Source organism: Phenylobacterium sp. (genome assembly GCF_035944335.1).
Classification (GTDB): Bacteria; Pseudomonadota; Alphaproteobacteria; order Caulobacterales; family Caulobacteraceae; genus Phenylobacterium.
In genome coordinates this window covers 1-53,076 of the sequence record NZ_DASZBG010000080.1, presented here as the reverse complement: position 1 = coordinate 53,076, position 53,076 = coordinate 1, and the positions used below count along the sequence as shown (strand labels likewise).

Genomic DNA, 53,076 nt, shown 5'->3' with positions numbered 1-53,076 from the left:
ATCAGCGGGGCGGCGCGTGGGAACCTTCGAATATCTGCTGCTGTTCGCCGCCGTCATCCTGGGGCTGGCGATCTCGGACCTGGCCATCAGCCTGCATCGCCTGCTGGGCGCGGGCCGGCGCGTGAAATGGGACTGGCTCGCACCGCTGGCGGCCCTCGTCGCCTTCCTGAAGATCGTCACCCAGTGGTGGACCTGGCACGCCGCCGAGGCGCTCGCCCGCGGCCTCACCTTCGAGATGTTCGTTGTCGAGCTGGTGGGGATCGTGCTGCTGTTCCTGCTGGCCGCAGCCGCCCTGCCGGACGAGGCGCCACGCGGGGAGCCGGTCGACCTGGCCGCCCACTACGCCGCGGTCTCGCGCCGTTACTGGATCCTGTTCCTCGCCCACTGGCTGGTGCTGAACGGCGTCAACAGCTGGGTCCAGATGCAGATCGAGGGGGCGCGGTTTAGCTGGTTCGCGCCGGCCTATCTGCTGGCCCCGCTGGCGCTCGCCCTGATCTTCATCCCCAACCGGTGGGTCCACACCGTCGTGCTGGCCGGACTCGTGGTCGTGTATGTCGGCCAGTTCTTCGGCCGGGCGCTGACCTAGGCGAACAGGTCCGCCTGGGCGGCGGCGGCCGCGCCTTCGATGGCGAGGAGCTGGAGCTTGGTGTTCACCCCGCCGCGCGCCGAAAATCCGCCAAGCTTGCCGCCGGCCGCCACCACCCGGTGGCAGGGCACCACGATCGGCCAGGGGTTCCTGCCGAGCGCCTGGCCCACGTCGCGCGCCAGGAGCTTGTCGCCGAGCCGCTCGGCGATCTGGCCGTAGGTCAGGGTCTCGCCGGGCGGGATCGCGCGGGCGATCTCATAGACGCGGGCGTGGAACTCCGGCGTCCGCGACAGGTCGAGCGGCGCCTGCGTCAGGTCCGCGGGCTTGCCGGCCAGGAGCTCCCGGATCGCCGCGACGGTCGTGGCTGCGTCGAACGTCGGCTCGGCTTCGGCGGCGTCGGGGAAGCGCCGCAGGAACCCGCGCCGGGCGCGCTCCGGATCGTGCTCCGGCAGGTGGACCGCGACCAGGCCCGCCTCGCCCCAGGCGATGCCAGCGGTTCCGATGGCGGTCTCGAACAGGGCGTATTGGGTCATGGCCGCAACATAGCGCCGATGGCCGACAACCGCTGGCGGCTTTCGGACATGGATCGCCCGCCGCTAGGCCGTCGCGTCCGCCGCCTCGGCCCCGGCCTGGGCGGCCGCCTCGATCGGCATCTTGAAGGTGAAGCGGGTCTGCGCGACGTCGGAGGTCACCTCGAGGGCGCCGCCGTGCGCGCGGGCGATCTCGGAGGCGATGTAGAGTCCCAGGCCCAGGCCCTCGCCATGCGGCCTGGCGCTCGACCGGACGAAGGGCTGGAACAACCGCCGGCGCGCCGCCTCGCCGATCGGCGGACCGCCGTTGGCGACGCTGATCTCGAAGTGCTGCGGCCCGGCGGTGGCGCGCACCCGCACGGGCTCGGCGTCCGAGCCATGGGTGATGGCGTTGGCCAGCAGGTTGGACAGCAACTGCGCCATGCGCCGCTCGTCCACATGCACCGCGCGCGAGATGGCGATCTCGGCGGCGATGTCCCGGTCCGGATGGGCCAGGCGCAGCTCCTCGACCACATGGGCCAGGGTTTCGCCGAGCGACGCCGCGGGGCTGCGATCCATGTCCAGGCCCCCGCCGAGCCGGCCGCGCGCCAGGTCCAGCACATTGTCGATCAGGCCGGCCATCCGGACGACGCTGTGGCGCATGGCCGCCAGCAGCTCGCGGGCCCGGTCGTCGATCGGGGTCTTGGCGATCAGCCGCGCGGCCCCGTCGATGGAGGCCAGCGGATTGCGCAGGTCGTGGCCGAGCACGGCGATGAACTGCTCGCGCAGCTCGCCCACCTGGCGGGCGTCGAGCAAGGCGGCCTGGCTCTCCGCCAGGCGCTCACGCGCCGCCAGGTGCTGGCCGATCAGCTCGGCGAACAGCTCGAACATCGCCGGCGCACTCGAGTCCTTCAGCACCATCGGCCGCGGATCGAGGGCGCACAGGGTGCCGAAGAACCGGCCGTCGTAGACGATCGGCACCGAGATATAGCTTTGGAATCCATACTTGGCCGGCGTCGGGTGGTTGCGGAACCGCGGATCCTCGGCGACGTGGTCGATGATCACCGCCTCGCAGGTGTCGCGGACCTCATCGCAGAGGGTGGTGGCGATCTCCAGTTCCCCGCCGGCCTCCAGCCCGAACGCGATCTCGTCGCGCACCGCGCACGCCACCCACCGGTCCTCAGTGACCCGCGCGACCGCGGCGAAGCCCATGCCGGTCGCCCGGCAGACCACCTCCAGCAGCTTCGGCACCGCATCGATAACGCCCACGGCGGCGACGTCGGCCTCGATGGTCTGCGGCACGGATGAGCTCCAGAAGGACGAGGCGGGTTCAACCTCCAGGGGATTCTAGGCTTGGCCGCACGCGCGAGTCTCGCCGGAACGCGCTGAAGCTCGTTCACTTTGTTGCGCCGCACCCAAGACAGGCGCCGCGGGGGCTGCTCGACGCCGGGCGCGGCCGGCGACCTGACGCGCCTCCGGCTTCATCCAGCCGCCGTGTGGTCCTCGACTGACGAGGAGCGATCGCCCGGCAGGCTGGCGGCCTCCGCGAGCGCCGCGAACAGCTCCTCCACCTGGATCGGCTTGGCGACGACCAGGTCCATCCCCACCGCCCGGTAGCTCTCCAGCTGGTGGGTCATGGCGTTGGCGGTGAGCGCGATGATCGGCGTCCGGGCCCGGCCGGTCAGTTGCTCGCGGCGGCGGATCTCGAGCGTCGCGGCCGGCCCGTCCATCCGCGGCATCTGCACGTCCATCAGGATCACGTCCCAATCGCCGTCCGCCCAGGCGGCGACCGCCTCCTCGCCGTCGTCGACGATGGTGACCTCGGCGCCGGCCTGGTTGAGCAGGGTCTTCAGGACCAGCTTGTTCACCGGATTGTCCTCCGCGGCGAGGATGCGCAGCGGGCCCGACTGGAAATCGACGGGGGCGGCCTGGGCGTCCTCGTCCGCCGCGTCGCCCACCCGCGGCAGCGGCAGGTCGACGGTGAAGCGGCTGCCCTGGCCCGGCTGGCTCTCCACCCCGATGGCGCCGCCCATGGCCTCGCAAAGCTCGCGGCAGATCGCCAGGCCAAGCCCCGTGCCGCCGAAATTGCGGGTGGTGGTGGAATCGGCCTGCACGAACTTGTCGAACAGGGTCGCGAGGCGGTCGGCGGGGATGCCGATGCCGGTGTCGACGACGCTCAGCCGCAGGCCGGCTTCCCGCCGCTCGATGATGAGCTGGACTTCGCCGTCGGCGGTGAACTTCAGCGCGTTGGAGACCAGGTTGGAGATGATCTGGCGCAGCCGCACCGGATCGCCGCGGTAGGCGCCGCCCACCTCCGGCCCGAGCGCCAGGCTGAGGTCCACGGCTTTCTTGTCGGCGACGGCGATGAAGCTGGCGTGGGTCTTGCGCACCAGCCGCTCGAGATCGAACTCCACCTCCTCCAGTTCGAGCTTCCCGGCCTCGATCTTGGAAAGGTCGAGCACGTCGTTGAGGATCGACAGCAGCGCCTCGCCGGACTGGCCGATGACCTCCAGCCGGCCGCGCTGCTCGTCGGAAAGCTCGCCGGCCGCCATGGCCTGCACCATGCCGAGCACGCCGTTCATCGGCGTGCGGATCTCGTGGCTCATCATCGCCAGGAATTCGCTCTTGGCGCGGTTCGCCGCCTCCGCCGCCTCCTTGGCCAGGCGTTCCTGTTCGATCTGCGACCGGTCCTCGAGCTGCTGCTCGGCCGCCTGCCGCTGGCCGGCCTCGACGGTGTCGCGCATGCGCAGCACATCGCGCATCAGCCGGGCGAACTCGCCGCCGCCGGTCACCTGGACGTCCTGGCCGTGTGCGCCGCGCTCCACGGCCAGCACCACCGTGCGGGCCCGGGCCAGGGCGGCGAGGATGCTCTGCGACAGCAGGAAGGCCAGCACCCCGCCGGCGATCACGCACGGCGCGGCGACCAGGACGATCAGGTCGTGGCCCTTGGCGGCCGTCTCGCGCATGGCCAGCCGGCCCATCAGCACGGCGTTGGTCTGGCCGTCCGCGGCCCGTCTCAGGAGGGTATTGAGCCGGGTCATGGCCGCTGGGCCGGGCTCGCCGCCCAGCGCCGCGCGCAGCCCGGCTTCGGTCTTCAGGACGTCGCTGCGGATCGCCGGGTCGCTTACGCGCCCGCTCTCGTCCTGCAGGTCACGGGCGATCTTCTGGCCAGTGGCCTGGAAGGCCGCGGCGGCCCGGGCGTCGCCGGGCGCCGGCACGCGGAGGGTTTCAAGGCCGATCAAGGTGGTGCGAAGGTCGTCGAGGGCGGCGACCTCGGTGTCGTCGAACCGGTCGCGGGCGGCGCCGGAGGCGCGGTATTCGCCCGCCGCATAGAGGCCTGCAGCGGCGCTCAGCGCCAGGATCGCCCCGCAGCCCAGGCCCAGCTGCACGGTGAGCGGCACCCGGTTGACCAGGCGGTCGGCGCGCGGCCGGGCCATCATCCGGCCCAGGACCGAGGACCGGCGGAAAACCCCATTGAAGACCACCGCGGCCAGATGCAGGCCGATCAGGCCGATCAACGCCTCGGCGGCGCCGCGGTGGGCGAGCTTCAGCGCCATGGCCTGGTCGTCGGTGAAACTCATCAGCTGCGGCAGCTTCAGGAGGCCCACCACCAGCACCGCGTCGCCCCGCGACCAGGCCTGCAGGACGCCGATCACCGGCTGCACCAGAAGCAGGACGATCAGGCCCAGATGGGCCAACCCCGCCGCCACCCTTTGCCAGACGGGAAGCTGGCTCTCGGCCTTGGGCGGCCGGACGGCCAGGCCCAGGCCGAGCCGCATCGCCACGACCAGCCAGATCGCCGTGCCGCACGACCGGTGCAGGCTCAGGACGAGGCTGGCGTACTCCACCGAATCCAGGCGGCGCAGCACCAGGATCAGGGTCAGCTGCAGGCAGACCAGAACCGCCAGGCTCCAATGCAGCCACCGAAGCGGCCACGGATAGCGGGCGCGGGGCGTGTGCGCCGGCGTACGGCTGGCCTCGGAGGGGGACGCCTGGCTCACTGGACCACGATGGTCATGCGCATGTTGGGATGGATCGCGCAGCTCACCTTGTAGACGCCGGGCTTCACCAGCGGCGCCTTGAAGGGCTGCCCGGGGGCCTGCAGGCCGCTGTTGGCGACGAAGTCCGGGCCGGCGATGGTGATGTTGTGCGAGGTGTCGTCGCTGTTGGTGAATTCGACGACGTCGCCGTGGGCCACGGTCAGCAGCTTGACGCTGAACTTCAGGTTCCGCTGGTCCACGGTCTGGACGCTCGCCCAGGCCGCGCCGGCCAGTGAGCCTGCGGCCATGGCGGCGAGCGCGAGGGCGGCCTTGCGCAGCGGGCCGAGCCTCATCGTTTCACCAGGCCGCCGAGCGGGGCCACGGCCATGTTGACGCCCAGGAACAGGGTGTCGTTGGCCGAGGCGCCGGCGCTGCGCCCGTTGAAGCGGGTGTAGCCCACCCAGCGGGCGGTGAGCCGCAGGTTCGCCCAGGTCACCGGAGACGACGTCTTGCCCCAGGGCGCGTAGGCGAGCTCGACCACATAGCCCGTGGAATCGGGGCTGCCGTCCGGCGTGCGGAAGAATTTCGGGTCGCGCGTGCCGTTGGTGCGGAAGACCTCCGCGGCCGGGGTCCAGGTGTCGTCGACGCTGTAGATGGCGTCGGCGCGGTAGCTGTCGAGGCGGTCCGAGGCCCGCGCGCCGGTGAGCCGATGGCTGGCGTCCAGCCGCTCGGTCTCGCGGATCCAGGTGACGTGGCTGGCCAGGTAGCGGCGCTTGCTGCCGATGTATTGGTAGGTCGCGTCGAGGCCGACGTCGGTGAGCCGGTCCTCGCCGGCCGTGCGGATGCCCGACGGGAACCGCCTGGCGGTCAGGCCATAGGCCCCGACCTCGAGATAGTGGGTGTCGGCGAACTCGTGCTGCAGCGCCACGCGCCAATAGGGCAGGGCGCCTGAGTAACGGTCGGCTGTCGCCGCCGTCGCCACACCGACCCGGCTCAGCAGCACCCGGTCGAGCGGCTCATAGACCGCGGCCTCCGTATAGAGCGTGTCGTCCCACATGGCGTAGCCGCCCGCGCCGGCGACCCGCGTCGCCAGCCGCCCGTCCATCAAGGGCGAGACCTGCGGCGTCGCCGCGAACGGCGAGGAGAAGGCGCTGAACTCGAAGACCGGCGTGGAATTCCAGATGTCCTGCACGCCCGGCCGGTTGTTGGCGTCGAGGCCCCAGACCACGTCATGGCCCGCCACCGTTCCCGTGAAGGTCCGGCGGACGTCGACCCGGGAGAGCGAGAGCTTCTGGTGAACCCCGTCGTAGAAGGCCTCGGCGAAGGCGCCCGCCCCGCCCCACAGCCGTCCGGCATAGGCCATGATGGCGCTCTGGAAGGCTGCGTTGTCATTCGGCCCGAAGTGCCGCTGCTGGGCGCGGTCGGCGCGGGTCTGGGTGTAGGAAGCGATGGCGGTAAGCGCGATGGGCGGCAGCACGTTCTTGCCGTCGCCCGCGGCATAGCCGAACAGCTTGAAGTCGCGGCCGTACTGCTTGAGCTGCGGGCCGTAGGCGCCGACGTGGCAGCGCGCACAGGGCTCGCCGGTCTGTTGCGCGAAGCTCGGCAGGGCCGCCGCCGGCGCGGCCCAGGCGGCTGCCAGGCTCAACCACAGCAGGCCGATCACCCAGCCCGCGGAGCCGCGCGACGCGCGACGCGCCGGGGCGCCGCGCCGACCGCTGGGAGATCTCCTCCCGCCCCCCGAAATCTGCATGACCCGCCCCCGCACGGTCGACTGCACAACAGCCGGTCGTAGGATTGGGCGGCGTAAAAATTGGTTAAGTGGGATCCGCGCCGGGGCTGTGACCTACCCAAAATGGGTCATCGCCGCGCGCAAGGCCGTTTTCTTGACCTCGTCGCCTGCAAAGCGCATAAGCGCGCCCTTCCGGCGCCAACCTCGGTCAGCGCCCTCCACCGCCACGACCCCCATCACCAGATGGGACGAGGGCGGCGAGGCCCCCCGTCCACGCAATCGTGCACGGGGGTCGACCGCGTTTGGGCCACCAGGGATACGCATGTTCGACGCGCTATCAGAACGTCTGTCCACCGTCTTCGACCGCCTCGGCGGCAAGGGCGTGCTGTCCGAGAAGGACATCGACGAGGCCCTGCGCGAGGTGCGCGTGGCCCTGCTCGAGGCCGACGTCGCCCTGCCGGTCGTGCGCGACTTCATCGCCAAGGCCAAGGAACAGGCGACCGGCGAGGCGGTGATCCGCTCGGTCAAGCCGGCCGATCAGGTCATCAAGATCACCTACGACGGCCTCGTCGAGATGCTGGGCGGCCCAGGTCCTCAAGGGGGGGCCGAGCCCGCGGGCCTCAACCTCAGCCTCAACCCCCCGACCATCATCATGATGGCCGGCCTGCAGGGCTCGGGCAAAACCACCACCGCGGGCAAGCTCGCCCTGCGCCTGGGCCGGGAGCGCAAGAAGGTCTTGCTGGCCTCGCTCGACACCCGCCGCCCGGCCGCCATGCAGCAGCTGGCCACCCTGGCTGAGCAGGCCGGCGTCGAGAGCCTGCCCATCGTCGCCGGCCAGGCCGCCCCGGACATCGCCAAGCGCGCCATGTCGGCCGCCCGGCTGCAGGGCTACGACGTCCTGATCCTCGACACCGCCGGCCGCACCACCCTGGACGAGGCCATGATGAGCGAGGCGGCCGAGATCGCCCGCATCGCCCGTCCGCACGAGACCCTGCTGGTCGCCGACGCGCTGACCGGCCAGGACGCGGTGCGCACCGCCAAGGCCTTCCACGAGCGCCTGCCGCTCACCGGCCTGGTGCTCACCCGCGCCGACGGCGACGGCCGCGGCGGCGCGGCGCTCTCCATGCGCGCCGTCACCGGCCTGCCGATCAAGTTCCTGGGCGTCTCCGAGAAGATCGACGGCCTCGACGCCTTCGACGCCCACCGCGTGGCTGGCCGCATCCTGGGACAGGGCGACGTGGTGGCCCTGGTCGAGAAGGCCGCCCAGGACCTCGATCACGCCAAGGCCGAGGCCATGGCCAAGCGGCTGGCCAAGGGCCAGTTCGACCTCGACATGATGAGCGAGCAGCTGGCCCAGATGAAGCGCATGGGCGGCATGGAAGGCCTGATGGGCATGCTGCCCGGCGTCCAGAAGATGAAGAAGCAGATCGCCGAAAGCGGCATCACCGACAAGTCGGTGGACCGCCAGGCCGCGATCATCTCCTCCATGACCAAGGCCGAGCGCCGCAAGCCCGACATCCTGCAGGCGTCGAGGAAGCGTCGCATCGCCGCCGGAGCCGGCGTCGACGTGGCCGAGGTCAACCGGCTGCTGAAACAGCACCGCCAGATGGCCGACGCCTTCAAGATGATGAGCAAGGGCGGCGGCCGCGGCTTCGCCCAGATGGCCCAGATGCTGGGCGGCGGCGGGGGCGGCGCGGACCGCCTCAAGTCGCTCGGCGGCGGCAAGCTGCCGATGCCGTCGGAACAAGAGATCCAGGACTTCGCCGCCAAGATGCAACAGGGCGGCGGCCCCAAACTCCCCGGCCTGGGCGGTCTGCCCGGGCTCAACCCCTTCAAGAAATAGACGTCAAAGGACCACCTCCATGCTGAAGATTCGTCTCGCCCGCGGCGGCGCCAAGAAGCGCCCCTACTATTCGATCGTCGTCGCCGACAGCCACTCGGCCCGCGACGGCCGTTTCATCGAGAAGGTGGGCTCCTACAACCCGCTGCTGCCGAAGGACCACGCCGAGCGCCTGGTGGTGAAGGCCGAGCGCATCCAGGAGTGGATGAGCAAGGGCGCCCAGCCCACCGACCGCGTGGCGCGCGAGCTCTCCAAGCTCGGCATCACCAAGTGGACCCCGGGCAACAACCCGACCAAGGGCGTCCCCGGCGCCAAGGCCCTGGAGCGCGTTGAGCAGCGCACCCAGCGCGAGGCCGATCGCGCCGCGGCCATCGAGGAAGCCAAGAACGCCCCGCCGCCGGCCCCGGTCGAGGCGGAAGCCCCCGCCGCCGAAGCCGAGGCCGCCCCGGCCGAGGAAGCCGCTCCGGCCGCTGAAGCCGCGCCCGCCGAAGAGGCCGCCCCGGCCGCTGAGGAAGCGCCCGCCGCGGAAGCCGCTCCGGCTGAAGAGCCGGCCGCCGAAGAAGCCCCCACCGCCGAAGCCGCCGCCGAAGAGGCGCCTGCCGTGGAAGAAGCGTCGGCTGAAGCCGCGGCTGAAGAGCCGGCCGCCGAAGCCGCCGCCGACGAACCCAAGGAAGGCTAGGCCTGCCTGGCCAGCTGATCCTGGTCGGTCGTGTCGCGGGCGCCTTCGGCGTCCGCGGCGACGTCCGCATCACGGCCTATACCGCCGAGCCGCAAGCCCTGCTGGCTTACCGCGACCTCAAGCGCGAGGACGGATCGCCCGGCCTCACCCTGACCGGCGGCCGGCCGGCCAAGGGCGGCGTCGTCGCCCAGGCCCGGGAGGTCGAGACCCGCGAACAGGCCGAGGCCCTGCGCGGGCTGCGGCTCTACATCCCCCGCGACGTCCTGCCGGAACCCGACGAGGACGAATTCTACGTCACCGACCTGATCGGCCTTGCCGTCGAGACCGCCGATGGCGAGCCGCTCGGCCGCGTCAAGGACGTCCGCGACTTCGGCGCCGGCGACATCCTGGAGATCCAGCCGCAGACGGGCGCCAGCTGGTACCTGCCCTTCACCCGCGAGGCGGTCCCGCAGGTGCGCATCGCCGAGGGCAGGGTGATCGCCGTGAAGCCGGACGAGGTGGAGTAGCTACTTCGGCTTCCGCAGCCGGATCAGCCCTTCCTGGGCCACGCTCGCCACCAGGGTCCCGTCCTCGGCGTAGATCGAGCCGCGTATGAAGCCCCGGCCGCCCGAGGCGCTGGGGCTGTCCTGCGCATACAGGTGCCAGGTCTCGAAGTTCACTGGCCGGTGGAACCACATGGCGTGGTCGAGGCTGGCCGACTGGAAGCCCTGGGTCTGCCAGTGCACCCCGTGCGGCCGCATGGAGGTCGAGAGCAGGTTCATGTCGGAGGCATAGGCCAGCACCACCTGGTGCATCCGGAAGTCGTCGCCGATCGGGTCGCGGCAGCGGATCCAGCTGGCGCTCTCCGGCTCCTTCGGCCCCTGCGTGAAATAGGTCCGGGCGTCCTCGCTGCGGAGTTCGATGGGTTGGTGGCGGTCCATCCAGCCTTTGAACTGTTCCGGGTGCTTTTCCATCATCGCGCGCCGCGCTTCGCGCTCGTCCGGCATTTCCCGCCAGCTCGGCGTCTTGGGCATGGGCAGCTGGTGCTCGAAGCCCTCCTCGCGCACCTGGAAGGAGGCGGCGAGGTTGAAGATCTGCTGGCCGTGCTGCACGGCGATCACCCGCCGCGTGGTGAAGGAGCCGCCATCGCGCGAACGATCCACCTCGAAGACGATCGGCACGGTCGGGTCGCCCGGCCGGATGAAATAGCAGTGCAGCGAGTGGCAGACCCGGTCCTCGACGGTCTCATAGGCCGCGAGCAGCGACTGGGAGATCACCTGGCCGCCGAAGATCCGCCCCGGCCGGTCGTCCGGCGTGCGGCCGCGGAACAGGTTCACCTCCAGCCGCTCCAGCTGGAGGGTCTCGACCAGGGTCTCGGACGACACGTCGGGTTCGCTCATGGCGCGCCGGATACGCGCGGCCGCGGGCCGCGGCAAGGCTTCGCCGCTAGAAGTAGTCGCGAAGCGTCAGCCGGCGGCGGGTTCCATCGGCCATGGTGAAGCTCACCGTCGCGCCCTGCGGCCGATAGGAGAAGCCCCAGGCCGCGCTCGCGCCATAGGTTGGCCCGATGGCCTGGCCGTCGATGGCGGCGATCGCCTCGCCGACTTTCCAGCCCGCCGCCGCGGCCGGACTGCCGGGCGCCACATGCACCACCGTCAGGTGGTCGCCCGTGCGGTTGGTGCCCAGCCCCGTGCGGTTCTTGCGGAACGCGGCCTGGGCGGCGTCGCGGTTCGGCAGCAGCCAGGCCCGCTGACCCTTGAAGTCCAGGATCACCTCGAAGCGGCTGAGGACCTGCAGGCCGACATTGGCCGGCGCGCGCGAGGACAGCTGGTCGACGAAGGTGGTCGGCACGTCGCGCAGGCTCACCTGCGCCACCTGCACCTTGCCAAGGCTCGCCACCGTGTGCTCGCGGGGACCGTCGGCGCCGACCGCGATTTCGGTGGAGGTGTGGGCGCTGGGGATCAGGCCCAGTCCGTCGGCGGTCTTGCGGTCGATCATCAGGGCGCCGGCATGGCCGAGGTCGACCACCGCCTCCAGCGGCCGTCCCTCGACGACGATCGGGATGCTGTGCAGCCCGCCGGAGGGCTTGAGCGGCAAGGCCGCCACTCCGGCCGGCGGCTGGAAACCCTCCCGCGGCAGCAGGCGCAGCCGCCGGTGGCCGAAGTCGATGTCGACCACCGCGGCCTCGAACACGTCGCGCCCCAGGATGACCTGCACGGGCCGGTCGACGGCGCCGGCCACGGCGCTCATGTCCATGATCACCGCCGCGCGCGGGCTCGGCTGCCCGCCGCCCGTCGCAAGCTCGAGGGTGGTCAGGCGCACGCCCGCGATCGTGCCGGACACGCCATTGGCGGTCACCGGGACGCCCGGCGGCAGGCCGATCTGCCGGGCGAAGGCCGCGTCGACCACCGTCGCGCTGGCGCCGCTGTCCAGCCAGGCCTCGGCCCGGTGGCCATTGATCGTCACCGGGAACAGGATCTGCTGCTCGTGCACGAAATCGAAGGCGATGGGGTCCGGCGGGGCGGCCGGGGCGGTGCGCGCCGCCTCCGCCGCCAGCAACGCGCCCACCACGCCAAGCACCACCCGTCGGATCATCCAGCTGCCTCCGCGCACGCAAACTCGCCGCGAACGGCGGCCCCGCCTAGTGAATTCGCAGGCCCAGCCCGGGGTTGACGCGGCCGCCCGCGGGCGGTCTTCAGGGCGCCATGTCGTTCGACGTCACCGTGCTGACCATGTTTCCGGAGGCTTTCCCCGGCCCGCTCGGCGTTTCGCTGATCGGAACCGCCTGGCGCGAGCAGGGGCTGTGGCGGCTTGAAACAGTGGACATCCGGGGGTTTTCCAAGGATAAGCGCGGCTTCCTCGACGACACCCCTGCGGGTGGCGGTCCGGGACAGGTGATGCGGGCCGACGTCATCGCCTCCGCGCTGGACAGCGTGGAGCGGGGCGCCCGGCCGCTTTTGTACATGAGCGCGCGGGGCCGGCCCCTGACCCAACAGCGCGTGCGTGAGTGGGCCTCCGGGCCGGGGCTGATCGTCCTTTGCGGTCGGTTCGAGGGGGTGGACCAGCGGGTCGTCGAGGCGCGCGGGTTCGAGGAGATCGCCGTCGGCGATGCGGTCCTGGCCGGTGGCGAGGCCGCAGCCCTGGTGTCGATCGAAGCGTGCGTCAGGCTGGTGCCCGGTGTGTTGGGCCAACCTGAGAGTTTGAGTGAAGAGAGCTTCGAAGACGGGCTCCTGGAACATCCGCAGTTCACCAGACCGCGGGACTTCGAGGGGCGCGAGATACCCGAGGTGCTTCTGAGCGGTCACCACGCCGACATCGGCAAGTGGCGGCAGGCGCAGCGGGAAGAGACCACGCGGGCGCGGCGGCCGGACCTCTGGGCGCAGCACCTCGCCAATCAACAGGCAAAGGGCAGGTAAAGCCCGGTAAGGATGAGACCATGAACGTGATCGAACAGCTCGAGCAGGAAGAGATCAAGCGTCTCTCCGCCCGCAAGACTCCGGAATTCCGGCCCGGCGACACCGTCCGCGTCAACGTGAAGATCAAGGAAGGCGAGCGCGAACGCGTGCAGGCCTACGAAGGCGTCTGCATCGCCCGCTCCGGCGCCGGCATCCACGAGAACTTCACCGTCCGCAAGATCTCCTTCGGCGAGGGCGTGGAGCGCGTGTTCCCGCTGCTGTCGCCAATGATCGATTCCATCGAGGTGAAGCGCCGCGGCGTCGTGCGTCGCGCCAAGCTCTACTACCTGCGCGACCGCCGCGGGAAGTCGGCCCGCATCGCCGAACGCGCCATGACCGGCGCCACGGCGAAGGACGAGCCGGTCGAGGCCCCAGAAACGGCGCCCGCCGAAGACTAGCGCCCACCACATCGGCGATTTTCCAGACGGCGGCCCCGGCGACGGAGCCGCCGTTCTTCTTTGCCCTCTCCCTGCCCTCTCCCTCTACGCTTCGCGTGGGGAGAGGTGTCGCTAGTTCCCGTCGCCCACCACCTCGGAGAGCCCGGCCACCAGGTGGTCGAACATCAGCCGCATGCGCCGGCTGGTCTTCAGGTTCTCGTGCATGCAGACCCAGATCTCCAGGCGGAAGGTCAGCGCGCCCGGCATGATCGGCGTCAGGCCCGAGCGCCGGGCTATGCCGTGCTGGGTGACGCCGATGCCGAAGCCGGCGCGCAGGGCGGCGATCTGCGCCACGTCGTTGTCGGTGCGCAGCGCGAAGGTCTCCCGCGACACCGGCCGGTCGAAATCGACGCCGTCGGGCATGGTCGGCGGGCGTGTGTCGTAGCCGATGATCGGATGATCCGCGAGCTCGTCCCAGTTGGTCGGCGCCGCATGCCGCGCCAGATATTCCGCGGCGGCATAGAAGCCGAAGCCGACGCTGCCGATCTTCTTGGCCAGCAGGGTGTTCTGGGTCGGGCGCGACATGCGCACCGCGATGTCGGCGTCGCGGCGGGTCAGGTCCTCGTTGCGGTTGGAGAGCACCACCTCGATGTCGATGTCGGGATGGGCCTCGCGGAAGCTCGCCAGGATGGCCGGCAGCACCTCGACGCCGACCACCTCGCTGGCCGTGACGCGCACCACGCCGGTGGAGCCGTCGGCCGCCCCGGCCGCATCGCGCACCGCCGTCTGGGCGGCGGCCGACATGTCGTCGAGGTGAGGCTTCAGCGCCAACGCCAGCTCCGTCGCCTGCAGGCCGCGCGGGCTGCGCAGGAACAGCGGTCCGCCGAGATTGCGCTCCAGCTCGTCGATATGCCGCCCGACGGTGGGTTGCGTCAGGCCGCGTAGCTTGGCCGCGGCCGACAGACTGCCGCCGGCCAGCACCGCATGCAGGCTCTGGAAAAGGTCCCAGTCGGGTGAATCTGCCATACGTCACCGTATAGCTGGACTACATAGAAACGCAATTCCGTTCAGCCGGCTTGGCCATATCCTGGGCGCAACAGGAGACATCGCCATGTCCACCCCTCGCAAACTGGCTCTGGTGATCGGCGCCACCGGCGGCTTCGGCCGCGCCACCGCCCAGACCCTGCTGGCCGACGGCTGGCGGGTGCGCGCCCTGCACCGCAATCCCGATCAGGCCCGCGCCGCCACCGGGCTGGCCGCCGACTGGGTCCAGGGTGACGCCCTGCGGCGCGACGAGGTGGTCCGCGCCGCCGAGGGCGCGGCGGTGATCGTCCACGCCGCCAATCCCCCCGGCTACCGCAACTGGGCCGGCCTGGTCTTGCCGATGATGGAGAGCTCGATCGCCGCCTCGGTCGCCCACGGCGCGCGCATCCTCCTGCCCGGCAACGTCTACAACTACGGCCCCGACGCGCGCGGCGAGATCGCCGAGAACGCGCCGCAGCATCCGGCGACCCGCAAGGGCAAGATTCGCGTCGAGATGGAGCGCCGCCTGCGCCAGGCGGGTCAGCACGGCGCCAAGTCCCTGGTGCTGCGGGCCGGCGACTTCTTCGGCCCCGGGGTCGCCTCGAGCTTCATGAGCCAGGTGATGTTCCAGGCCGGCAAGCCGGTGCGCGCGGTGGCCTATCCCGGTCCGCTGGCGATCCGCCACGCCTGGGCCTATCTGCCCGATCTGGCCGCCACCGCCGTGCGCCTGCTGGACATGGAGGCCGACCTCGCCGCGGTGGCGAGCTTCCACTTCGCGGGCCATGCGCTGGACGGACGCGAACTGGTCGCGGCCTTCGAGGCCGCGGTCGGCGCCAAGCTGCCCGTAAAGTCCTTCCCCTGGTTCGCGCTCACCGCCGCCGGGCCGTTCAACGAGACGTTCCGCGAGCTCTCGGAGATGCGCTACCTGTGGCGCGAGACCGTGCTGATGGACAACCGCCGCCTGGTCCAGACCCTGGGCGCCGAGCCGCACACCCCGATCGTCCCGGCCCTGCAGGCCACGCTCCGCAGCCTCGGCAGCCTCGCCGAGGCCGAGGCCCGCGCGGCCTAACCCAGCGCGTTCACCACCCTCGGTCGGCGGGGCGGGGCCTGGTCGCCGATCCGCCACCCCGTGGGACAGGGCCCGAGCAGCCGATAGCGCAGGGTGTTTACGTAGGACGCCCGCCCGGTATCGAGCGGCGTCAGGGCATACCGCACCGTGAAGTCGCGGCGCATGTCGCCCCGGCTGGTCACGGTCACCGCGAACGACTGGCCGACCGCCTCGCAGCGCAGGGCGTAGAGCCCGGGCTTGCTGACGATCTGGCTGGTGGCGCGGCAGGGCTGGTGGTTCACCTCCGGCTCGGCGCGGGCGAAGCCGTCGCGCAGGGTCTGATCGGCGCAGACCTGGACCTGTCGGGCCGGCGTCCCGGCGGGGCCCATGACCTCGGCCAGCCAGAGCCGCGGGGGATCGACCTGAGCCTGGCGCGCGGCCAGTCGCGCATCGTTGGCGCCCAGGTCGCAGGCGGCGAGATTCAGCGCGCAGGCGGCCGCGGCCAGGGCCGGGACCGCGCGGCGGATCCGCAGGCGCGTCATGCTGTGGCCCTCGGGGTGGGGCTTAGTGGCGCGCTGGCGCCACGCGCCAGGTGACCAGCATCACCGACATGTGGCCCGTGGTGTAGGGCTCCGTGGCCATGACCCCGCGCGGCGGGCTGGACGGCAGCGGCGGCTCGACCGACCAGGCGAGGACGGCGGCGGTGACGATGCCGGTGGCGATCAACAGCGGCCCATAGAGGCTCTCGTCGCACACCGGGCGGCGCAGCAGCTCGACGCGGACCTCCAGCGGGTGGCGCGAGCGCGACGGCCAATAGCAGCCGAGCGGCAGGGCCGCGCCCGCCAGCTGGGTCTTCAAGAGGGTCTTGGCGTAGAGCGCCCGCGACCCGGGCAACCGGCGGATCACCGCGGCGTCGCAGGCCAGCTCCTGATCCAGGCGCGCCAGGTGGACGGCCCAGTGGACCAGCGGATTGAACCAGGCCAGGCACTGGAAGGCGGCCATCAGGGCTCCGGCGCGCGGATCCTTGCGCGCGATGTGCTCGCGCTCGTGGGCGCGGATCAGGACGCGCTCCGCCTGGGTGTAGCGGCCGTCGTCGGGCGGCATCAAGAGGCGCGGCGTGACCACGCCGACCACCGCCGGCCCCGCGCGGCCGATGCGGGCCTCGCGCAGGAAGGCGAGCTGCGCCCAGGCCATCAGGCCGACGGCGGCGACCAGGCCGAGCCCCCAGGCCTGCAGCAGGGCCGGCGCCAGCTCGGCCGGCGTCAGATGAGCCAGCGGACTGAGGCTCGGCGCGCCGGTGCGCAGGGGAACCAGCGTGCCGATGGCCGCGAAGGGCGGCGCGGCCCACAGGCGGTAGGCGAGCTCGGGCCCGAACCGCTGGCGCGCCGGGATGCGCAGCACCATCACCGCCAGGATCGCCAGGGAGGCGACCAGGTTGGCGCGCAGGAAGGCGTCGATCAGCTCAGTCATCGTCGCGCTCCATCGCCGCGATGAGGGACTTCAGACGTTCGATCTCGGTGGCCGAAAGCGGCCGGTGCTTGGCGTAGTGGGCGACCAGCGGGGCCACCTCGCCGCCGAACAGCCGGTCGAGCAGGCCCTGGCTTTCGCCCGTCACATAGTCCTCGCGGCTGACCAGCGGGCGGTAGCGCGCCCGTCCGCCCGCCCGCTCGGAGGCGATGGCCTTCTTCTTCAGGAGGCGGTTGATCAGCGTCTTGACCGTGGCCTCGCCCCAGCTCTGGGCGCCGCCCACCTCGCGCACGATGTCCTCGGCGCCCAGCGAGCCGCCCGGCCCCTGGGCCCAGAGGGCTTCCATGATCTGGCTTTCCGCCCCTGAGATCCTGGCCATGATCCGCGCCATGTCTTACACCCGTAGTTGGGCGTAGCGTACGCCTGTAACTCCGGCCGTCAAGCCGCCGATTGGCGGCCCGATGCGAAGCGCAGGTGGGCGCGGAAGGCGGCGGCCAGCGAGGCGGCGAGCAGGCCCAGCAGGATGCACAGGCCGGCCTCGGCGAAGCCCGGCGCGAGGACCGTCAGATCCGGCGCGGGGCGCACGTTGGCGATGCCGATCGACATGTCCATCAGCCCGTAGGCCGCCGCCGTCAGGCCGAACAGCGGGGCCGTCACCAGCACCGTGGACAGCACGCCTTCGCCGCGCTCGGGGTCGCGCCGTCCGGCCAGCTGCATGGCCCAGACCACCACGGCGGCGATCAGCATCACGAACATCAGGAACAGGAACACCTCCACCACCGGCTTGGCGTGGGTGACGATGCCGAGCAGCGTCAGGCGCTGGTCGACCGGAACGGCTTGCACGACGGACATGGGCGCTCTCCTTGAGCTACAGTTGTAATCTACAATGAAACTACGCTTGTAAATCCACCTGTCAAGCCGCCGCTGTCGAAGAAGAAAATTGCCGCAGCTGCGCTGAAATTGCCGCGCCGCAGCACTAGACGTGCGCGGGCCAGCGGACCTACATGCCATCCATGCGCGGCAAGACGCTCTACGACAAGATCTGGGACGCCCACGTCGTCGGCCAAGAAAGCCAAGATGGCCAGGACGGCGAGGCGATCCTCTACATCGACCTGCATCTGATCCACGAGGTGACCTCGCCGCAGGCGTTCGCGGGCCTGCGCGCCCACCACCGCCCGGTCCGCCGCCCCGACCGCACGCTCGCCGTCGCCGACCACAACATCCCGACGGTCGGGCAAGCCTTGGGCGTCGACGCCGTCGAGGATGAGGAGGCCCGCCTGCAGCTGCAGATGCTGGAGAAGAACGTCGCCGAGAACGGCATCGAGTTCTTCCCGATGGGCGATGTCCGCAACGGCATCGTCCACGTGGTCGGCCCCGAGCAGGGCCGCACCCAGCCCGGCATGACCATCGTCTGCGGCGACAGCCACACCTCGACACACGGCGCCTTCGGCGCTCTCGCCCACGGCATCGGCACATCCGAGGTCGAGCATGTGCTGGCCACCCAGACGCTGCGCCAGAAGAAGTCCAAGAACCTGCGGGTGCTCATCGACGGGACGCCGGCGCCGGGCGTCGGCGCCAAGGATTTCGCCCTGGCCATGATCGCGGAGATCGGAACCAACGGCGGCGCCGGCTACGTCATCGAATATGCCGGTGAGGCGGTGCGCGCGCTGTCCATGGAAGGCCGCATGACGCTCTGCAACCTGACCATCGAGGGCGGCGCGCGGGCCGGCCTAGTGGCGCCGGATGAGACCACCTTCGACTACCTCCGCGGCCGGCCCGCCGCGCCCAAGGGCGGCGCCTGGGAGATGGCGCTGGGTTACTGGCAGAGCTTCTTCTCCGACGACGACGCCGTCTTCGACCGCGAAATCCGGCTCGACGCCGCGAAGATCGCGCCGCTCGTCACCTGGGGCACCAGCCCCGAAGACGTGGTCGCCGTCACCGGCGCCGTGCCGGCCCCCGAGAGCTTCGCCAACCCCGACAAGCGGGCCTCGGCCCAGCGGTCGCTCGAATACATGGGCCTTCACGCCGGCCAGCCGATCGCCGAGGCGAAGATCGACGTGGTGTTCATCGGCTCCTGCACCAACAGCCGGATCGAGGACCTGCGCGACGCCGCCGCCATCGTCGAGGGCCGCCAGGTGGCCGCAGGCGTCCGCGCCATGGTGGTGCCGGGCTCGGGCCTGGTGAAGGACCAGGCCGAGGCGGAGGGGCTGGACGAGATCTTCAAGGCCGCCGGCTTCGAGTGGCGCGAGCCCGGGTGCTCCATGTGCCTGGCCATGAATCCCGACAAGCTGATGCCCGGCGAGCGCTGCGCCTCCACCTCCAACCGCAACTTCGAGGGCCGCCAGGGCCGCGGCGGCCGCACCCACCTGATGAGCCCCGCCATGGCCGCCGCCGCCGCCATCGCGGGACATATCGTCGATGTTCGGCGCTTCCTCTAAGTTCCCGCCCGATACGCCGGTCCGCGACCGGCTGCAGGCCCAGGCCCTGGTCTTCGGGTCCGCGACCCTCCTCGTGGTGGCAGTGGCGTCGGCCATGGCGCTCGAGGGTTACATGGCCTGGAGCACGGCCTGCATATTCCTGGGCGTGGCGGCCCTGGTTCTCGGCGGACCGCTCGCATGGTCGCTGTGGCGGCTGGCGAAAACCCCGGCGGTCTTGCTCGATAAGCCACCGCGCGCCGCGCCCCACGGTCTTGCCCGCCTCGGGCCGCTCGCCGGTTGGGCGCTGATTGTCGCCGGCCTCGTCTTTGTGGTCTTGTACTGGGCAGCCGGGCTCGACAGGCTTGAACACTCACCGCCGCCTCCAGTTGTCCACCTTTCGGGTGAAATCGGCCACCTGCACGGCTACAGCCGCACCTATGGCAGGGGAGGTCATGGGCCTCGGATCGATCTCCAGTTCGCTGGAGATTCCCGGTGGTTCCACCGCGAATGCGACTGGTATTGCGACGCCTACGCGCCACTGGCAGGCTATTTCGATCACCCCTGGCCGGTGGCTGAGGCCGATGTCTCGGGCGACCAGATCCTCGGGCTGAAGGTCGCGGGTCGCACCTATTTCACCCCCGCGCAGGAGCATGAGCGGCAGATCAAGGCCTCCCGACTGTGGCTGCGCATTTGGATCGGGCCCATGGTGCTGCTGACCTTAGGGCTCGTCCTCGTCTGGATTCGCCTGCCGCGCGTGACGCCATACGCCGGGCCGAATTCGGTCGACGAAGCCCATGCGCGCGAACTGGTGCTCAAGGCCATGCACGGAAGGCGCTCATGATCCTCGGCCTCGACCATATCGCGGTCGCGGTCGACGACTTCGAGACCGCCGTCGACAGCTATCGGCGCCTCATCGGGCGCGAGCCGGAGCTGGAGCCGCGCGACGGGGCGAACCGCGCCTGGTTCCATCTCGCGAACATGGCCCTCGAGGTGATCGCCCCGTCCGGCGTGGGCGCGGCCGGCGACCGGTTGCGCGCGCGCCTGGACGCGGCGGGCGAGGGAATCTGGATCGCGGCCTTCCAGTCCGACGATATCGCCACCGACGCCCGCCTGCTGTCGCGCCGCGGCCTGGACGTTGAGCCGTTCCGCGACGTCGCCCGGGTGAGGGCCGCGGGGCTGGACTTCGTGCTGACCGCAGGCCGCATCGGCGCCCAGCCGTCGCCGGCTCTGGCGGAGACCGCCATCCCGGGGCTCGACCACATTGTGGTGCACACCCCCAATCCCGACCGGGCGCTCGGCCTCTATGGCGCGAAGTTCGGCCTCGACCTGCGGCTCGACCGGGCCAACGAAGGCTGGGGCGCGCGCCAGCTGTTCTTCCGCTGCGGCGATGCGGTGTTCGAGGTCGGCGCCAGCCTCAAGGCCCCGGTGACCGACGGGCCCGACCGCTTCGGCGGCCTGGCCTGGCGGGTCGCCGATCCGGACGCGACGCAAGTGCGCCTCGCCGCCGCCGGCTTCGACGTCTCCGAGGTTCGCACGGGCCGCAAGCCGGGGACCAAGGTGTTCACCGTCCGCAACGCGCCGGGCGGCGTGCCGACCCTGATGCTCAGCGCCGAACCCCTGACCGAGGCCGCCTGATGGACGCCTTCACCCGCCTGGACGCCAAGGTCGCGCCGCTGCCGCTGGCCAACATCGACACCGACCAGATCATCCCCAAGCAGTTCCTCAAGACGGTGGAGCGCGCGGGGCTGGCCAAGGGCCTGTTCTACGACCTGCGCTTCGACGCCGAGGGCCGGGCGAAGCCCGACTTCGTGCTCAACCGGCCGGAGTACAGGGGCGCCGGCGTGCTGGTGGCCGGCGACAACTTCGGCTGCGGCTCGAGCCGCGAGCACGCGCCCTGGGCGCTGATGGATTTCGGCATCAAGGCCGTGATCTCCACCAGCTTCGCCGACATCTTCTATAACAACTGCTTCCAGAACGGCCTGCTGCCGGTGGTCCTCAAGGCCGATGAGGTTCAGCAGCTGATGGAGGAAGCCAAGGGCGGCAACCACGTCGTCAGCGTCGATCTCGAAACCCAGACCGTCGTCTCACCGTCGGGACGCACCTTCCACTTCGAGGTCGATCCCCAGCGCAAGGCCAAGATGTTGCAGGGCCTGGATTCCATCGGCGAGACCCTGCAGGCGGCGAAGGACATCGACCTCTACGAGATGAAGCGCGCCTTGGCGCAACCCTGGCTGGAGGACGCATGACCATCATCATCGCCGGCACGGTGCGCGTGCCGCCGGAGAACCTCGCCAGCCTGAAGCCGCACATGGAAAATATGCTCGCCGCCTCGCGCGCCGAGGACGGCTGCTTCACCTATTCCTACGCCGAGGACGTGGCCGAGCCGGGGCTGATCCGGGTGTTTGAGGCCTGGCGCGACCAGGGCGCCATCAACGCCCATTTCCAGGCGCCTCACATGGGCGAATGGCGCGCCGCCGGCGCGCGGTTTGGGCTCTCCGACCGGCGGCTATCGCTCTATGAGGTGGCCGCCGAGCGCGCGCTCTAGCTGCGGCCCCGATCGAGCGGCGAGCGGCCGCGGCCGGGTTCGGCGGGCCGCTTCTTCTTCGGCGTCGGATCGGACGCCGCGTCGTTGTCGGAGGTCGCGGCCGCCTTGGCCGAGGCGTCGGCCTGCGCGCCGGTGGCGGCGGTCGTCTGGGCGCCCGGCGCGGCGACGCCGACGTCGGCCTTGGCCCTCACATCGGCTGAGCCCTGTGCGCCGGCGTGGCCTGGAGCCGTCGCGTCTTGCGGCATGGCCGGCGCGACGGGCGCCGCGGCCGGGCTCGGAGCCTGGGCCGCCGTGGCGGCGGCCAGCGCCAATCCGCCGGTCAGGGCAGCCAGGAAGATCGGGGTGCGTGTCATCATTTCCTCATCTCCGTCCGGCTCCTGGCCCAGCGCGAGGTCCGCGGGCGGTCCGGACGATTGCTGGACAACGTGGGCGCAAGGCCGCGGTTGCGGCTTCCCTGCGCGGCCGCCTTCACCTAGGACGACGGCCGACAGCCTTCAGGACGCCCCATGACCGACCTGCTCCTCCTGCCCGGCGACGGGATCGGACCCGAAGTCATCGCTCAGGTGAAGCGGATCGCGGCCCGGCTCGCGCCGGACCTGACTCTGGACGAGAGGCCGTTCGGCGGCGCCAGCTTCGACCAGCTCGGCACGCCGCTGTCCGACGAGACCCTGGCCGCCGCCAGGGCCGCCAAGGCGGTGCTGATGGGCGCCGTGGGCGGGCCGAAGTGGTCGGGCGCGCCGCGGGACCGGCGGCCGGAGGCGGGGCTCCTGGGCCTGCGCGCGGGCATGGGGGTGTTCGCGAACCTGCGCCCCGCGATCTGCTTCCAGCCCCTGGCCGACGCCTCGACGCTGAAGCGCGAGGTGGTCGAGGGCCTCGACATCATGATCGTCCGCGAGCTGACCGGCGGCGTCTATTTCGGCCAGCCGCGGTTCATCGAGGACCTGCCCGGGGGTGGCCGCCGCGGCGTCGACACCCAGGTCTATACGAGCGACGAGATCGAGCGGGTCAGCCGCGTGGCCTTCGAACTCGCCCGCGGGCGGCGGAACAAGGTGACCAGCTGCGAGAAGTCCAACGTCATGGAGACCGGCCTGCTTTGGCGCGAGGTGGTGACCGACCTGCACGCCCGCGCCTTTCCCGACGTGGCGCTCGAGCACATGCTGGCCGACAACGCCGCCATGCAGCTTGTGAAGGCCCCGCGTCAGTTCGACGTCATCCTCACCGACAACCTGTTCGGCGACATCTTGTCCGACGAGGCCGCCCAGCTGACCGGTGGGCTCGGCCTGCTTCCCTCGGCGGCCCTGGGCCTGGCGGGGACTCCCGGCCTCTACGAGCCGATCCACGGCTCCGCGCCCGACATCGCCGGCCGGGGGATCGCCAATCCGCTGGCGGCGGTCCTGTCGTTCGAGATGGCGCTGCGCTGGTCGCTGGATCGCGCGGAGCTGGCCGACCGGCTGTTCGCGGCCGTCGTCGCGGCGCTGGAGGCCGGCGCCCGCACGCCCGATATCGGAGGCCGACTCACCACCACCGAAATGGGAGAGGCGGTGCTCGCACAACTTTGAGCTGACCTGCGGCGACCTGCCGCAGGGCCGTCGCGAACGTCCAGCCCCCCGAAAAAGAGTCTTTCCGACAACACGTTATCGGCGACCTCCCGGCCATTCCCCAAAATGGGGAACTGCGGGGTTTCAATGGGATGTTAACTGCGTTCCCCAACTCCTTGAGGGTGGCGCGCAAATGTCTGCGTTCGATGGCGTCGGGCCATCGGTCGGCGGGCGGACCGCGCCGGTACGGGAGGCTGAAGCGCCCATGGCGCTCGATGTCGCTTCACGCGCTCGGTTCAATCTGGATAAAGCAGCGGTGCTGCTTTTGGACGACACGCCGCTCGGCATGTCGATTCTCGTCCAGATCGTCACCGGCCTGGGCGCCAAGCTGCTCTATCGCTGCACCAGCGTGGAGGCCGCCCAGGAGGTGGCCGCCCAGCATGAGATCGACCTGGCGATCGTCGACGCCATGGCCCCCGAGGGCAAAGGCTACGACTTCGTCGAATGGCTGCGGCGCGAAGCGCAGGAGCCCAACTGCTACACGCCCACCCTGATCACCACCGCCCACACGCCGGCCAGCGACATCGTTCGCGCGCGTGACTGCGGCGGACACTTCATAATCAAGAAACCGATCGCCCCCATTGTGATGCTCGAGAGGATCATCTGGGTCGCGAAGGCGGGCCGTCCCTTCCTGTTCACCGGAACCTATGTCGGGCCCGACCGGCGGTTCCGGGACGACGGGCCCCCGGACGGGGTCGGTCGGCGCAGGGAGGATCTGGTCAAGGCGGCGGCCGCGGCGGAAGCCGAAGCCGTCGGAGCCCCGCCACCCGATGCCGATGAGCCGCCGGAGCGAAGCGCAGCCTCATGACCGCCGTCCGATTCGTCTTCCCCAAACCCCGGCTCAACGAGCTGCTGCGGACGCCGGGCGGCCTGCCGGTCGCCGAGGCCCTCGAGCGCGCGCAGAAGAACCTCGAAGCCATCAAACCCACCTGCGTCGCCGAGCTGTCGGCGCTGCTGGAGCTCTGCGAGGCGAGCTACTGGAACCTCAAGGACGACTACAACGAGCCTGCGGTGACCGAGCTCTATTCGCTGGCGGTGAAAGGCATCGGCGCCGGTGAGGTCTGCGGCGTGCCGGCCGTCGACATGGCGCTCACCAGCTTCTGCGATCTCCTGGATCACCTGCGAACCCTCAAGCGCTACGACCATGACGCCGTCGGCGTGCATGTCCGCGCCTGGCGGCTCCTGATGACGCCCGGCCTGCCGGCCGCCGGCGCCGAGCAGATTCTCGATGGCCTTCTGAAGGTCAGCCGCCGCTACTCGGCCGAGGCCAAGGCGGCCGCAAGCGCGGCTTAGGACGAACCCCTAATCAAGGATCGTCATCTGGGTCTGGGTGACCAGCGCGAGCAGCCGCCCCTCGGCCGAGGTCACCCGCGTCTGCCAGACGCTGGAGCGCCGCCCGATGTGCAGGGGCGTGGCTTCGCCGACCACGGTCTCGCCGACCTTGGCGCTGCCCAGGAAGTTGGTCTTGCTCTCCAGAGTCGTGGTGCGCGCCCCGACCGCCAGGTTCAGAAAGCCGCCGATCGCCCCCAGCGTATCGGCGAAGGCCATATAGGCGCCGCCGTGCAGGATGCCGCCGGCCGTGCAGAGGTCCTCGCGCACCGTGAGCCGCCCGACCACGCGGGTCTTCTCGCTGGCGGTGATCTCCACGCCCATCAGCCGGGCGAACGGCATGCCGCCGGCGAGCGTCGATACGTCGGACATCCTTGAGCCTCCCCGGAAAGCGCTGCGGCGAGCCGAGCCCGCCTCGGGCCCGCCGTCAATCACCGGCCGCGTCATGCCCGCTTGCGAAACCACCGGCGGCCCGCCATCTGAAGCAAACTTGAAAGGCTTGCGAATATAGCTCGCCTTGCCTCGGGGCCGCGCCGGGGGTACGGGACGCTCCCCGCCTATAGGAGAACTGCGATGGGTTACCGGGTGGCCGTTGTCGGCGCCACGGGCAATGTGGGCCGCGAGATCTTCAGCATCCTCGAGGAAGTGAAATTCCCCGTGGACAAGATTCACGCGATCGCCTCGCGCAAATCCATCGGTGTGGATGTCGCCTTCGGCGAGCATATCCTCAAGTGCCAGGACATCGAGCAGTTCGATTTCTCGAGCGTCGATCTGGTGCTGATGAGCGTCTCGGGCGCCTTCTCCAGGGAATGGGCGCCGAAGATGGGCGCCGCCGGCCCGATCGTGATCGACAATTCCTCGGCCTGGCGGATGGACCCCGACGTGCCGCTGATCGTGCCGGAAGTGAATCCGGACGACGTCAGCTACGCGCGCAAGAAGAACATCATCGCCAACCCCAACTGCTCCACCGCCCAGCTGGTGGTGGCGCTGAAGCCGCTGCACGACCGCGCGCGGATCAAGCGGGTGGTGGTGGCCACCTACCAGTCGGTCTCCGGGGCCGGCAAGGAAGGCATGGACGAACTGTTCGACCAGACGAAGAACGTCTTCGTGCTGGGCGCCACCCCGCCCAAGACCTTCCCCAAGCAGATCGCGTTCAACGTGATCCCGTTCATCGGGACCTTCCAGGACGATGGCTACACCGACGAAGAGCAGAAGATGTGGCGCGAGACCCACAAGATACTCGATCCATCCATCAAGCTGACGGTGACCTGCGTTCGGGTGCCGGTGATGGTCGGCCACTCTGAGGCGGTGAACATCGAGTTCCACGCGCCGCTGGATGAGGACGAGGCGCGCGACATCCTGCGCGAGGCGCCGGGCATTTCGGTGATCGATAAGCACGAACCCACCGGCTACATGACGCCCAAGGAAGCCCAGGGCGAGTTCCCGGTCTTCGTCTCGCGGATCCGCAACGATCCGACGATCGAGAACGGCCTCAACCTGTGGGTCGTCGCCGACAACCTGCGCAAGGGCGCAGCGCTCAACGCGGTGCAGATCGCCGAGCTGCTGCACGAGCGCGGCCTGCTCCGCCAGAAAGCCCTCGCCTGACGCCATGACCACCTCGTCCGAGCCGGGCGATTCCCGCCTGGCGCTGGGGGCGGGGATCGGCTGCTACCTCATCTGGGGCTTCGTGCCGCTGGCGTTCCAGGCCATGGGGCGCCTGGGCGTGGGTCCGTTCGAGATCCTCGCCCACCGCATCCTCTGGAGCCTGCCGCCGGCGGCGCTATTCGTCTGGCTGGCCGGCCAGGGCGGCCAGGTCCGCGTGGTGCTGCGCCGTCCGAAGGTGCTGGCGTGGCTGGGGCTGTCGTCCCTGCTCGTCGCCATCAACTGGATCATCTTCATCTGGTCGGTGAACGCCGGCCACCTGCTGGAGGCCAGCCTCGGCTACTACATCCTGCCGCTGATCAACATGGCGGCCGGCGCGGCGCTGTTTCGCGAGCGCATCGACCGGCTGGGCTATCTGGCCATGGCGCTTGCGGCGGTGGGCGTCGCGGTGCAGGCCCTCGCCATCGGCGCCGTGCCGGTGATCTCCGTCGCGCTGGCGGTGAGCTTCGGCGGCTACGGCATCGTCCGCAAGCGGGTGGCGGCCGACGCCCAGACCGGCTTCCTGGTGGAATGCCTCGCGGTCGGGATCCCGGCCCTGGCCTACATCGTCTGGCTGGCGAAGACCGGGCACGGCCATTTCGGGACCGGCGCGGGCGTCACCGCCTGGCTGCTCGCGGCCGGCCCGATGACCGCCATTCCCCTGGTGCTGTTCGCCTGGGCGGCCCGGCGCATTCCGCTGTCGTTCATGGGCTTCCTGCAGTTCCTGTCGCCGACCATCAGTTTCGTCATCGGCCTGGTCGAGGGCGAGGCCTTCACCGTCCTGCGGGCGCTGTCGTTCCTGTTCATCTGGGCTGGGGCGGCGGTGTTCCTGTGGGGCGCCTGGACCCGCGCCCGCTCGGTGCGCATCGCCATCGCCGAAGCCACGCCGGCCGAATGACCAAAGCTTAACTCGGCGGCCGTCCAAGGCGGGCCTAGCTTTCGGGCCGGGCTGGAGGGTTACGCCATGGCGCGGATGGCAGGGGTTGTCCTGGCGGGCGCGCTGCTCGCCACGGGAGGCATGGACGCGGCGCTGGCCGCCGACGCCGCCTCGACCTGGACGCCCAGACGGCCTCCGCCGCCGGCCCACGCGGTCACCGCGCGCGCCCACCTGATCTATAGGCCGACGCCGGACGATCCGCCGCTGGAGGCGGAGGTGACCGTCATCGAGGCGCGGCCCGCGGACTGGAATGCGGCCACAGCCGGCGTATTGATGGCGCCATGTCTGATCCGACACCCGCGCGCGAGCCCGGCGGCCGACACCCAAGGCTGGCGCTGCACGAGCTGAAGAACCCGCTCGCCGGGCCCTTCGATCTCGAGCTCGCGCCCGGCGAGGCCGCCGCGATCAGCGGGCCCTCCGGCTCGGGCAAGAGCCTGTTCCTGCGGATGGTCGCCGACCTCGATCCCAACACCGGCGACGTCGCCCTCGACGGCGCCGCGCGCCAGGACATAAGCCCCACCGACTGGCGCCGCCGCGCGCCCTATGTGGCCGCCGAGTCCGGCTGGTGGCGCGACCGCGTGGCCGAGCACTTCGCCCCCGACCGCCTTGCCGCGGCGCGCGAACTCGGCGCGCGCGTCGGGCTTGCGGCCGAGCTGTTCGACGGACCGGTCCTGCGGCTTTCCACCGGCGAGAAGCAGCGTCTGGCGATCATCCGCGCCCTGGTGCTCGACCCGCCCGTTCTGCTGCTGGATGAGCCCACCGCACCGCTCGATCCGGACTCGACCCGGCAGGTGGAGGCCATCCTCAAGGGTCGCCTGAAGGACGGGCTTTCCCTCATCGTGGTGACCCACGACCAGCATCAGGCGCGCCGCCTCGGCGCCCGCCACTACCGGATGCGCGACCGCAAGATGTCGCCCGCATGAGCCCCATCTCGCTCAGCCCGCTGGACCTCTCCATCGCCGCGGCCCTGGTGGCGTTCGACGCGATCCTGTCGGTGGTCCTGCGCCTGCAGCTGCACCGCCAGGTGCTGATCGCCGCGGCGCGCATGGTCGTGCAGCTGGTCGCCGTGGGCTTCATCCTGCGGCTGGTCTTCGCCATGCACCATCCGGCCGCGACGCTCGTCGTCGTGCTGGTGATGTCGGCCATCGCGGCGCGCGAGATCGCCGCGCGGCCGGAGCAGAAGTTCAAGGGCATGACCGGCCTGGCGCTCAGCGCCAGCGGGGTGGCCATCGCCACCGTGGTGACCGTGGGCCTGGCGCTTCTGACCGCGATCCGGCCGCATCCCTGGTACGATGCCCGCTACGCCGTGGCCCTGGTGGGCATCATTCTGGGCGCGGTGCTGAATTCCGGCAGCCTGACGCTGGACTCCATGCTGGGCGGCGTGGCGCGCCTTCGGCCCGGCATCGAGGCCCAACTGGCGCTGGGCGCCAGCTTCCACGAGGCCACCTTTCCCCTGCTGCGCGAGGCGATCCGCCGATCCCTGCTGCCGATCATCAACCAGATGTCGGCGGCCGGCGTCATCACCCTGCCCGGCATCATGACTGGCCAGATCCTCGCAGGCCTCGATCCGGTCGAAGCGGTCAAATATCAGATCTTGCTGATGTTCCTGCTGGCCGGCGCCAGCGGGCTGACCAGCTTCATCATCGCCTTCGGCGCGCTGCGCAGGCTCACCGACGAGCGCCAGCGGCTGCGGCTCGACCGGCTGCGCTGAGCGGGCCGGGGAATAAACCCGCGGGACCTGTCGTCTCTCCTTCCGAAAGCCACACGGGCTGGAGGACGATCATGGGCGAACAGGCGAGCCGCAGGCGGTTCCTGGAATGCATGGGCTGGGCCGGCACGGGCCTGGTCTGGACAGTGAGCGGCGGGATCACGAACGCCGCCCTGCTGGGCGCCGCCGAAGCCGCGCCCAAGGGCAAGGCCGCGAAGGCCATCGTCACGCCCTTCACCTTCGTGCAGGTCTCCGACAGCCACATCGGCTTCGCCAAGGACCCGAACCCGGACGCGCGGGCGACCTTCCGCGAAGCGGTGGCGCGGATCAAGGCCATGCCGCAGAAGCCCGCCTTCATCCTGCATACCGGCGACGTCAGCCAGCTGTCGAAGCCGCAGGAGTTCGACGACGCCGACCAGATCCTCAAGGAGGCCGGCGTCGAGGTGTTCCATGTGCCCGGCGAGCACGACATGCTGGACGAGGGCCAGGGCCGGGCCTTCCTCGATCGCTACGGGCGCGGGACCTTCGGCGACGGCTGGCGCAGCTTCGACCACAACGGCGTCCACTTCGTGGGCCTGGTCAACGTCAAGGACCTCAAGGCCGGCGGCATGGGCCACCTGGGCGCCGCCCAGCTCGACTGGCTGAAGAAGGACCTCAGCGGCCTGTCGGCCTCGACGCCGATCGTCGTCTACACCCACATCCCGCTGTGGACGATCTACGCCGACTGGGGCTGGGGCACCGACGACAGCAGCCAGGCGCTGGGCCTGATGAAGCGGTTCGGGTCGGTGACCGTGCTCAACGGCCACATCCACCAGATCATCCAGAAGACGGAAGGAAACATCACCTTCCAGACCGCCCGCTCGACCGCCTTCCCGCAGCCGGGCCCTGGCCAGGGTCCCGCGCCCGGGCCGCTGAAGGTCCCGGCGGGACAGCTGCGCGACGTGCTCGGCATCCGCACGCTCAGCGTCGCGCCCGGGGCCCATCCGCTCGCGTTCGCCGACAGCGCCCTCGCCTGAATCCCTCCGCCAAGGAATCCCGTCACGTGTCTTACACCTACCTGCGCGGGGCCCTCGCCGCCGCCGCCTTCACCCTTGCCCTGAACGCCGCCACTTCCGCCCCGGCGGCCGAGGCGGCCAGGGTCACCATCGGAAACTTCACCTTCGGCCCCGCGGCCCTGACGGTGAAGCCCGGCACGACGGTCACCTGGCTGAACGGCGACGACATCCCCCACACCGTGGTCGCCGACGACAAGAAGACCTTCCGCTCCAAGGTGCTGGACTCCGGCGACACCTTCTCATTCACCTTCACCGCGCCCGGGACCTATCCCTATTTCTGCTCGATCCATCCGCACATGACGGGCAAGGTCATCGTCAAGGCGTCCTGATGGGCGCGGGGCAGCCGATGGCGCGGATACTCCAGTTCAGCACCGTCCGGGCCAAGCGCCCCGACGCGCCCGCTGGTCGGGCCGGCCAACCCCCCGGGCCTGGCCGGCGGGCTGTTGCTGATCGCGATCCGCCGCCATTGTCCGCCGCCGAAGCCCAGCGCTTCCGGGCGCTGATCCTGCCGCACCTCGATGCGGCCTACGGCTTCGCCCGCTACCTCACCCGCGACGCCAGCCGGGCTGAGGACATCGTCCAGGACGCCTTCCTGAAGGCGTTGCGCGGCTTCGCGGGCTTCCGCGGCGGCGAGCCGCGGGCCTGGCTGTTCGCCATCGTGCGCACCACCTTCCTCGACGCCGCGCGCGGCCGTCCGGCCTGGAGCGATCCGCAGGCCGCCGAGGCCGTGCCGTCGGAGGATGACAGCCCCGAAGACGCCCTGGTCCGCCAAGGTGAGATCGCCACCGTCCGCGCCGCCATCGAGGCCTTGCCCGAACCGTTCCGCGAAACCCTGGTGCTGCGCGAGCTGGAAGAGCTCAGCTACCGCCAGATCGCCGAGGTGACCTCGGCGCCCATCGGCACGGTGATGTCCCGGCTGGCCCGCGCGCGCCAGATGCTGCTGGCCGCGCTCAGCGAGGAGAAGAGGCCATGAGCGGCTGTCCCGACCAGGGCCACCTGGTCCACGCCCTGCTGGACGGCGAGCTGGACGCGGTCAACGCCGAGGCCTTCGAGGCGCACCTGAAGACCTGCCCGGCCTGCGCCGCGGCGCTCGGTGATCTGCAGGGCCTGCGCGAGCGGATGGCGGCGCCCGAGCTGCGCGCGCCCGCGCCGGCCGCCCTGCACAGCCGGATCGAAGCGATGATCGCCGCCGAGACCGAGCGGCCGAAGCGCCGGACGCCGGCCGCGCTGCCCTGGACCTTGGCCGGGGTGTTCGCCGCGGCCTTCGCCGCGAGCCTCGCGGTCACCAGCCTGCCCTCCACCACCGGGCTCGCCGACCAGCTCGTCGCCGACCATGTGCGCTCGACCCTGGCCAGCCACCTCGTGGACGTGGAGACCTCCGATCGCCACACGGTGAAGCCGTGGTTCAACGGCAGGATCGACTTCGCGCCACCGGTCGTGGACCTGGCGGCGCAAGGCTTCCCGCTGGTCGGCGGCCGGGTCGACTATCTGGATGGCCGCGTGGTTGCAGCCCTCGTCTATCGGCGCAACAAGCACGTGATCAACGTCTTCGTCCGCCCGCAGCCGAAAGGCCTGCGGCTCCCCGCCGCCGGCGCCCACGATGGCTATTCCCTGGTCCGCTGGACGGAGGGGGGCCTGGAGTTCTGGGCCGTCTCCGACGCAGAGCCGCGCGAGCTTCAGACGCTGAAGCAGGACTTCGTGGCGGCCACTAGAGGCTAGCGTAGGCGGCCTCGATCAGGCGGCGGGGACGGTCGTCGCCCAAGAGCTGGGTCGACTGCTTGTTCATCACATAGGCGCCGCCCAGCTTCCGCTCGGGATCGGCGAAGGCGCAGGAGCCGCCCCAGCCGGAGTGGCCGAAGGTCTGGTTGCCGGTCCCCCACGGATGCACCGTCTCGTTGCGCATGAAGCCCGCGCCCCAGCTCATTTCGAAGGGCAGCACCAGATCCTGGCCGCGGATTCGCTCGCGCGAGGCCTCGGCGATCAGCGCCGGCGACAGGATGTCCTCGCCGTCCAGCCAGCCGTCACCCGCCAGCGCCCCCATCAGCCGCGCCAGGGCCTCGGCGGTGACATGGCCGTTGGCCGAGGGAATCTCCATGCGCCGCCACTCCGCCTGGCTGCGGCCGCCGGGTTGCGACCAGGGCGTCAGGAAGGCGGCGCGGGTGGCCTCGTTGTGATGGCCGAAGTCGGGGAGGCCGTTCGGCCGCTGGACCTCGCAGACCCGGTCGAACTCGCTGTCGGGCAGGCCGATCCACAGGTCGAGTCCGAACGGGACGCTGAGGTCCTCGCGCAGCGCAGCGCCCATGGTGCGGCCCTCGACCCGGCGGAAGATCTCGCCGGCCAGATAGCCGAAGGTCACCGGATGGTAGCCGCTGGCCGTGCCGGGCGGCCAGATCGGCGCCATGGCCGCCAGCCGCGCGCAGATCGCGTCCCAGTCGAACCACTCGGCGGGGTCCATCTTGTCGGGGAAGCCGGAGAGGCCGCCCTGGTGGGAGAGCAGCTGCTCGATGGTGATCTGGCCCTTGCCGGCCTGGGCGAACTCCGGCCAGACCGCGGCCACGGTCTGGTCGTAGGCGAGCTTGCCCTGGTCGACCAGGCGGGCGATCAACAGGGCGGCGATGGCCTTGGTGGTCGAGAACACCGGCGCCAGCGTCCTGGGCCCGAACGGCTTGGTCCGCGCCCGGTCGGCGTGGCCAGCCCAGATGTCGAGCACCACCTCCCCGGCCTCCACCAGGGTAAAGCGGGCGCCGAGCTCCTGGCCCGTCTCGAAGTTCGCGGCGAAGGCGTCGGTCACCGCAGAGAAGCGCGACGGCGCGGTTCCGGCGATCTCGACCATCAGAGATGTTCCATCCTGACCTCGGCCGTCGGCCGCACCAGCCGCTCGGCGATCGCCACCAGCGGCAGGTCCAGCGTGCGCCAGGCCTTGGCCGCCTGCACGGCCTCGGCGACGGCGCGGGCGGCGCGCTCGGCCGCGGCCAGCGGCGCCAGGCCTTCCACCAAACCCGCCCCGAAGCTCGCGGCGACCAGGTCGCCGGTGCCGTTGGGCGCCTGCGGCAGCTTCTGGTGGGCGAACAGCAGGGCCACGTCGGCATCGCAGAACAACAGGCCGATCTCGCCCTCGCGGGCGGGGACCGAGGTCACCAGGGCCGGGCGGCCAAGCTTGCGCGCGGCGGCCACGGCGCTCGCCGCGTCGTTCACCTCGCAGCCGGAAAGGTGGCCGAGCTCCCAGGCATTCGGCGTGATCCAGTCGGCGAGTGGAACCAGGCGGTCGGCGACCGCAACGGCCACCTCCGGCGGCACATAGAGGCCCCCCGGCGCATCGCCCATGATCGGATCGACGATCACCACCGGCCGGCGCTCGGAGGCGGCGCGGATGCGCTCCAGAGCCTCGGCGGCGATCTCCACCTGGGCGGCCAGCGAGAAGTGGCCGGTGATCACCAGGTCGACGTAGCCGAACACGGCGTCGGCCTCGATGTCGGCCAGCATGCGGCGGAACACCGGCGGGGCGGTCACCTGGCCCTCCGCGCCCTTGGCGGGGCTGCGGCCGAACATGACGGTGGGCGCCAGCACCGGGTCGATCCGATGGGCGGCCAGCACATATTGCTGGGCCGCGCCGCCGATCCGGCTGGCGGAGACGAAGGACGACATGATCAGGGCGAGCGCCATGCCCGCCTTCTGGCACAGCCGCCCCGGGCCGAACAGGCCGGCTTCAGTGCTGCAGATGCAGCCGCAGGCCGATCACGTTCACCGGGCCACGGTCGCGGTTGTACGCCGGGTGCACGACGAGCTGATCGTCGAGGGTCAGGTGAATGTCCTTGGCCAGCGCCACGCTGTAGTAGGCCTCGAGGATCTCCTCGGCGCCCGGATGCGGCAGCTTGCCGTCGCCCACCAGGATGCCGAGGCCGCCGGCGTCGAGGTAGCGCTGGCCCGGCCGGGACAGGCGGTTCACCACCGCGGCCACCGCGGCGGTGTCCTCCTTGCGGCCCCAGCGGGCGCCGGAGACCGAGACGCCGGCCTGCGCCGTCTGGTCGATGTCAGTGTATTCGTAGGACTCGAAGCGGCCATCGTCGGCGCCCAGCCGGCCGAACACCCCGATCCCGTCGGCCACCTCCTGCTCGAAGCCGAGATGCAGGCCCGGACGGCTGGCGTAGCGGCGGACGAGGGCGGTGTCGGCGGGCGCGCCGGTCCGCTGCGCCAGGGCGACGGCGTCGTCGTAGCGGCCCATGTTGCCGCGGGTCAGGAAGCCGGTCAGCCGCACGGCGCCGGGATGGCCGTTCCAGGTGAACCGCCGCTCCGCTTCGCCGACCAGCTGGAACTGGTGGAAGTCCGAGGTCAGCACCGCGTTGTTGGGCACGTTCGAGAGGTCGAAGATCCCGCCCCGCCAGGTCCAGTCGCCGGCATACCATTCGCCGGTCGCGCCATAGGTGTAGCCCCAGGCGTCAGCGGCGTAGTCGAAGCTGCCGGCGGCGATCATCGACCAGTTGAGGAAGTCCTCGCGCGGATCGTGGGCGTATTTGTTGGTGTCGAAGATGTCGGTGACGTTGAGCTTGCCGGCGGTGAACACCAGCCGGTCCTTGCTGCGGTGGGCCGCCAGCTGGTTGAGGTCGGCGTCCTGGTCGTCGGCCTCGCCGCCGAGGTCGACGGTCTGGCGCACGAACAGGCGCGCGATGCGGGCATAGGCGTGGGCGCGGCCGACCTTGGCGCCGTCGCCGTTCACATAGCCCGCGGCGCCCAGGGTATTGGAGGGCGCGTAGCCCTCGTACATCTCCAGGTTCCCCCAGACCTCGCCGCCGGCCCACGGCCGCAAGCCCGCGTAGAGCGTCGCATCCACCGTGTTGCCCCAGGCGGGTCCGGCTCGGAAACTGTTGGTCCCGGCGTAGGGCGCCGTGAAGCGCGGGTAGTACTGCAGGATGTCGGTGCCCTGCAGGTGCACCGCCCAGCGCTCCGGCGTCACCGGTTTCCTCGCCGACTCATCGCCGGAGCCGCTGTCCTGAGCCAGGGCGGCGGTCGCGCCAGCCAGCGCCAGCGACAGGGCGAGCGCCCAGGTCCTCAGTCCACCAGCCGCCATGGATCCTCCCCAGCCACGCCGGAGCCATAACGCCCGCGGCGGCGCTTGAATACGCCGCCGCGCATCAGGTTCCCTAGTAGCGGTAGTGCTCAGGCTTGAACGGCCCGGCCGTCGGCACGCCGATGTAGTCGGCCTGGTCCTTCGACAACGTCGTGAGCTTCGCCCCCAGCTTGTCGAGGTGCAGCATGGCCACCTTCTCGTCGAGGTGCTTGGGCAGGGTGTAGACCTTCGTCTCGTACTTCTTGCCGTGCTGCCACAGCTCGATCTGGGCGAGCGTCTGGTTGGTGAAGGAGGCGCTCATCACGAAGCTTGGGTGGCCGGTGGCGTTGCCGAGGTTCACCAGCCGGCCTTCCGACAGGACGATGATCTTCTTGCCGTCCGGAAACTCCACGTGGTGGACCTGGTCCTTGATCTTGTCCCACTTGAAGTTGCGCAGGCCCGCGATCTGGATCTCGGAATCGAAGTGGCCGATGTTGGCCACGATCGCGTTGTTCTTCATCTTGCGCATGTGGTCCACGGTCAGCACGTCCTTGTTGCCGGTCGCGGTGATGAAGATGTCGGCCTTGTCCGCGACGTCGTCGACGGTGACCACCTCATAGCCCTCCATCGCCGCCTGCAGGGCGCAGATCGGGTCGACCTCGGTGACCATGACCCGCGCGCCGCCGTTGCGCAGCGACGCGGCCGAGCCCTTGCCCACGTCGCCGTAGCCCAGGACGACCGCGGTCTTGCCGGCCAGCATCACGTCGGTGCCGCGGCGGATGGCGTCCACCAGGCTCTCGCGGCAGCCGTAGAGGTTGTCGAACTTCGACTTGGTGACGCTGTCGTTGACGTTGATCGCCGGGAACGGCAGCTCGCCGCGCTCGGCCATCTGATAGAGGCGGTGGACGCCGGTGGTGGTCTCTTCCGACACGCCCTTGATGGCGTCGCGGATCGCCGAATAGAAGCCCGGCTTCTCCTGCAGATAGCGCTTCATCACCGCATAGAGGGCTTCTTCCTCCTCGTTCTGCGGGTTGTTGAGGATCGAGGGATCCTTCTCGGCCTTGGGGCCCAGCACGCAGAGCAGGGTGGCGTCGCCGCCGTCGTCGAGGATCAGGTTCGGGTAGCCGCCGTCGTGCCACTCGAAGATCTTGTGGGCGTATTCCCAGTACTCGATCAGCGTCTCGCCCTTCACGGCGAACACCGGCGTGCCGGTGACCGCGATGGCCGCGGCCGCATGGTCCTGGGTGGAGAAGATGTTGCACGAGGCCCAGCGGACCTCGGCGCCCAGGGCCTGCAGGGTCTCGATCAGGACCGCGGTCTGGATGGTCATGTGCAGGGAGCCCGCGATGCGGGCGGCCTTCAGCGGCTGGTCCTTGCCGAACTCGGCGCGCACGGCCATCAGGCCCGGCATCTCGGTCTCGGCGATCTCGATCTCCTTGCGGCCCCAGTCGGCGAGGGAGATGTCTCTGACGAGGTAGTCGGCCATGTGCTGTCCTTGCAGGCGGAATTTCTAAGTCGCGGCTCTATAGCGGCGCGGCGGAAGCCCGGCAAGGAGGATATAAGGATTTCTTTATGTGACCTTTCCCTCCTCTTTGGAGGAGGGATTTCTAGCGCCAATACGGCTCGGCGTCGGCCAGGCGGCCGAGGGCCTTGGCGGCGGAGGCGACGAGCTTCGGTTTGCGGGCCAGGCGCAGGCCCTCCAGCTCGCCGGCCGCATAGGCCGCGTCGGGCGTGAGGGCGAGCCCGGCCAGCAGGGACTCCGCGGTGGCGATGTCGTTGAGGCCGCCCAGCTCATCCTGCAGCCGCTTCACGCGGCCCACGAAGCGGTCGGCCTTTTTCTCCGGCCACAGGCCGCCGAAACCCTCGGCGGCGTAGCGCAGCTTCTTGGCCTGGATACGGGCCGCGTGGCGGGCCGCGTCGTCGCGCGTCTCGAGCTTGGATCCCTGCTTCATCAGCCTGGCCAGGCGATGGTCCAGGGTGCGGGCCGCGAAGGGCCTCGCCGGCTGGCGGGCCGGTTCGGCGGAGAGCCAGGCGCCGGTCTCGACCCAACCGGTGGCGTCGATCATCAGGGTGCGGAAGCGCATCGAGGAGGCCGTCTCGCCGGCGGTCTTGCGCGCCGCCTCGCGCGCTTCGGCCACCGCATTGACCAGGGCCGACAGCCCGGCGGGCGGGGATGGCATGCGGATCGCCGGCTCCAGCACGGTCTCGGCATAGACATCGAGGTTTCGCGCCTCGTCGAAGGCCTTGGCGAGCCAGCGCAGCTCGGCCTTCACCTGGCCGTAGCCGGGGTCCTCGACCACCCGGCGGAAGGTGACGAGGCCGCTGCGCAGCCGGCGGGCGGCGACGCGGAGCTGGTGCACGGCGTGCGGGCCCGGCGCCTCGCGCAGCACCGCGGCGTTGGCGGCGATCTGGGCCAGGGCATTGCGCGCGCCGGTCTGGAACGCCGCGCCGGCGGTCGCGGCCTTGTCGAGCTTCACCTTTTCCTTGCGCCGCGCCTCCACCGTCTGGCCGGCGACCAGCGCCTGGCCGCGGGCCGACTTGGTGTCGAAGGACAGATAGAGCGGGGCATATTTCGACAGGTCGCGGGCCAGGTCGAACAGGGCCGAGGGATGGCCGGCCTTCAGCTCCAGCTCCACCTCGCTGATCGGCGAGACGCGCACGCCGCCGGAGACCTCGCCCTGGTCGAGGGCCAGCTCGATCTCGGCGCCGGCGAACTTCACCAGCCGCTGGCGGCGGGTGACGCGGACGTTGTAGGCGGGCTTCAGGGCCGCGGCGTCGCCATCGGAAAGGATCTCGCGCAGCGGTGCGAACTCGCCGTTCGGGGCTTCGCCCTCCAGGGGCGCCTCATATTCCTCGCGCGCCAGCCCCTCCCCGCGCTTCATCGTGAGGATGCGGCGGCCCTTGCTCTCGCGCACCCGTAGCGAGACGCCAGCCTTCTGCAAGGTGAGGTCCGGGGTGTCGAAATAGACGCTGATCAGCTCGCGGGAATCGTCGTCGCCCTCCGGCGCGGCCGCCAGGACCGCGCCAAGGTCGTTTGGGTGGCACAGGAACTTCAGCTCGATCTCTCGAGATCCGCTCACGCGTGGTGCTCCAACCGGCGCCGACGGCGGAGTCCTATCACTTGTGCGCTGCAATGCTCGTGACAGTTTGATGACACGCCTCTCTACCGCCCACGCCTAAGAAGCGCGCCGCAGCGCCAACGGGTTGCCTGTCGGCGGCGGTCGGGCTCTAAAGCCGGCCGAACCCGGAGGCTTCCATGAACGCGCCCGTCCTCAACGCCAGCCGCGATTGGGCCCAGCCGCGCCACGACTGGACATTGGAGCAGGTGGAGGCGCTGTTCGAGCTGCCGTTCACCGAGCTGGTGTTCCGGGCCGCCGAGGTCCACCGGGCCTGGTTCGATCCGACCGAGCTGCAGATTTCCCAACTTCTGTCGGTGAAGACCGGCGGCTGCCCGGAGAACTGCGGCTACTGCAGCCAGTCGCAGCACTTCAAGACCGCCACCACCGCCTCGAAGCTGATGGAGGCCGATGCAGTGATCGCCGCGGCCGCGCAGGCCAAGGCGGGCGGAGCGCAGCGCTTCTGCATGGGCGCGGCCTGGCGCGACCTGAAGGACCGCGACCTGCCGAAGGTGGCGGCCATGATCGCCGGCGTGAAGGCGTTGAGCCTGGAGACCTGCGCCACGCTCGGCATGCTGACGCCCGCCCAGGCGAAGGGCCTGAAGGCTGCCGGCCTCGACTTCTACAACCACAACCTCGACACCGGCCCCGACTACTACGACCAGGTGGTCACCACGCGGACCTATCAGGAGCGGCTGGATACGCTCAGCGCGGTGCGCGAGGCCGGCATCTCCACCTGCTGCGGCGGCATCGTCGGCATGGGCGAGACCCGCCGCGACCGCGCGGGCCTGCTGCACCAGCTGGCGACCCTGCCGAGCCATCCGGAAAGCCTGCCGATCAACGACCTGATGCCGATACCTGGCACGCCATTGGGGGGCTCCACGCCGGTCGATCCGCTGGAGTTCGTGCGCATGATCGCCGTCGCGCGGCTGGTCTGCCCGAAGTCGGTGGTGCGCATCGCCGCCGGCCGCGAGCACATGACCAAGGAGCTGCAGGCCCTGTGCTTCCTCTCCGGCGCCAATTCGATCTTCGTCGGTGGCCGGCTGCTCACCACCAACAATCCCGACCGCAACACCGACGAGGCCCTGCTCGCCGACCTGAAGATGCGGCCGATGGGGACCGCGGCGGCCCCGTGAGGCCGAGCCGCCGCGATATGCTGGCCGCGGGGTCCGGACTGCTCGCCGGGCCCGATCTGGCGCGCGCGGCGGAAACCGGCCTGCCGCTGATCTACGACCGCTATGGCGGGCTGTTCATCGAGGTGCGTATCGAGGGTCGTCCCGCGCGCATGATCCTCGACACCGGGGCATCGCGCAGCGCCCTCGACGCCGCCTTCGCCGCGAAGCTCGGCCTCCCGCTGGAGACCGGCGGCCAGGTGGAGGGAACCGCCGGGACGGAGGTCGCGCGCGCGGCCTCCGTCCGCCTCGAGATCGGCTCTGTGTTCCGACGGACCGTCGACGTCACGGTCTATGGGCTCGGCAGCTACGACCCGGCCTGCGTCGGCATCCTGGGCCAGGAGTTCCTGGACCAGGCGCCGCTTCGCATCGACTATGCCGCCGGCCGGCTGGTCTGGCGGGCGCGAACGCCGCGCGACACCCGCCCGATGACCCTCGACAACGGCATTCCCTCGGTCGAGGCGGCGGTGAACGGACGGCCGATGCGGCTGCGGCTCGACACCGGCGCATCGCTCTCGCCGGGCGCCGTCTTCTACGTGAACCTGACGCAGGCGCAGGCGCGCGACGCCGGCCTGTCCGGCAAGCCACTGCAGGTGTTCAGCGCCGGCGGGACCGGCGCCGCGCGACTGGAGCTGCCGGTCCATGCCCTCGATCGGTTCGAGCTCTGCGGCCGCGCCCTTGCGCCCGCCCGCGCCATCGTCCAGCCGCCGGTCGGCTACTTCGCACGACCCGACGCCGTGGGCTTTCTGGGCAATGCGACCCTCGACAAGATCGGCCCCTATTTCGACTACGCTGCCGGTCGCTTCGGCTGCACCGTGTCGGCGCAGGCCTAGTTCGAGCGTCCTGCGAGCCCTATCTGTCGCCCAGCGGGGGAGCCTGAGTGCAGCCGATCATCCAGATTGAGGGTCTTTCGAAGACCTACGCCGGCGGCTTCCAGGCGCTGAAGAACGTCGACCTGACGATCGGCGAGGGCGAGATCTTCGCCCTCTTGGGCCCCAACGGCGCGGGCAAGACCACCCTGATCGGCATCACCTGTGGCCTGGTTCGCCCGACGGCGGGCAGGGTGACGGCGGACGGTCACGACATCATCCGCGATTACCGCGCGGCGCGCTCGAAGATCGGGCTGGTGCCGCAGGAGCTGAACACCGATGCGTTCGAGCGGGTGTGGGACACGGTGAAGTTCAGCCGCGGCCTGTTCGGAAAAGCCCCCAATCCGGCGCACCTGGAGAAGGTGCTGAAGGACCTCTCGCTCTGGGACAAGAAGGACGAGAAGATCATGGCGCTCTCGGGCGGCATGAAGCGGCGGGTGATGATCGCCAAGGCGTTGTCCCACGAACCGAAGATCCTGTTTCTCGACGAGCCCACGGCCGGGGTCGACGTGGAGCTGCGGCGCGACATGTGGGAGATGGTCCGGGGTCTGCGCGAGAACGGCGTGACCATCATCCTGACCACCCACTACATCGAGGAGGCTGAGGAGATGGCCGACCGGGTGGGGGTGATCTCCAAGGGAGAGCTGATCCTGGTGGAGGACAAGAAGGTCCTGATGCAGAAGCTCGGCAAGAAGCAGCTGACCCTCCAGCTGCAGGAGCCCCTGAAGGCCGTGCCGGCGGGGCTCACGCAATACGACCTGGCGCTCGGCGCCGAGGGAAGCGAGCTCACCTACACCTTCGACGCCCAGGCGGAGCACACCGGCATCGCCGAGCTGCTGCGTGAGCTGTCGAAGAGGGGCGTCGACTTCAAGGACCTGCAGACGCAACAGAGTTCGCTGGAGGAGATCTTCGTCAGCCTGGTGAGGGGCGCGCAATGAACGTCCACGCCATCCGCGCCATCTATATGTTCGAGATGCACCGCTGGGCCCGCACCGTCGTGCAGAGCCTGGCCGCGCCGGTGATCACCACCTCGCTCTATTTCATCGTCTTTGGCGCGGCGATCGGGCGGCGCATGCCGGCCGTGGATGGGGTCAGCTATGGCGCCTTCATCGTGCCGGGGCTGATCATGCTGTCGATCCTGACGGAGAGCATCTCCAACGGCAGCTTCGGCATCTATATGCCCAAGTGGGCCGGCACCATCTACGAGGTGCTTTCCGCGCCCATTTCCGCCGTCGAGATCGTGCTGGGCTATGTGGGGGCCGCGGCCACCAAATCGGTGATCCTGGGCCTGGTGATCGCCGTGACCGCGCGGTTCTTCGTGGCCTATTCCATCGCCCACGCCGCGGTGGCGCTGGCCTTCCTGGTGCTGACCTCGGTCACCTTCTCGCTGTTCGGCTTCCTGCTCGGAATCTGGGCCGACGGGTTCGAGAAGCTGCAGATCGTGCCGCTGATGGTGATCACCCCGATGACCTTCCTAGGGGGAAGTTTCTATTCGATCAGCATGTTGCCGGGCGTGTGGAAGCAGATCGCCCTCTTCAACCCGGTGGTCTATCTGATCAGCGGTTTCCGCTGGGCCTTCTACGGGGTCTCCGACGTGGGCGTCGGCATCAGCCTGTCGATGACCCTCGGCTTCATGGCGGCCTGCCTGGCGGCCGTGACCTGGATCTTCCGGACCGGCTGGAAGCTGAAGACCTGACGGGTCGCATCCCTGCTCTTCAGGGGAGGGGTGAGTCCTACTCGTCCTCGTCGAACTTGGTGGCGACGAGCTGTTCCAGCGCGGCCACGGCGGCGGCGGCGTCCTTGCCCTCGGCTTCGATCTCGATGCAGCACCCCGGTCCGGCGGCCAGCATCATCAGGCCCATGATCGAGCGGGCGTCGACGGTCTGGCCGTCCTTGGAGACCCGGACCTCGGCGTCGAATGTGGAGGCGAGCTTGACGAACTTGGCCGAGGCGCGCGCGTGCAGGCCCCGGATATTGACGATGTCGACGCTGCGGCTCGCCGTCCTGGTCACTTCTCGCCGGCCAGCACGTAGGAGGCGACGGAGATGTACTTGCGGCCGGCCTCCTGGGCGCAGGCGACGCAATCTTCCAGGCTCTGGCGGTTGCGCACGCTGGCGAGCTTGATCAGCATCGGCAGGTTGAGGCCCGCGATCACCTCGGCCTTGGTCTGCTCCATCACCGAAATGGCGAGGTTGGACGGGGTGCCGCCGAACATGTCGGTGAGCAGGATCACGCCCTGGCCGGTGTTGACCCGTCCGCAGGCCGCCAGGATATCGGCGCGGCGGCGTTCCATGTCGTCCTCGGGCCCGATGCAGATGGCTTCGACCGCGGCCTGCGGCCCCACCACATGCTCCATGGCGAAGATGAATTCCTCCGCCAGCCGCCCGTGCGTGACGATCACGAGCCCGATCATGCCAGTGCTCTCAAGGGTTATCCCCACCCGCCGCGGCCCGAAATCCTTGTCCGCGAGCGGTGCTACATACGCCTGTTGAGGGCCCCGTCAAACCTCGCCAGCGCGCGACTGAGTTTCGCAGGAGCCGAGGCTTCCAGGGCCGAAATGGTCACCGCAGGCAGGGCGACGCCGAGGATTTCCGTGCGCTCGGCGTCGGGCAGCCGCTCCGGCGTTGCGCAGCGCACCACCAGGGCCACCTCCGCCAGCGGCAGGGCGGTCAGCCGCAGGATGTCGACACCGCGCGCCTCGATCAGCCCGGCGAGCGCGGCCGGCGCCTTGCCGAACAGCCGGCCGTCGGACACCCACAGCTCGACGCGATCGTCGGCCACCAAGGTGAAGCCATGATCCAGCGCGCGCAGCGCCAGGTCGCTCTTGCCGGCGCCGGAAGGGCCCTCGATCAGGACGCCGCGCCAAAGGCCGCCGCCGAGGCCGGCCGCCCGGCGCGCGATCAGGCCGGCGTGACGAATCTCGGGGTGCGTCTCGGGGCGCGTCTCGGGGCGCGTCTCGGGGCGGATCACGCGGCGACCTCGGGCATGGTCAGGATGAACATGGCGCCGCCGATCTCGCCGTCCGGCTTCATGCGGTTGGCGGCGCGCAGATGGCCGCCATGGGCCTGGGCGATCTGGCGGGCGATGGAGAGGCCCAGACCCGAGTTGCCGCCGAACGCCGCGCCTTTCGGCCGCGAGGTGTAGAAGCGCTCGAACACCGTCTCCAGGTTCTCCGGCGGGATGCCGGGGCCGCTGTCGGCGACCGTGGCGATCACCGTGCCCTTGGCGCGGGCCAGCCCCACCACCACCTCGCCGCCCGGCGGCGAGAAGGAGCGGGCGTTGTCGATCAGGTTGCGGAAGATCTGGCTCAGCGGGCCCTCGCGGCCCATGACGAAAGGCGGCTCCAGGCCCGGGGTCGCCTCGAAGCGCACGCGAATCTCGCCGGGCTTGGCGGTCGCCTGGTAGAGGGCCGTCACCTCGAAGATCAGCCGCTCCATGTCGATGCGCCGGGGCTGATCGCGGGACAGCTCGGCGTCCAGCCGCGAGGCGTTGGAGATGTCGGTGACCAGCCGGTCGAGCCGCTGCACGTCGTTCTTGAGGATGGAGAGCAGCCGTTCGCGCGCCACCGGATCGGTGACGATGTCCAGGGTCTCGACGGCCGACCGCAGCGAGGTCAGGGGATTGCGGATCTCGTGGGCCACGTCGGCGGCGAAGCGTTCGATGGCGTCCATCCGCTCCGACAGCGAGGCGGTCATATCCTCCAGGCTGCGGGTCAGATCGCCGAGCTCGTCGTCGCGCTTGGCGAGGTCGGGCAGGGAGATGGCGCGGGCCCGGGACAGGCGCACGCTGTCGGCCGCCCGCGCCAGCCGGCGAACCGGCTGGGCGACCAGCCGGTTCAGCAGCAGGGACGAGGACAGGGTCACGGCGATGGCGATCAGGATGAACGGGATCAGCGCCGCCCGTTCGCGGGCGATGATGGCGTCGACGTCATTGGCTTCCAGGGTCAGCACGCCCAGCACCGCCTGCACCCGCTGGATCGGGATGGAGACCGAGACCACGCGCTTGCCGTCCTCGCCGACCCGCATCCCGGCCCAGCGCTGGCCCGCCAGCGCGTGGGCGACCTCGGCCTGGAGCTGCTGATGCGCCTCGCGCGCCGTGGGCGCTGCGCTCAGCGCCGGGAGCTGGAAGCTCATCTTGCCCGTCTCGCCGCGTCGCCTGGCCGGCGGCAGATCGCGCAGGCGGACGCGGTCGGCCACCCAGTCGCTGTCGGCCACCACCTTGCCGTGGGCGTCGAACAGCCGTGCCCGCTGGGTCTTGGGATTGGCCAGCATCTGCAGCGTCTCGCTGCCGAGGGCGGCGTTCATCATCGGCGCCGGGTCGCCGGCGGTGGCGTACTCGTCGAGGATGGTGGCGATCAGCTCGCCTTGGGTGGTCAGGCTGTCGATGCGGGCGTTGACCAGGCCGCGCCGGAGCTCATTGAGCACCAGGGCGCCGACGATCAGGATCGCCAGGCCCAGCACGTTGAGGACGACGATCAGCCGGCCGAGCCGCGAGCCCGGCAGCCAGTCCAGCCGGGAGCGCCGCCTCGGCCGCTCAGGTTTCCCGGTAGCGGTATCCGACGCCATAGAGGGTTTCGATCGCGTCGAACTCAGGGTCCACTTCACGGAATTTCTTGCGCATGCGCTTGATGTGGCTGTCGATCGTACGATCGTCGACATAGACCTGATCGTCGTAGGCCGCGTCCATAAGGTTGTCGCGGCTCTTCACGAATCCGGGGCGCTGGGCGAGCGCCTGCAGCAGCAGGAATTCGGTCACCGTCAGCTTCACCTGCTTGCCGTCCCACAGGCAGTCGTGGCGCGCCGGGTCCATGGTCAGCTTGCCGCGCTTGATCGCTCGCGCGCCGGCCTCGGCCGCGGCCTGGGCCGGGGTCATGGCGGCCTCCTCGCCATCGATGCCCGCGCGGCGCAGGATCGCCTTCACCCGCTCGATGAGCAGGCGCTGGCTGAACGGCTTGTGGATGTAGTCGTCGGCGCCGAGGTTGAAGCCGAGGATCTCGTCGATCTCGTCGTCCTTGGAGGTGAGGATGATCACCGGCAGGTCGGTGGTGCGCCGCAGCCGGCGCAGCACTTCCATGCCGTCCATGCGCGGCATCTTCACGTCGAGGATGGCGAGGTCCGGCGGTTCGTTCTCCAGCGCCGCCAGGCCCGCCGCGCCGTCGAAATAGGCTTTGACCGTGTGGCCGTGGCTTTCCAGCGCGAGGCTCACCGACGTGACGATGTTCTCGTCGTCGTCCACCAGGGTGATCTTGGCCATCGAGGTTCGAGGTCTCCTTGCGGAATATGGCGAAGCTATTCGGCCCGCACCGTGGCCTCAATGGGGCGCGTGCGCGAAGCGTTCCCGCAGATCAACCTGAGCTTAAGGTTGATCGTAGACCTTATGCGGTCTCCGGGGGGAGCCACGTCAAGATGGGTAGTGGGCGCGTGCATTTCGAGGTCTACGTCCGCAAGACGCCCGGTTCCGGCTGGGCGCTGGAGATGGCGACTGAGATTCGCGCCGCCGCCGTCTCGGCCGCGCAGGATCTCATGAAGGATGGCCGCGTGGCCGGCGTGAAGGTCACCAAGGAGACCCTCGACGACGAGACCCGCGAGTTCCAGACGGTCACAATCTTCAAGGACGGACTCGCCGAGGGCGGTCCCAAACGCGCGCCGGTCCGCGAGGACGTGGAGCCGATCTGCGTCACCCCGCAGGACCTCTACACCATCCACGCGCGCGAGCGGATCGGCCGGCTCCTGGAAAGCTGGCTGGAGCGCAACCACGCGACCCCCTTCGAGCTGCTGCACCGGCCCGACCTTGTGGAGCAGCTGGAGACGTCCGGCACCGACCTGCAGCACGCGGTGCAGAAGATCGCCATCCCCGAGGCCCAGGCCCGCGGCTGCTCGGTCCACGAGGTCATCCGCGCCTTCCACGCCCTGATCGAACGCGCCATCGAGCGACTGCTCACCGACGGCCGCAAGGGCAAGCTGCCCGACGTCGACAAGGAAGGCTTCGCCGCGGCCGCCGAGCGCATCTCGCACGATCCCGACCGCAGCTACCTGCTGGGCGCCGGCGTCGCGGCCTCCATCGCGCCCGCCCGCGGCTGGATCGAGAAGGTCTCGCGCCTGCTGGATCTGGCCGACGGGGCGCCGGCCAAGGGCGCGCCCCGCGCCCTGGCGCTGGCCACCCTCGCCCAGCCGCTGGCCGAGATCCTGGGCTCCAAGCCGGGCCTCGAGGACATTCTGGGCAAGGGTCTGGACCTCGGCGGCAACCTCGCCGCCATGACCCGCCTGGCCGCCGCCGACGCGGTCACCATGCTGATGAAGGCCGAACCGGGCGTGGCCAAGGTGATGCCGCCCCTCTCACCCGCCGCCCAGCGGCTGGCCGGCTGGCTGACCGACGACGCCTTCACCCATGTCCGCGCCGCCATCGGCGCGCGCATCCTGCGCGAGCTGAACGGGCCGCGCCGCCTGCGCCCCGGCGACGCGGTGGCCGAGATCGACATCCTGCGCGCGCTCGCCATGTCGCTGACCGCGGCGGCCGGCAAGCTGCTGCCGCTGGAGGATGTCCAGACCGCCTTCTCCAATCGCTCCAAGATGCTGGTGACCGGCGAGTTCGTGGAATCCTACCTGGGCGCCGGCAAACAGGCCAAGGACGAGGCCGAGGCCCTGGTGTGGCTGACCGAGAACATCATCGGCGCGGCCAACAAGCGCCAGGCCGGCCGCTGGCTGAAGGCCGTGATCTCCTCGCTGCGCTTCGAGAAGGAGTTCCGCAACTCCAGCGATGGCGTGGCCGGCCGACTGGCGGCTCTGGCCTCGCTGCAGCGCGCCTGCGCCCGTTGCGGCCTGGTGGCGGAGGACTTCGAGCCGATCCAGTTCAAGCTCGGTGACCTCGGCGGCCTGATCGAGGCCGACGCCAAGCTGACCGCCCAGCTCGCCAAGGCCAACACCTCGGCGGTGCACCGGCTGACCCTGCTCCTCAAGCTCGCCTGCGGGGAGAGCGCGCCCCTGGGGCCCGCCGCCGATCGCGCCAAGGCCGAGGCCATGAAGCTGGTTCGCCACGAGGACACCCGCGCCGAGCTCTCCCGGGAGCCCGATCAGGTGGAGGCCGTCCGCGACCTCATTCAGCAGGCCGGGCTGGCCGCCTAGTCAGCCTTCGGCCCCCGGCGCGACGACCACCTTGCGATAAAGCCGCCAGCTCGCGTGTCCGAGCAGCGGCATGACCAGGATCAGCCCGGCGAAGGCCGGCAGCGAACCCAGCGCCAGTCCCCCGGCGACGATCAGGCCCCAGAGCGCCATGGTGGCGGGGTTCTCCCGGATCGCCCGCAGCGAGGTCTCGACCGCGCGGGCCACGCCCACGTCTCGGTCGAGCAACAGCGGGAACGAGACGGCGCTCAGCCCGAAGGCTACGGCGGCGAAGACGAAGCCGGCGGCCACGCCCACCGCCGTCATGGTCCAGCCGGCCGGCGTGGTGAGCACCTCGCGGGCGAAGCCGCTCAGGCTGGTGGGCGGCTGCGGCCCGAGCGTCACCGCGTAGAGGCTCCAGGCGACCAGCAGCCAGGCGGTGAACAGGATCAGCAGGATCGCGCCCAGGCCGACGATCGAGCCGAGGCTCGGCGCCTGCAGCACCTTCAGCCCCGTCGCCCAGTTGACCTCCTCGCCCAGCTCGCGCCGGCGGCTGATCTCGTAGAGGCCGACCGCGGCCACCGGGCCCACCAGGGCGAAACCGGACACCAGCGGGAAGACCAGCGGCAGCAGCTCGTAGTGGAAGGCGACCGCCGCCAGCACCAGGCCCGCGATCGGATAGATGATCGCCACGAAGGCCACGTCGTCGCGCACCGCGCCGAGGTCGGCCATGCCTTCGCGCAAGGACGCCCAGAGGTCGGCCGGGCCGATCCGGCGCACCTTCGGCGGCGCGACCAGCTCGCGGACGCGCGGCCGGGCGGCGATGGCGCGGCCGATCCCGGCGACCATCCAGCTCATTCGCTCGACGACGTATTCGAGGGGGTTTTCGACGTGGTTGGCAGTCGGCATGGGCTTTCTCCCGGACCTTCTCTGGTCTGGGGCGCCTTGGCCGCGGGCGCGAGCCGTCCGAATTGCTCGAGCGGCGCGCACCCAGGGCCGCACCCGCTAGACAGGGGCCATCCTAGCACGGGCCGGCGTCTTCGGCTCCGGCGTAAAGGGACCGCTAACCGGCGCGGGCCAGGCTCGTGGTCCCATGAGACGCCGCGACCTCCTGCTCAGCCTCGCCGTCACTGCCCTTCCCCTGGCCGCGCCGCCGCGCGCCCGGGCCGCCGATGGCGAGAAGAAGAAGAAGGCCGGCGGCGTCACCTACATCCCGATCGAGACCCTGACCGGCGCCACCACCAGGCCCGGCGGCCGGCGCGGGGTGCTGACCCTGGAGTGCGGCCTCGACATTCCCAACGCCGGCCTGCGCGCCCGCGCCGAGTCGATCATGCCCAGGATCCGCGCCGCCTACCTCCAGACCGTGCTGATCTACGCCGCGGGCTTGCCCCCGGGCGCGGCGCCCAATGCGGATTTCCTGGCCGCCTCTCTGCAACGCGAGACCGACCAGGTGCTGGGGGGCCCGGGCGCGCGGCTGCTGCTGGGCGCGATCCTGGTGAACTAGCCCCCCATCCGTCTTCCCCCGCTCGACCGGAGGGAGATGCGGGGGACCTAAGCTGACTTGCGGGAATTCCCGGGCCGCTTGGGTCCCCCGGACCCCGCTGGTGCGTGGCCGGAGGATGACGGCCTAGTGGTCACATCGCCGAGATGCCGCCGTCGAGCTTCAGTTCGGCGCCGGTCATGAAGCGGCTTTCGTCGGACGCCAGGTACAACACCGCATTGGCGATATCGCTGGGCTGGCCGATGCGGCCGAGCGGCACCTGGCGGGCCAGCTTGGCCTCGGCTTCCTCCTTGCCGAACCGCTGGCGCAGCGGGTCGAGGATCGGGGTGTCGATGAAGGTCGGGTGGATGGAGTTGGAGCGGATGTCGAGCTTCTGCTTGGCGCAGTGGAGGGCGATGCCCTTCGACAGCAGCCAGACCGCGGCCTTGGAGGCGTTGTAGACCGGCGAATTGTGCGCCGCGATCAGGCCCGCGATCGAGGAGATGTTGACGATCGAGCCCGGCTGGTGGGCGCGCATGTACTTGAGCGCGTGCTTGGTCCCCAGGAACACGGAATCGACATTGACGCTCATCACCAGCTTCCAGTCCTCGAAGCTGAGGCTCTCGATGTCGCCGCCGCGGCTGATGCCGGCGTTGTTCACCAGCACCGAAATCCCGCCCATGGCCTCGTCGGCCTCTTCCAGGGCGAAGATCCACTGGTCCTCCTTGGTGACGTCCAGCGGGAAGGCGAAGCCGGTCCCCTCGCCATGCGCCGCGTTGAGCTCGGCCGCCACGGCCTTGGCGCCCTCGAGATTGACGTCGGCCACGCTCACCTTGGCGCCTTCCTCGGCCAGCCGCCGCGCCGCCGCCGCGCCCAGTCCCTGGGCCCCGCCCGAGATAAAGGCCTTCTTGCCCGCGACCCGTCCCGCCATCGTCTCTCTCCCCACGGTCATCCCGCGATCTCGTCCATGAACGTCGCCAGCCGCACGTCCAGCTCGGTCACCCCGTCGGCGTCGTGGGTGGCCAGCGTCACCTCGACCCGATTGTAGACGTTGAACCACTCCGGATGGTGGTCGAGCTTCTCGGCCATCAGGGCGGCCCGCGTCATGAAGGCGAAGGCCGCGTTGAAATCGGCGAACCTGTAAGTCCGCTGGATCGCGTCGCGGCCGCCCTCGACCGCCGACCAGCCGGGCAGGGTCTTCAGCGCCTGCGCGGCCCCGATCTTCACGGGCCGCGTCATGCCGGTTGCTCCGCCTCGAAGGTCAGGCCCGTGGCGGCCGCGAGTTCGGCCAGGGTCTGGTCGACGTCGACCACCTTGATGGCGGTCATGCCAAGCTGGGCGGCAGGCTTACAATTTATCCCGAGGTCGTCGAGGTAGACGCAGGCCTGCGGCGACACGGCCAGCAGCTCGCACATCATCAGGTAGATCTTCGGGTCGGGCTTGCGGACGCCGGCCTTGGAGCTTTCGATGATGGCGTCGAACAGCGGCATCACCTGGCCCATGGCGCCGGCGGCGCGCTGTTCGGAATCCTGCCCGGGCGAGTGCTCGGAGACCACGTTGTTGGTGATGCAGCCCACCTTGAAGCCCGCCGCCTTGCAGGCCTTCAGCGCCGCCACCATCCGCGGGCGGAGTTCGCCCGAGAGCCTCGGCAGCACGTCGCGGCCTCGCAGGGGATGGCCGAGGGCGGTGGATTCCTCCAGGAAAAGGCGGTCGAACCCCGCGGCGTCGACTTCATTGCGCTCGAACAGCGCCCAGGCGTTGTCGTGCGGGTTGGTGGCGTTGACCGTGCGGATGAAGTCCTTGGGCAGGCCGCGCTCGGCCTCCAGGCGGTTGAAGGCCTCGAACGGCGAGGAGGTGAACACCCCGCCGAAATCCCAGATCACCGCCTCGACAGCCATGGCCCGCTCCGCCCGATGCCAACCTGGACACCTGGGGCGGTCTAGAGAGAGGCCGCAGGACGTGCAAGTAAGGCGGCATGGGATTCGATCGCCTCCCCCTCGCGCTCCGCCTCGGCCTCTACGGCCTGGCCACGGCCATCCTGCTCTACATGTGCCTGGCGCCGTCGACATCGCTGCCCAACAGCCACCTGTGGGACAAGGCCGAGCACGCCATCGCCTGGGCGGTGCTGGCCGCCGTCGGCCTGGTGCTGTTCCCCGGCCAGCCCGCGGCCATCCTGGTCTTCACGCTCACCTTCGGCATTGCGGTGGAAGTGCTGCAAGGCGCCCTGCCGTTCGGCCGGGACATGGACTGGAAGGACTGGGTCGCCGACTGCGTGGGCGTGGCCGCGGCCTTCGCCGTCTGGTTCGCGATCTGCCGCCTGCGCCCATGAGCCCCGGAGAATGACCGTCGGCCGTCGGCCCTGGGAGGATGGCGCCGATTTCGCCATCGGCCTGAGGCCCGTCGCGCCGGAGGCCTGGCTGGAGGGCGGCGAGGCCGATCCGGCGGCCCGCAAGGATCCGCTGTTCGCCGCGGCGCGCGACCTGGTCTGGGCCGAGACGCCGGGCTCCCGCGAGGGCCAGGCTGAGGTGCTGGCGCTGGTGGAAGACGCGCTCGGCCCCGGCCAGCGGCGCGGCGACCTGCCGCCCCTCTACGCGGCCGCCCGGCGCACGCCGGACGATCTGTGCCTGATGCAGAAGCTCGACGGGCAATGGCGGCTGACCGCGCTGTCGCTGAGCGCCGGCACCTTCTTCACCGCCGCCGAGGTGGTGGGCCGCAGCCTCGGCGAACTGCATGGCCCGGTCGAGGGCTTCTCCGAGCGCTTCCTGGTCCGCGTGCAGCGCATCTTCGAGGGCCTGCGCCCCGGACTGGTGCTTGAGCGGCGCAACTGGACGATCGTCAATTCCGCGGAGCTGCACACGCCGCGCTCAGCCCCGATCCGCGCCCGGATCGGCGAGATCGCCCCTACCGACGCCGGCCAAGCGCTGCAGATCCGCGTCGAGCGCCAGACGCTGCGCCGGCTGCCCGAGACCGGCGGCGCCGTCTTTACCATCCGTGTCCACCTGGCGCCGCTCGCATCCGTCGCCGAGGAGCCCGAACGGCTCGCCGCCTTCGCCCTGGCCTGGCGGGACGCCACGCCCGCGTTCCGGGCCTACAAGGGCTTTGTGCTCTACGACGGCCTGGTGGAGGCTTTCCTGCGCGAGCATGGCGCTTAAGCTGGCGCTCATGGCCGCGCCGCACCTCTACATCGCCACCCCGGCCTACGGCGGCCAGGTGACCATCGAATACCTGCATGCGGTTGTGGCGCTGCAGGCCGCCTGCGAAGCGCGCGGCCTCGGCTGCCACGTGGAATTGCTGGAGGACGACCGCATCATTCCGCGGGCCCGGGCGCGGCTGGCGGCGCGGTTCCTGGCCCATCCCGCCGCCACCCACCTGCTGTTCATCGACGCCGACATCGGCTTCGCGCCGCAGAACGCCTTTCGCCTGCTGGCCGCCGACAAGGACATGGCGGCGGGGGTCTATCCCATCAAGCACCTGGACTGGGAGCGCATCCGCGCCGCGGCGCTGGCCGGCGCGGCGGACCTGCAGGCCGCCTCGCTGAGCTATGTCGTGCGCTTCATCCCCCATCCGCAGAACGCCATCGAGGTGGAGGGCGGCCTGGCCAAGGTGGCCTATGCCGGGACCGGCTTCCTGCTGATCCGCCGCGAGGTCGTGCGGCGCGTGGCGCAGGCCCATCCCGAGCTCACCGCCGAGCTCGAGGAGGAGCCGGGCCGCACCGTCATGGTGTTCGAGCCGATGATCGAGCCGGAGACCGGCGAATATCTGTCCGAGGACTACGCCTTCTGCCGCCGCTGGCGCGACCTGGGCGGCGAGGTCTGGGCCGATGTGGAGAGCCGGCTGACCCATGTGGGCCACGCGACCTATTCCGGCGCCCTGGTGCAGGCGCTGAAGCCCGGGTGACCCGGGGTGACTTGGCGGCCAAAAGCCCGCAAAGCTTGCGCATGACCGCGTCCTGGACCCCGCCCGAGAGCCTGGAGGAAACCGCCAAGCGGCTGTTCGTCCCGCCGCCGCTCTATGCCCGCTACAAGTACCGCAAGGAGCTGCGCAAGGGCGAACGCGAGATCCGTCTCGTGCCCTTCCTGGCCGACCCGGCGAGGTTGGCGATCGATGTGGGCGCCAACAAGGGCGTCTGGACCTACGCGCTTCTCCAGCACGGCTGCGAGGTCGCGGCCTTCGAGCCCAATCCCAAGCTGTTCAGCGTCCTCAAGCGGTGGGCCCATGGCAAGGCGCAGCTGCATCCCATCGCGCTCAGCGATACGTCGGGCGAGGCGGTGCTGATGGTGCCCAAGAGCGAGGCCGGCTACTCCAACCAGGGCGCGTCCCTGTCGGTCGACAAGCTGAACGGCCAGGCGTTTGGCGCGGTGACCGTGGAGGCCAGGCGCCTCGACGACTGCGGCCT

60 protein-coding genes and 2 pseudogenes are annotated in these 53,076 nt (G+C 70.4%); 34 read left to right on the top strand and 28 right to left on the bottom strand.

Going from position 1 to position 53,076, the window contains the following annotated elements; translation table 11 throughout:
• Positions 1 to 16 precede the first annotated feature (16 nt).
• A complete protein-coding gene (locus VGT80_RS13130) occupies positions 17 to 586 on the top strand; it encodes a hypothetical protein (protein WP_327456500.1) in 570 nt (189 codons plus the stop codon).
• On the opposite strand, the gene VGT80_RS13125 is transcribed toward VGT80_RS13130, so the two are convergent.
• The 5 genes from VGT80_RS13125 to VGT80_RS13105 form a co-directional block, all read right to left on the bottom strand.
• Positions 583 to 1,119: a methylated-DNA--[protein]-cysteine S-methyltransferase gene (locus tag VGT80_RS13125; RefSeq protein ID WP_327456498.1), complete on the bottom strand. Its 537-nt coding sequence runs from the start codon at positions 1,117 to 1,119 to the stop codon at positions 583 to 585. The two genes, VGT80_RS13130 and VGT80_RS13125, sit on opposite strands and share 4 nt — an antisense overlap.
• Before the next feature lie 63 nt (positions 1,120 to 1,182).
• Positions 1,183 to 2,397, bottom strand: a complete 1,215-nt coding sequence (locus tag VGT80_RS13120; RefSeq protein WP_327456496.1) for a HAMP domain-containing sensor histidine kinase — start codon at positions 2,395 to 2,397, stop codon at positions 1,183 to 1,185.
• A gap of 179 nt (positions 2,398 to 2,576) precedes the next feature.
• On the bottom strand, positions 2,577 to 5,096 hold the full coding sequence (locus VGT80_RS13115) for an ATP-binding protein (RefSeq protein ID WP_327456494.1): 2,520 nt from the start codon (positions 5,094 to 5,096) through the stop codon (positions 2,577 to 2,579).
• Positions 5,093 to 5,428, bottom strand: a complete 336-nt coding sequence (locus VGT80_RS13110; RefSeq protein ID WP_327456492.1) for a cupredoxin domain-containing protein — start codon at positions 5,426 to 5,428, stop codon at positions 5,093 to 5,095. The genes VGT80_RS13115 and VGT80_RS13110 overlap by 4 nt, the downstream gene beginning before the upstream one ends.
• Positions 5,425 to 6,720 carry a hypothetical protein gene (locus VGT80_RS13105; protein WP_327456490.1) on the bottom strand — a complete coding sequence of 432 codons (1,296 nt, stop codon included), beginning with the start codon at positions 6,718 to 6,720 and terminating at the stop codon, positions 5,425 to 5,427. The genes VGT80_RS13110 and VGT80_RS13105 overlap by 4 nt, the downstream gene beginning before the upstream one ends.
• 406 nt (positions 6,721 to 7,126) lie before the next feature.
• Here VGT80_RS13105 and ffh point away from each other — a divergent pair, with 406 nt between their 5' ends.
• The 3 genes and pseudogenes from ffh (at position 7,127) to rimM (ending at position 9,829) form a co-directional block, all read left to right on the top strand.
• Positions 7,127 to 8,647: a signal recognition particle protein gene (gene ffh / locus VGT80_RS13100; protein WP_327456488.1), complete on the top strand. Its 1,521-nt coding sequence runs from the start codon at positions 7,127 to 7,129 to the stop codon at positions 8,645 to 8,647.
• Positions 8,648 to 8,666: 19 nt separating this feature from the next.
• Positions 8,667 to 9,179: pseudogene (gene rpsP / locus VGT80_RS13095) on the top strand (30S ribosomal protein S16); the annotation flags it as partial.
• A 146-nt stretch (positions 9,180 to 9,325) separates the two neighbouring features.
• Complete coding sequence (gene rimM, locus VGT80_RS13090; protein ID WP_327456628.1) at positions 9,326 to 9,829, top strand: ribosome maturation factor RimM; 504 nt, start codon at positions 9,326 to 9,328, stop codon at positions 9,827 to 9,829.
• On the opposite strand, the gene VGT80_RS13085 is transcribed toward rimM, so the two are convergent.
• Entirely contained in the window at positions 9,830 to 10,702 is an 873-nt protein-coding gene (locus tag VGT80_RS13085; RefSeq protein ID WP_327456484.1) for an acyl-CoA thioesterase II, read from the bottom strand.
• 46 nt (positions 10,703 to 10,748) lie between these two features.
• On the bottom strand, positions 10,749 to 11,897 hold the full coding sequence (locus VGT80_RS13080) for a retropepsin-like aspartic protease (RefSeq protein ID WP_327456482.1): 1,149 nt from the start codon (positions 11,895 to 11,897) through the stop codon (positions 10,749 to 10,751).
• 110 nt (positions 11,898 to 12,007) lie between these two features.
• Here VGT80_RS13080 and trmD point away from each other — a divergent pair.
• A pseudogene (gene trmD, locus VGT80_RS13075) lies at positions 12,008 to 12,741 on the top strand (tRNA (guanosine(37)-N1)-methyltransferase TrmD); the annotation flags it as partial.
• Positions 12,739 to 13,155 (top strand): 50S ribosomal protein L19, encoded by a 417-nt coding sequence (rplS, locus tag VGT80_RS13070; RefSeq protein ID WP_327456478.1) that lies wholly within the window; start codon positions 12,739 to 12,741, stop codon positions 13,153 to 13,155. The pseudogene trmD and the gene rplS, both read left to right, overlap by 3 nt.
• A 111-nt stretch (positions 13,156 to 13,266) precedes the next feature.
• Here rplS and VGT80_RS13065 read toward each other — a convergent pair whose 3' ends face one another.
• Positions 13,267 to 14,160 carry a LysR family transcriptional regulator gene (locus VGT80_RS13065; protein WP_327456476.1) on the bottom strand — a complete coding sequence of 298 codons (894 nt, stop codon included), beginning with the start codon at positions 14,158 to 14,160 and terminating at the stop codon, positions 13,267 to 13,269.
• Between the two features lie 85 nt (positions 14,161 to 14,245).
• Here VGT80_RS13065 and VGT80_RS13060 point away from each other — a divergent pair, with 85 nt between their 5' ends.
• Positions 14,246 to 15,226, top strand: coding sequence for an SDR family NAD(P)-dependent oxidoreductase (locus tag VGT80_RS13060; protein WP_327456474.1), 981 nt, complete (start codon positions 14,246 to 14,248; stop codon positions 15,224 to 15,226).
• Here the strand turns inward: VGT80_RS13060 and VGT80_RS13055 are convergent.
• The 4 genes from VGT80_RS13055 to VGT80_RS13040 are packed head-to-tail and all read right to left on the bottom strand — an operon-like array spanning position 15,223 to position 17,524.
• Positions 15,223 to 15,747: a hypothetical protein gene (locus VGT80_RS13055; RefSeq protein ID WP_327456472.1), complete on the bottom strand. Its 525-nt coding sequence runs from the start codon at positions 15,745 to 15,747 to the stop codon at positions 15,223 to 15,225. The genes VGT80_RS13060 and VGT80_RS13055 overlap by 4 nt on opposite strands.
• Positions 15,748 to 15,769: 22 nt before the next feature.
• A complete protein-coding gene (locus tag VGT80_RS13050; RefSeq protein WP_327456470.1) occupies positions 15,770 to 16,675 on the bottom strand; it encodes a M56 family metallopeptidase in 906 nt (301 codons plus the stop codon).
• Positions 16,668 to 17,051 (bottom strand): BlaI/MecI/CopY family transcriptional regulator, encoded by a 384-nt coding sequence (locus tag VGT80_RS13045; protein ID WP_327456468.1) that lies wholly within the window; start codon positions 17,049 to 17,051, stop codon positions 16,668 to 16,670. Before VGT80_RS13045 ends, VGT80_RS13050 begins: the two co-directional genes overlap by 8 nt.
• Before the next feature lie 59 nt (positions 17,052 to 17,110).
• A complete protein-coding gene (locus VGT80_RS13040; protein WP_327456466.1) occupies positions 17,111 to 17,524 on the bottom strand; it encodes a MotA/TolQ/ExbB proton channel family protein in 414 nt (137 codons plus the stop codon).
• A 161-nt stretch (positions 17,525 to 17,685) separates the two neighbouring features.
• On the opposite strand from VGT80_RS13040, the gene leuC reads away from it, so the two are divergent.
• Genes leuC through VGT80_RS13015 form a run of 5 tightly spaced genes read left to right on the top strand, consistent with a single transcriptional unit; the run spans position 17,686 to position 21,634 of the window.
• Positions 17,686 to 19,110, top strand: a complete 1,425-nt coding sequence (gene leuC, locus VGT80_RS13035; protein WP_327456627.1) for a 3-isopropylmalate dehydratase large subunit — start codon at positions 17,686 to 17,688, stop codon at positions 19,108 to 19,110.
• Positions 19,091 to 19,930, top strand: a complete 840-nt coding sequence (locus VGT80_RS13030; protein ID WP_327456465.1) for a hypothetical protein — start codon at positions 19,091 to 19,093, stop codon at positions 19,928 to 19,930. The genes leuC and VGT80_RS13030 overlap by 20 nt, the downstream gene beginning before the upstream one ends.
• The gene (locus VGT80_RS13025; protein ID WP_327456463.1) at positions 19,927 to 20,724 is read left to right on the top strand and encodes a VOC family protein; all 798 of its coding nucleotides are present in this window, start codon (positions 19,927 to 19,929) and stop codon (positions 20,722 to 20,724) included. Before VGT80_RS13030 ends, VGT80_RS13025 begins: the two co-directional genes overlap by 4 nt.
• Positions 20,724 to 21,335 carry a 3-isopropylmalate dehydratase small subunit gene (gene leuD, locus VGT80_RS13020; protein WP_327456461.1) on the top strand — a complete coding sequence of 204 codons (612 nt, stop codon included), beginning with the start codon at positions 20,724 to 20,726 and terminating at the stop codon, positions 21,333 to 21,335. The genes VGT80_RS13025 and leuD overlap by 1 nt, the downstream gene beginning before the upstream one ends.
• The gene (locus tag VGT80_RS13015; RefSeq protein ID WP_327456459.1) at positions 21,332 to 21,634 is read left to right on the top strand and encodes a putative quinol monooxygenase; all 303 of its coding nucleotides are present in this window, start codon (positions 21,332 to 21,334) and stop codon (positions 21,632 to 21,634) included. Before leuD ends, VGT80_RS13015 begins: the two co-directional genes overlap by 4 nt.
• Here VGT80_RS13015 and VGT80_RS13010 read toward each other — a convergent pair.
• Complete coding sequence (locus VGT80_RS13010; RefSeq protein ID WP_327456457.1) at positions 21,631 to 21,990, bottom strand: hypothetical protein; 360 nt, start codon at positions 21,988 to 21,990, stop codon at positions 21,631 to 21,633. The genes VGT80_RS13015 and VGT80_RS13010 overlap by 4 nt on opposite strands.
• A gap of 150 nt (positions 21,991 to 22,140) precedes the next feature.
• On the opposite strand from VGT80_RS13010, the gene leuB reads away from it, so the two are divergent.
• The 3 genes from leuB to VGT80_RS12995 all read left to right on the top strand — a co-directional run bounded on the left by leuB (position 22,141) and on the right by VGT80_RS12995 (position 24,525).
• Positions 22,141 to 23,193, top strand: coding sequence for a 3-isopropylmalate dehydrogenase (gene leuB, locus VGT80_RS13005; protein ID WP_327456455.1), 1,053 nt, complete (start codon positions 22,141 to 22,143; stop codon positions 23,191 to 23,193).
• A 244-nt stretch (positions 23,194 to 23,437) separates the two neighbouring features.
• Positions 23,438 to 24,040 carry a response regulator gene (locus VGT80_RS13000; RefSeq protein WP_327456453.1) on the top strand — a complete coding sequence of 201 codons (603 nt, stop codon included), beginning with the start codon at positions 23,438 to 23,440 and terminating at the stop codon, positions 24,038 to 24,040.
• The gene (locus VGT80_RS12995) at positions 24,037 to 24,525 is read left to right on the top strand and encodes a hypothetical protein (RefSeq protein ID WP_327456451.1); all 489 of its coding nucleotides are present in this window, start codon (positions 24,037 to 24,039) and stop codon (positions 24,523 to 24,525) included. Before VGT80_RS13000 ends, VGT80_RS12995 begins: the two co-directional genes overlap by 4 nt.
• A gap of 9 nt (positions 24,526 to 24,534) precedes the next feature.
• On the opposite strand, the gene VGT80_RS12990 is transcribed toward VGT80_RS12995, so the two are convergent.
• Complete coding sequence (locus VGT80_RS12990) at positions 24,535 to 24,933, bottom strand: PaaI family thioesterase (RefSeq protein ID WP_327456449.1); 399 nt, start codon at positions 24,931 to 24,933, stop codon at positions 24,535 to 24,537.
• A gap of 201 nt (positions 24,934 to 25,134) precedes the next feature.
• On the opposite strand from VGT80_RS12990, the gene VGT80_RS12985 reads away from it, so the two are divergent.
• The 9 genes from VGT80_RS12985 to VGT80_RS12945 all read left to right on the top strand — a co-directional run bounded on the left by VGT80_RS12985 (position 25,135) and on the right by VGT80_RS12945 (position 31,621).
• The gene (locus VGT80_RS12985; protein ID WP_327456447.1) at positions 25,135 to 26,166 is read left to right on the top strand and encodes an aspartate-semialdehyde dehydrogenase; all 1,032 of its coding nucleotides are present in this window, start codon (positions 25,135 to 25,137) and stop codon (positions 26,164 to 26,166) included.
• Positions 26,167 to 26,170: 4 nt separating this feature from the next.
• On the top strand, positions 26,171 to 27,100 hold the full coding sequence (gene rarD / locus VGT80_RS12980) for an EamA family transporter RarD (RefSeq protein ID WP_327456445.1): 930 nt from the start codon (positions 26,171 to 26,173) through the stop codon (positions 27,098 to 27,100).
• A gap of 66 nt (positions 27,101 to 27,166) precedes the next feature.
• Entirely contained in the window at positions 27,167 to 27,487 is a 321-nt protein-coding gene (locus VGT80_RS12975) for a hypothetical protein (RefSeq protein WP_327456443.1), read from the top strand.
• Positions 27,421 to 28,062, top strand: a complete 642-nt coding sequence (locus VGT80_RS12970; protein WP_327456441.1) for an ABC transporter ATP-binding protein — start codon at positions 27,421 to 27,423, stop codon at positions 28,060 to 28,062. Before VGT80_RS12975 ends, VGT80_RS12970 begins: the two co-directional genes overlap by 67 nt.
• The gene (locus VGT80_RS12965) at positions 28,059 to 28,850 is read left to right on the top strand and encodes an ABC transporter permease (RefSeq protein WP_327456439.1); all 792 of its coding nucleotides are present in this window, start codon (positions 28,059 to 28,061) and stop codon (positions 28,848 to 28,850) included. Before VGT80_RS12970 ends, VGT80_RS12965 begins: the two co-directional genes overlap by 4 nt.
• 71 nt (positions 28,851 to 28,921) lie before the next feature.
• Complete coding sequence (locus tag VGT80_RS12960) at positions 28,922 to 29,863, top strand: metallophosphoesterase family protein (RefSeq protein WP_327456437.1); 942 nt, start codon at positions 28,922 to 28,924, stop codon at positions 29,861 to 29,863.
• A gap of 26 nt (positions 29,864 to 29,889) precedes the next feature.
• Positions 29,890 to 30,231 carry a cupredoxin family copper-binding protein gene (locus VGT80_RS12955; RefSeq protein WP_327456435.1) on the top strand — a complete coding sequence of 114 codons (342 nt, stop codon included), beginning with the start codon at positions 29,890 to 29,892 and terminating at the stop codon, positions 30,229 to 30,231.
• A 137-nt stretch (positions 30,232 to 30,368) separates the two neighbouring features.
• Positions 30,369 to 30,875, top strand: a complete 507-nt coding sequence (locus VGT80_RS12950) for a sigma-70 family RNA polymerase sigma factor (RefSeq protein WP_327456434.1) — start codon at positions 30,369 to 30,371, stop codon at positions 30,873 to 30,875.
• Positions 30,872 to 31,621 (top strand): anti-sigma factor, encoded by a 750-nt coding sequence (locus VGT80_RS12945; RefSeq protein WP_327456432.1) that lies wholly within the window; start codon positions 30,872 to 30,874, stop codon positions 31,619 to 31,621. Before VGT80_RS12950 ends, VGT80_RS12945 begins: the two co-directional genes overlap by 4 nt.
• Here VGT80_RS12945 and VGT80_RS12940 read toward each other — a convergent pair.
• The 5 genes from VGT80_RS12940 to VGT80_RS12920 all read right to left on the bottom strand — a co-directional run bounded on the left by VGT80_RS12940 (position 31,611) and on the right by VGT80_RS12920 (position 38,026).
• Positions 31,611 to 32,735 carry a serine hydrolase domain-containing protein gene (locus VGT80_RS12940; RefSeq protein ID WP_327456430.1) on the bottom strand — a complete coding sequence of 375 codons (1,125 nt, stop codon included), beginning with the start codon at positions 32,733 to 32,735 and terminating at the stop codon, positions 31,611 to 31,613. The genes VGT80_RS12945 and VGT80_RS12940 overlap by 11 nt on opposite strands.
• Positions 32,735 to 33,565: a PfkB family carbohydrate kinase gene (locus VGT80_RS12935; protein WP_327456428.1), complete on the bottom strand. Its 831-nt coding sequence runs from the start codon at positions 33,563 to 33,565 to the stop codon at positions 32,735 to 32,737. The genes VGT80_RS12940 and VGT80_RS12935 overlap by 1 nt, the downstream gene beginning before the upstream one ends.
• 43 nt (positions 33,566 to 33,608) lie before the next feature.
• Positions 33,609 to 34,967 (bottom strand): carbohydrate porin, encoded by a 1,359-nt coding sequence (locus VGT80_RS12930; protein ID WP_327456426.1) that lies wholly within the window; start codon positions 34,965 to 34,967, stop codon positions 33,609 to 33,611.
• A 73-nt stretch (positions 34,968 to 35,040) separates the two neighbouring features.
• Positions 35,041 to 36,432, bottom strand: coding sequence for an adenosylhomocysteinase (gene ahcY / locus VGT80_RS12925; RefSeq protein WP_327456424.1), 1,392 nt, complete (start codon positions 36,430 to 36,432; stop codon positions 35,041 to 35,043).
• 121 nt (positions 36,433 to 36,553) lie between these two features.
• On the bottom strand, positions 36,554 to 38,026 hold the full coding sequence (locus tag VGT80_RS12920; RefSeq protein WP_327456422.1) for a CHAD domain-containing protein: 1,473 nt from the start codon (positions 38,024 to 38,026) through the stop codon (positions 36,554 to 36,556).
• A gap of 176 nt (positions 38,027 to 38,202) precedes the next feature.
• Between VGT80_RS12920 and bioB the strand changes: the two genes are divergently transcribed.
• The 4 genes from bioB to VGT80_RS12900 are packed head-to-tail and all read left to right on the top strand — an operon-like array spanning position 38,203 to position 41,799.
• Positions 38,203 to 39,198 (top strand): biotin synthase BioB, encoded by a 996-nt coding sequence (bioB, locus tag VGT80_RS12915; RefSeq protein WP_327456420.1) that lies wholly within the window; start codon positions 38,203 to 38,205, stop codon positions 39,196 to 39,198.
• The gene (locus tag VGT80_RS12910; RefSeq protein WP_327456418.1) at positions 39,195 to 40,067 is read left to right on the top strand and encodes an aspartyl protease family protein; all 873 of its coding nucleotides are present in this window, start codon (positions 39,195 to 39,197) and stop codon (positions 40,065 to 40,067) included. The genes bioB and VGT80_RS12910 overlap by 4 nt, the downstream gene beginning before the upstream one ends.
• Before the next feature lie 47 nt (positions 40,068 to 40,114).
• Positions 40,115 to 41,041 (top strand): ABC transporter ATP-binding protein, encoded by a 927-nt coding sequence (locus VGT80_RS12905; RefSeq protein ID WP_327456416.1) that lies wholly within the window; start codon positions 40,115 to 40,117, stop codon positions 41,039 to 41,041.
• Positions 41,038 to 41,799: an ABC transporter permease gene (locus VGT80_RS12900; RefSeq protein ID WP_327456414.1), complete on the top strand. Its 762-nt coding sequence runs from the start codon at positions 41,038 to 41,040 to the stop codon at positions 41,797 to 41,799. The genes VGT80_RS12905 and VGT80_RS12900 overlap by 4 nt, the downstream gene beginning before the upstream one ends.
• Positions 41,800 to 41,836: 37 nt before the next feature.
• Here VGT80_RS12900 and VGT80_RS12895 read toward each other — a convergent pair whose 3' ends face one another.
• The 5 genes from VGT80_RS12895 to VGT80_RS12875 form a co-directional block, all read right to left on the bottom strand.
• Positions 41,837 to 42,115 carry an HPr family phosphocarrier protein gene (locus VGT80_RS12895; protein WP_327456412.1) on the bottom strand — a complete coding sequence of 93 codons (279 nt, stop codon included), beginning with the start codon at positions 42,113 to 42,115 and terminating at the stop codon, positions 41,837 to 41,839.
• Entirely contained in the window at positions 42,112 to 42,516 is a 405-nt protein-coding gene (locus tag VGT80_RS12890) for a PTS sugar transporter subunit IIA (protein WP_327456410.1), read from the bottom strand. The genes VGT80_RS12895 and VGT80_RS12890 overlap by 4 nt, the downstream gene beginning before the upstream one ends.
• 62 nt (positions 42,517 to 42,578) lie before the next feature.
• Positions 42,579 to 43,073, bottom strand: coding sequence for an HPr kinase/phosphorylase (locus VGT80_RS12885; RefSeq protein ID WP_327456408.1), 495 nt, complete (start codon positions 43,071 to 43,073; stop codon positions 42,579 to 42,581).
• On the bottom strand, positions 43,070 to 44,668 hold the full coding sequence (locus tag VGT80_RS12880) for a stimulus-sensing domain-containing protein (RefSeq protein ID WP_327456406.1): 1,599 nt from the start codon (positions 44,666 to 44,668) through the stop codon (positions 43,070 to 43,072). Before VGT80_RS12880 ends, VGT80_RS12885 begins: the two co-directional genes overlap by 4 nt.
• Positions 44,637 to 45,356 (bottom strand): response regulator transcription factor, encoded by a 720-nt coding sequence (locus VGT80_RS12875; protein ID WP_327456404.1) that lies wholly within the window; start codon positions 45,354 to 45,356, stop codon positions 44,637 to 44,639. Before VGT80_RS12875 ends, VGT80_RS12880 begins: the two co-directional genes overlap by 32 nt.
• Before the next feature lie 152 nt (positions 45,357 to 45,508).
• On the opposite strand from VGT80_RS12875, the gene VGT80_RS12870 reads away from it, so the two are divergent.
• Positions 45,509 to 47,224 carry a hypothetical protein gene (locus VGT80_RS12870; protein ID WP_327456402.1) on the top strand — a complete coding sequence of 572 codons (1,716 nt, stop codon included), beginning with the start codon at positions 45,509 to 45,511 and terminating at the stop codon, positions 47,222 to 47,224.
• Here the strand turns inward: VGT80_RS12870 and VGT80_RS12865 are convergent, their stop codons facing one another.
• On the bottom strand, positions 47,225 to 48,109 hold the full coding sequence (locus VGT80_RS12865) for a DUF2189 domain-containing protein (protein WP_327456400.1): 885 nt from the start codon (positions 48,107 to 48,109) through the stop codon (positions 47,225 to 47,227). It lies immediately after the preceding gene.
• Between the two features lie 184 nt (positions 48,110 to 48,293).
• Here VGT80_RS12865 and VGT80_RS12860 point away from each other — a divergent pair, with 184 nt between their 5' ends.
• Positions 48,294 to 48,704 carry a Tat pathway signal protein gene (locus tag VGT80_RS12860; RefSeq protein ID WP_327456398.1) on the top strand — a complete coding sequence of 137 codons (411 nt, stop codon included), beginning with the start codon at positions 48,294 to 48,296 and terminating at the stop codon, positions 48,702 to 48,704.
• Between the two features lie 130 nt (positions 48,705 to 48,834).
• Here the strand turns inward: VGT80_RS12860 and VGT80_RS12855 are convergent, their stop codons facing one another.
• From VGT80_RS12855 to VGT80_RS12845, 3 genes are read right to left on the bottom strand one after another with little or no spacing between them, the layout of a single operon-like run.
• Positions 48,835 to 49,611: an SDR family oxidoreductase gene (locus VGT80_RS12855; protein ID WP_327456396.1), complete on the bottom strand. Its 777-nt coding sequence runs from the start codon at positions 49,609 to 49,611 to the stop codon at positions 48,835 to 48,837.
• 17 nt (positions 49,612 to 49,628) lie between these two features.
• The gene (locus VGT80_RS12850) at positions 49,629 to 49,919 is read right to left on the bottom strand and encodes a 4a-hydroxytetrahydrobiopterin dehydratase (protein WP_327456394.1); all 291 of its coding nucleotides are present in this window, start codon (positions 49,917 to 49,919) and stop codon (positions 49,629 to 49,631) included.
• Entirely contained in the window at positions 49,916 to 50,578 is a 663-nt protein-coding gene (locus VGT80_RS12845) for an HAD-IA family hydrolase (RefSeq protein ID WP_327456392.1), read from the bottom strand. The genes VGT80_RS12850 and VGT80_RS12845 overlap by 4 nt, the downstream gene beginning before the upstream one ends.
• A gap of 77 nt (positions 50,579 to 50,655) precedes the next feature.
• On the opposite strand from VGT80_RS12845, the gene VGT80_RS12840 reads away from it, so the two are divergent.
• The 4 genes from VGT80_RS12840 to VGT80_RS12825 form a co-directional block, all read left to right on the top strand.
• Complete coding sequence (locus tag VGT80_RS12840) at positions 50,656 to 51,009, top strand: VanZ family protein (RefSeq protein WP_327456390.1); 354 nt, start codon at positions 50,656 to 50,658, stop codon at positions 51,007 to 51,009.
• A 10-nt stretch (positions 51,010 to 51,019) separates the two neighbouring features.
• Positions 51,020 to 51,832 carry a heme-dependent oxidative N-demethylase subunit alpha family protein gene (locus VGT80_RS12835; protein WP_327456388.1) on the top strand — a complete coding sequence of 271 codons (813 nt, stop codon included), beginning with the start codon at positions 51,020 to 51,022 and terminating at the stop codon, positions 51,830 to 51,832.
• Entirely contained in the window at positions 51,822 to 52,577 is a 756-nt protein-coding gene (locus VGT80_RS12830; RefSeq protein WP_327456386.1) for a hypothetical protein, read from the top strand. Before VGT80_RS12835 ends, VGT80_RS12830 begins: the two co-directional genes overlap by 11 nt.
• 41 nt (positions 52,578 to 52,618) lie before the next feature.
• Positions 52,619 to 53,076 (top strand): FkbM family methyltransferase (locus VGT80_RS12825; protein ID WP_327456384.1); only part of this gene is annotated, 458 nt, incomplete at its 3' end.

Excerpts from the sequence above, each read along its gene's own strand:
- VGT80_RS12970 (WP_327456441.1), top strand. The coding sequence starts at position 27,421 with ATGTCTGATCCGACACCCGCGCGCGAGCCCGGCGGCCGACACCCAAGG.
- ffh (WP_327456488.1), top strand. The coding sequence starts at position 7,127 with ATGTTCGACGCGCTATCAGAACGTCTGTCCACCGTCTTCGACCGCCTC.
- VGT80_RS13055 (WP_327456472.1), bottom strand. The coding sequence starts at position 15,747 with ATGACGCGCCTGCGGATCCGCCGCGCGGTCCCGGCCCTGGCCGCGGCC.
- VGT80_RS13125 (WP_327456498.1), bottom strand. The coding sequence starts at position 1,119 with ATGACCCAATACGCCCTGTTCGAGACCGCCATCGGAACCGCTGGCATC.
- VGT80_RS12960 (WP_327456437.1), top strand. The coding sequence starts at position 28,922 with ATGGGCGAACAGGCGAGCCGCAGGCGGTTCCTGGAATGCATGGGCTGG.
- VGT80_RS12865 (WP_327456400.1), bottom strand. The coding sequence starts at position 48,109 with ATGCCGACTGCCAACCACGTCGAAAACCCCCTCGAATACGTCGTCGAG.
- VGT80_RS13000 (WP_327456453.1), top strand. The coding sequence starts at position 23,438 with ATGGCGCTCGATGTCGCTTCACGCGCTCGGTTCAATCTGGATAAAGCA.
- VGT80_RS12835 (WP_327456388.1), top strand. The coding sequence starts at position 51,020 with ATGACCGTCGGCCGTCGGCCCTGGGAGGATGGCGCCGATTTCGCCATC.
- VGT80_RS12840 (WP_327456390.1), top strand. The coding sequence starts at position 50,656 with ATGGGATTCGATCGCCTCCCCCTCGCGCTCCGCCTCGGCCTCTACGGC.
- VGT80_RS12880 (WP_327456406.1), bottom strand. The coding sequence starts at position 44,668 with ATGGCGTCGGATACCGCTACCGGGAAACCTGAGCGGCCGAGGCGGCGC.
- leuB (WP_327456455.1), top strand. The coding sequence starts at position 22,141 with ATGACCGACCTGCTCCTCCTGCCCGGCGACGGGATCGGACCCGAAGTC.
- VGT80_RS13025 (WP_327456463.1), top strand. The coding sequence starts at position 19,927 with ATGATCCTCGGCCTCGACCATATCGCGGTCGCGGTCGACGACTTCGAG.
- VGT80_RS12945 (WP_327456432.1), top strand. The coding sequence starts at position 30,872 with ATGAGCGGCTGTCCCGACCAGGGCCACCTGGTCCACGCCCTGCTGGAC.
- VGT80_RS12890 (WP_327456410.1), bottom strand. The coding sequence starts at position 42,516 with ATGATCGGGCTCGTGATCGTCACGCACGGGCGGCTGGCGGAGGAATTC.
- VGT80_RS12875 (WP_327456404.1), bottom strand. The coding sequence starts at position 45,356 with ATGGCCAAGATCACCCTGGTGGACGACGACGAGAACATCGTCACGTCG.
- VGT80_RS12975 (WP_327456443.1), top strand. The coding sequence starts at position 27,167 with ATGGCGCGGATGGCAGGGGTTGTCCTGGCGGGCGCGCTGCTCGCCACG.
- VGT80_RS13030 (WP_327456465.1), top strand. The coding sequence starts at position 19,091 with ATGTTCGGCGCTTCCTCTAAGTTCCCGCCCGATACGCCGGTCCGCGAC.
- VGT80_RS12855 (WP_327456396.1), bottom strand. The coding sequence starts at position 49,611 with ATGGCGGGACGGGTCGCGGGCAAGAAGGCCTTTATCTCGGGCGGGGCC.
- VGT80_RS12990 (WP_327456449.1), bottom strand. The coding sequence starts at position 24,933 with ATGTCCGACGTATCGACGCTCGCCGGCGGCATGCCGTTCGCCCGGCTG.
- VGT80_RS12830 (WP_327456386.1), top strand. The coding sequence starts at position 51,822 with ATGGCGCTTAAGCTGGCGCTCATGGCCGCGCCGCACCTCTACATCGCC.
- VGT80_RS12930 (WP_327456426.1), bottom strand. The coding sequence starts at position 34,967 with ATGGCGGCTGGTGGACTGAGGACCTGGGCGCTCGCCCTGTCGCTGGCG.
- VGT80_RS13060 (WP_327456474.1), top strand. The coding sequence starts at position 14,246 with ATGTCCACCCCTCGCAAACTGGCTCTGGTGATCGGCGCCACCGGCGGC.
- VGT80_RS13110 (WP_327456492.1), bottom strand. The coding sequence starts at position 5,428 with ATGAGGCTCGGCCCGCTGCGCAAGGCCGCCCTCGCGCTCGCCGCCATG.
- VGT80_RS13085 (WP_327456484.1), bottom strand. The coding sequence starts at position 10,702 with ATGAGCGAACCCGACGTGTCGTCCGAGACCCTGGTCGAGACCCTCCAG.
- VGT80_RS12870 (WP_327456402.1), top strand. The coding sequence starts at position 45,509 with ATGGGTAGTGGGCGCGTGCATTTCGAGGTCTACGTCCGCAAGACGCCC.
- VGT80_RS13010 (WP_327456457.1), bottom strand. The coding sequence starts at position 21,990 with ATGATGACACGCACCCCGATCTTCCTGGCTGCCCTGACCGGCGGATTG.
- VGT80_RS12900 (WP_327456414.1), top strand. The coding sequence starts at position 41,038 with ATGAACGTCCACGCCATCCGCGCCATCTATATGTTCGAGATGCACCGC.
- VGT80_RS12860 (WP_327456398.1), top strand. The coding sequence starts at position 48,294 with ATGAGACGCCGCGACCTCCTGCTCAGCCTCGCCGTCACTGCCCTTCCC.
- VGT80_RS13045 (WP_327456468.1), bottom strand. The coding sequence starts at position 17,051 with ATGGCCAGGATCTCAGGGGCGGAAAGCCAGATCATGGAAGCCCTCTGG.
- VGT80_RS13015 (WP_327456459.1), top strand. The coding sequence starts at position 21,332 with ATGACCATCATCATCGCCGGCACGGTGCGCGTGCCGCCGGAGAACCTC.
- VGT80_RS12850 (WP_327456394.1), bottom strand. The coding sequence starts at position 49,919 with ATGACGCGGCCCGTGAAGATCGGGGCCGCGCAGGCGCTGAAGACCCTG.
- rplS (WP_327456478.1), top strand. The coding sequence starts at position 12,739 with ATGAACGTGATCGAACAGCTCGAGCAGGAAGAGATCAAGCGTCTCTCC.
- leuC (WP_327456627.1), top strand. The coding sequence starts at position 17,686 with ATGCGCGGCAAGACGCTCTACGACAAGATCTGGGACGCCCACGTCGTC.
- VGT80_RS12965 (WP_327456439.1), top strand. The coding sequence starts at position 28,059 with ATGAGCCCCATCTCGCTCAGCCCGCTGGACCTCTCCATCGCCGCGGCC.
- VGT80_RS13050 (WP_327456470.1), bottom strand. The coding sequence starts at position 16,675 with ATGACTGAGCTGATCGACGCCTTCCTGCGCGCCAACCTGGTCGCCTCC.
- VGT80_RS12935 (WP_327456428.1), bottom strand. The coding sequence starts at position 33,565 with ATGGCGCTCGCCCTGATCATGTCGTCCTTCGTCTCCGCCAGCCGGATC.
- VGT80_RS12845 (WP_327456392.1), bottom strand. The coding sequence starts at position 50,578 with ATGGCTGTCGAGGCGGTGATCTGGGATTTCGGCGGGGTGTTCACCTCC.
- VGT80_RS12940 (WP_327456430.1), bottom strand. The coding sequence starts at position 32,735 with ATGGTCGAGATCGCCGGAACCGCGCCGTCGCGCTTCTCTGCGGTGACC.
- VGT80_RS12985 (WP_327456447.1), top strand. The coding sequence starts at position 25,135 with ATGGGTTACCGGGTGGCCGTTGTCGGCGCCACGGGCAATGTGGGCCGC.
- VGT80_RS13040 (WP_327456466.1), bottom strand. The coding sequence starts at position 17,524 with ATGTCCGTCGTGCAAGCCGTTCCGGTCGACCAGCGCCTGACGCTGCTC.
- VGT80_RS13080 (WP_327456482.1), bottom strand. The coding sequence starts at position 11,897 with ATGATCCGACGGGTGGTGCTTGGCGTGGTGGGCGCGTTGCTGGCGGCG.
- ahcY (WP_327456424.1), bottom strand. The coding sequence starts at position 36,432 with ATGGCCGACTACCTCGTCAGAGACATCTCCCTCGCCGACTGGGGCCGC.
- VGT80_RS13065 (WP_327456476.1), bottom strand. The coding sequence starts at position 14,160 with ATGGCAGATTCACCCGACTGGGACCTTTTCCAGAGCCTGCATGCGGTG.
- bioB (WP_327456420.1), top strand. The coding sequence starts at position 38,203 with ATGAACGCGCCCGTCCTCAACGCCAGCCGCGATTGGGCCCAGCCGCGC.
- VGT80_RS12995 (WP_327456451.1), top strand. The coding sequence starts at position 24,037 with ATGACCGCCGTCCGATTCGTCTTCCCCAAACCCCGGCTCAACGAGCTG.
- rarD (WP_327456445.1), top strand. The coding sequence starts at position 26,171 with ATGACCACCTCGTCCGAGCCGGGCGATTCCCGCCTGGCGCTGGGGGCG.
- leuD (WP_327456461.1), top strand. The coding sequence starts at position 20,724 with ATGGACGCCTTCACCCGCCTGGACGCCAAGGTCGCGCCGCTGCCGCTG.